Source organism: Aequorivita flava (assembly GCF_038742595.1).
Lineage (GTDB): Bacteria > Bacteroidota > Bacteroidia > Flavobacteriales > Flavobacteriaceae > Aequorivita > Aequorivita marisscotiae.
Window position 1 is genome coordinate 115344 of record NZ_JBANCF010000001.1, and the last position, 57671, is coordinate 173014.

The following is a 57671-nucleotide window of genomic DNA, read 5'->3' on the forward strand; positions in this document are numbered from 1 at the left end:
GTGGATTAACGATTTTTGATTGTTGATTGGGGATTAACGATTGGAGATTAATGATTTTTGATTGAGGATTAACGATTGTTGATTTTTGATTGATGAATTATGTGGCTGGGTAAATTTCTGTTTGCGAAGTAAATCAGAAATTTGTATCGAAGCCGAATTGAATTTCAATAAAAAATAATAATAAAGAATAAATACTAAATAATGAGTTGGACAGAATGGTTTGTGTTTTTTATAATAGTTCAGGTAATCCATTTTGCTGGAACGTGGAAGTTGTACCAAATAGCAGATAGAAAAGCTTGGGAAGCCGGAGTACCCGTGTACAATGCTGTGGTTTTAATGAAAATCATTAACCGTCCGTGGTGGTGGACAATTTTACTTTTTGTTCCCATTGTAAATTTAATAATGTTCCCAGTGGTTTGGGTAGAAACCTTGCGCAGTTTTGGCCGTAATTCTACTACCGATACTATTTTAGGACTTGTAACTTTTGGATTGTATATCTACTACATCAACTACACTCAAAAAGTAACACACATTAGCGATAGAAGTTTAAAACCCCGAACGTCAACAGGAGAGTGGGTAAGTTCTATTTTGTTTGCGGTAGTTGCCGCAACCATTGTGCATACCTATGTAATGCAGCCATTTACCATTCCTACCTCTTCCTTGGAGAAAACACTGTTGGTTGGCGACTTTCTCTTCGTAAGTAAGTTTCATTACGGTGCGCGTACGCCCATGACGCCAATTGCATTCCCGATGGTTCACGATACCATTCCTGTAATACATACAAAATCGTATTTATCGGAGCCCCAAATTCCCTATTTTAGGCTGCCCGGGTTTCAGGATATAAAGCGGAATGATATTGTAGTTTTTAACTGGCCTGTAGATACGGTGAATGCCTTTCAGCAGTATGGCGACGGAAAATATTATTACAAGCCTATTGATAAAAAATCGAATTACGTAAAGCGATGCGTAGGGCTTCCCGGCGATTCTTTGGAAGTACGTGATGGCTATGTTTTTATTAACGGAAAGCAAAACGAGTTGCCAGATAGGGCGAAGCTACAGTTTAGTTATGACGTGCAAGTGAACAGTCAGCTAAATCCTGAAATGTTATACAACCGTTACGATATTACCGATAGGTACGGCTTCGGAAATAATACCTACCGCTTTGGTGGGATTTCGGATGAATCGTTAAAGATGTTGAAGAACAATCCGAATGTGGTTAATGTGTCCCGTTTCCGCGGTGAAAAAGATGAATGGGATCAAGGTATTTTCCCAAATAACCCTAACTATCCGTGGAACAACGACTTTTTTGGTCCGTTGTATATTCCGAAGAAAGGCGCTACTGTGGCCATTACTCCGGAAACACTGCCGTTATACAGACGGGTAATTGAAGTTTATGAAGGAAGTGAATTGGGAATAAACAATAAAATTACGCAAAATGGAAACCAAGTTTTGCTAAACGGAAACCCACTTACAAATTACACTTTTAAAATGAATTACTACTGGATGATGGGCGACAACCGAAACAACAGTGAAGATGCCCGTACGTGGGGCTTTGTACCGTTTAATCACGTGGTGGGCAAGCCTGTTTTTGTATGGATGAGCTGGGATGGCGTAAACAAGAAAGTACGTTGGGAGCGGCTTTTTACCACTGTTGGCGGTAGTGGGAAACCAGTTTCGTATTTAATGTATTTTGTAATAGCGGTAATTGGTTGGTTTGCTTTTGACTTTTATAGAAAAAGAAAAAAGGGAGCTAAGAAATAAAATGTAATAAGCCGCGAATTCACGAATATTCTAATAAATAATTCGTGAATTCGAGGTTTAAAACTACTCGGGAATCAATCTAAAAATCCCCTGCCCTTCAACGGCAATATAGATTAATCCATCAGGCCCCACTTTTACATTTCTGACGCGTCCGATATCCTGTGCGATTTTTTCACGATTTGTTACTTTTTCGCCGTCTAAAGTAAGTAATTCAACATAAGCGAATTTTAAGGAGCCTACTAATAACTTCCCTTCCCACGCGGGGTATTTACTGCCTGTAACAAAATCCATTCCGCAGGGAGCAATGGAGGGTACCCAATAATAAATAGGGGGTTCAATGCCGGGTCTGGTTTTTTCGTCGGTAATTTTAGTGCCACTGTAATTAACGCCGTAAGTAACTTCCATCCAGCCGTAATTTGCGCCTTTTTTTACAATATTAATTTCGTCGCCGCCTTTTGGTCCGTGTTCGTGCATCCAGATTTTGCCAGTTTCGGGATGTTTTGCCATTCCCTGCGGATTGCGGTTTCCGTAGGTAAAGATTGCTTTTTTTGCATTCGGCTCGTTGTAAAATGGATTGTCCTCTGGAATACTCCCATCATCATTTAATCTGTATATTTTTCCGCCATCGCGTGTTATGTCTTGCGGGTTTACTTCCCGTTCCCCGCGTTCGCCAATGGAGAAATAGACAAAACCATCATTGTCAAACTCAATGCGCGAGCCAAAGTGTTGCCCCGCCGTTGTATTGGGTTCGGCTTTATAGAGGGTTTCAATATTTACAAGGGAATTATTTTCCAATTTGCAGCGTATTAAAGCTGTGTGACCGCCTTTTCTGGGCCCTGCCACAGAGGCGTATGTAATATAAATCCAACCATTTTCGCTGTAATTTGGATGCAATTCTATATCGAGCAATCCACCTTGTCCGCTATTATAAACCTCTGGCACATTAGCTATTTCTGTTTTTGAATTGTTTTTAAAATGAATTAGCCTTCCGTCCTTTTCGGTAATTAACATACTACCATCCGGCAACCACGTCATTCCCCAAGGGTTATTGAGGTTTTTTACCACTTCTTCAATTTTATACGATTGTGGTTCAGTAATTAAAGCCACATCGTTTTTCTTTTTTGGTTGGCCGCAAGAGGTTAAAAATGCAAGCACCGCGATATACAAAAGGTTGAATTTCATAATTGATATTTTTTAAAAGAGTACTGAAAATATAGTGAAAATTTAATTGTCCGCTGTAATTATTTCAAAATCAAAAAGAAGGATTATCTGTTTGCTAAAGCTGGATAGAGAAATTATTTTCAGGTTTCAAAAATTATCGTAACTTTTTAATCTCCTCACTCAATGCTTTTTGAAGTATTTAAAGCACTTACAATCAATAACTTAACGCAAAAACAATTAATGTATTAATTATTTTGCATACCTATATCAATCTGTTTTTGAGTGTTATAGGTGAAATAATAAGTGTTTTATTGAAGAAGCAGTTACAAAATTTACAACTAAACCAATACGCAATACTATGGAACCACTTAAAAAACTTGTAGTTTACGGCAATAGGGAAACCGACGAAGAGGGAGCAATTGTTTATAATCTACAGACCACAAATAGGGATGCCTCCAACCAACATGAAGTACATTTAGAAGCAAACGATAAACTGTTGCAATTGGTTTTGGCAGATGGCACGTCTTGGATGTGCGATGCATCAACTATGCACGAAGTTTTTCCGGAGCTCGATCCTGCCTTAAAACCTCCCGGAAGCCGCGATGCCCAACCCGAAATTTTTGTGCTCCCGGATTCGGTGGAAACTCCAGCGACCGAACGTGGAATTATTGGTAAGATTGCTTTAAAGCTGTTAAAGGTATTTGCGAAAAAAACCATAGGAAAAGGAGTGGTGGAGCTCGCGAAAAAACTGGAAGATAAGCATTTGCAAAATGAAGTAAACAGCGATATTCTTCCTGCCAAATTTTTAAGTACAGGCGCCGCACTATTTACGGTGAATCGAGATTTTAAATTTGGCACTTTTGATGGAAAACCTTCCAACAGGCCCTTTTTTCTCTTTATTCACGGAACAAATTCAGACACTTTTGGAGCGTTTCAGGACTTAAAGGGGGCGCCGGTTTGGGACACCTTGCATGAACAGTACGGGAAAAACGTTTTGGCATTTCAACATAGAACGTTAACTGAGAGCCCTTTATTAAACGCTGTAAAATTAGCCAAAATGCTGCCTGATAATTCGGTGGTACATATGCTTACCCATTCTAGGGGTGGAATTGTTGGCGATATTTTGAATAAATACAGCAATAATAACGATGCCGCTGCTATCGGGTTTAACAATACCCATATTTCACTTTTGGAGCAAGAGGATGATAGGGAAGAAGACATTAAAAATATTGAAGCGCTCAATCGGATTTTTAAGGATAAAAAAATTACCGTCGCCAAGTTTATCAGGGTTGGCTGTCCGGCTGCGGGTACAAAACTCGCTTCAAAGAGATTGGACCATATTTTAAATGTTTTTTTCAATTTAATAAACATTGTTGGCGGGGCATTTGGTGATGTTTTAAAAGAACTGCTCTCTGCCGCCGTGGAAAGCAAGGACGATGTAAACGTACTACCGGGATTGGAAGCCCAAAGGCCCGAATCGCCTTTTATTAAAATATTAAACGATCCTTCGCCCGAAAATGCAATTAACGGGGAACCACTAGCAATTATTTCGGGAAATGGGAGGGTGAGTTTTTCGGGGCAGGGACTTTTTGTAATCCTTGGAAAGTTGTTTTACTGGCAACGAAATGATTTGGTAGTGAATACAGATTCTATGTATTTGGGAGCCAAACGGAAAGATAATATTCAGTATTTCTTTGATCAAGGTGCCGATGTAAACCACGTAAAATATTTTGAAAACAAGAAAACCCGCGAAGCGATAAACTTGGTTTTAAAGACTGCGGAAGGACAGCTAATACCCGGTTTTAAATGTATTCCACAAAACCAAATCCCCGGCAGCGATAGAGCGCTAATAGAATCTGGAGAGTTATATCCGTCGCCAACGCCCCCTTCGGGTACAAAACCTATTGTAGTAATGCTTCCCGGTATTATGGGCTCCAACCTTACCCAAAAAGATAAGGAAATTTGGCTTCATTACGGGCGAATTCTCAGCGGTGGATTGTTAAACCTTGGATATTCCAATGTAAATAAAATTGTTGCAGATTCAGTTGTAAAAACTTCATATTACAAGTTGTACAAATGGCTATCCGGCAAATACGATGTAGTGGTGTATCCGTTTGATTGGAGAAAACCGTTACCGGAGTGTGCGAGCGAATTCAATACAAATATTAAGGGGTTGATGAAAATTGGGCAACCCATTAAAATCATCGGGCATTCTATGGGCGGGGTTTTGGTACGCGACTTTATAATTAATCACGACGATACCTGGCAGGAATTAAAAGCAACCAAAGGCTTTAGAATGCTTTATCTGGGTTCGCCACTCGGGGGTTCGTTTAGAATTCCATCGGTGATTTTTGGGGAGGACCCCATTATTAAGAAGTTGAGCAAGTTAGATTTATTTCATTCAAAAAAGAGGTTGCTGAAAATGTTTTCGAAATTCCCCGGAATTTTAGCCTTATTACCCTTAACTACCGACCCCAAAAACGATTTCGCAAAAATGGAAACTTGGGAAAATATGCGAACGTATTTCGGTAAAAGCAATTGGCCTTTACCGCTTAAATCGGATTTGGAATATTTCAAAAAATACCGTGATAACATCTTAAGTAAACGCGATGCCATAGATTATTCGAGTATGGTATATATTGCTGGAAAGGATAAAATGACTCCCTGTGGGTATTATTTAGATAAACTACCGCCAAAAAAGCAATTGTATTTTCTGTTTACCAGTGAGGGAGATCAAAGCGTAACCTGGGCATCGGGGATTCCTAAGCAGCTTATCGAGGCAAATGCCGTTTATTATTCGCGTGTAACCCACGGGGCATTGGCGAATGAACCAGATTTGTTTAACGCCATAGAGGAAATACTGAGTACGGGGCAAACAAATTTAATACAGAATACCAAGCCCTTGTTACGGGGAGAAGAAAAAATATTTAGAGCCGAACCGGATATAGATTTTGATCTTTCGGAAGCCGGATTGGAAAAAACCATTTTGGGTCTCGCAGACGAATCGGAAGCTGTAGGAAGCCAAATTCCCGTTACCGTTACGGTTAGCAATGGCGATTTGCGCTATGCTTCATATCCGGTAATTGCCGGCCATTTCTTAAACGATGGTGTGCTTTATGCTGAAAGGTCTATAGATCATTATTTACAGGGAAATTTAACATCCAAACACAGATTGGGGCTTTATCCCGGAGAAATTGGCACCAATGCAATTTTCGGAAAAACGAAAAACAGCGATTTTGAAGGCGCAATAATAGTGGGGCTTGGAGAGCCAGACCAGCTTACTTCCTTTCAACTTTCAAAATCTATAGAGCAAGGTGTTCTCAATTATTTATTGAGTCTGCGTGGTAGTATAATTCCCAAAAGGGGAATAGGAATTTCGTCCTTAATAATTGCTACAGGTTATGGCGGCCTCTCGGTTGAAGGGTCACTTAAAGCCATTATAGACGGGGTAAACCGTGCCAATGAAAAGATTAAATTACTGGGCGATGATGGCTATAGAACCGTTCAATATATTGAAATAGTAGAACTATATGCGAGTAAAGCGCTTAATTGTATGTATGTGCTAAACAAAATAGCACATAAAGAAAATACCACATATAATATTATACTCGGTAGCAAACGCATTAAAAATTTATTGGGCATAAAGAAGAGAACGCCACTGGATACGGCAGAAGATTGGTGGAACCGAATTACCGTTAAGCACAAAAAAGCGAACGAGCAAACCGGAGAACCTGCCAGTATGATTTTTGGTTCATCTACGGGCGATTCGCGCGAGGAGGAGAACGAACTTTACAGCAGTACCCCGTTAATAGATTTGTTTATTCAAGAAGTGTCCAGCAGTAATCAATGGTCGCCTTGCACGGCAAAAACACTCTTTGAATTATTGATTCCGAATAATTTAAAAGAAAAGCTTAAACGAAAAGGCAATATTTCCTGGATACTCGATACCGAAACGGCATCCTACCCTTGGGAATTGCTTCAAGATAATACTACCAATGCCAAGCCACTTTGCATAAATGCCGGAATGATACGGCAACTGTCTACCAAAGATTACAGGATTAATATTAAACGCGTTGCCGAGAAGGGGGCATTAATAATTGCCGATCCTATTTTAAACGGGTTTATCTCGCAATTGCCCGGGGCAAAAGAAGAGGGAATGGTGGTAAAGGATACTTTGGAAAATGTAGGGTATCCTACTACTCAGCTTATCGGTACAAATGCCGAAAGTATTGTTAAGAATTTTTTCTGTAATGATTATACAATTATACATTTAGCGGGACACGGTGTTTTTAATCCAAAATCTCCAAAAAAATCAGGGATGGTTATAGGAAAGGATATATTTTTAACTGTATTCGAAATCCAGCAAATGCCCGTTGTACCCGAGCTGGTTTTTGTAAACTGTTGCCATTTAGGTTATACCAATGCCGAAGAGGAGCGTTTTTATCAAGACAGGTATAAGTTGGCGGCCAATATAGGTACGCAACTTATTAGCATAGGGGTAAAGGCTGTAATTGCTGCAGGTTGGGCGGTAAATGATGCAGCCGCATTAGATTTTGCACAAACATTTTACAGCAGTATGTTTGCCGGCGATAATTTTGGCGATGCCGTAAAGAATGCCCGAAATTACATCTATGAAAAACATCCGGGCAACAATACTTGGGGGGCATACCAATGTTACGGAGATCCATTTTTTAAATTAAAAGGTATATCCGGAAGTAAAGGTTCGTGGTCGCCAAGCTATATTGTACCGCAGGAGGCCGAGATAGATTTAGATAATTTGCTCAATCAATTACAGATGGCAACGAGTGCTGGCAAAAATCATTTAGCCGATCTAAATACCATAATGACGGCTGTAAATAGGGACGTTACGCGAACACCGCAAATAGTTGAAAGAGTAGCCAAAATATATCAGGAATTGGCAATGTATGTGGAAGCCACTGGAAATTTCGAGGAACTTCTTAAAATGGAGCAGGCAGATTTCTCTTTTTCTTGTATGGAAAAATACTGTAATACGCGGTCTAAACTGTATATCCGCAATATTTTTGAAAACGAAAATGCTTCCAAAGATGCTATAATGGAGGCTTACGAGAATACGGAAGGCGTAATTAACGACCTTACCGTGTTGTTAATTGCAGGCGAAACCGCCGAACGCCACAATCTTTTAGGTAGCGCCTATAAGCGTTTGGCCATGTTAGCCCCCGACTTAAAAAAGCGCGTTAGTGCCTATAAAGCGGCATATTCACATTACGAAAGGGCGTATAACCATAAGTTTAATTCGAATAAAATTTACTCTTTGGTCAATGCGATTGAACTGGCCTGTTTATTGGTTTTTAATGAAGCTGTAAGTGACGGTGGGGAGTTTACGGTAGCGAAGAAAAAATACAAATTGAGAACCTTTTCCGAAGCAAAAGAACAGCTTAGCGAATTGGAGAAAAAGTTAGTGGAAAAATCGAATGACGACGATTTGGACTATTGGGATTTAATAGCTTCCCTAAACATAGATCTATGTTTGCTCTTTTTAATTAAAGATGAGGAAATAGAACCAAAATGGACAAAGGTTATTCAGAATTTTAATACAATATGGCGAAAGGCGGGGAGCGATGCCAAAAAAGTAACCGAGCTGGAACATCTCAGCTTTTTAACCCATGCCCTAAACGTTGCCACCGGAACAAAAGGTGAAGGTTTTAAACCGAATAAAGATTTGGAAATGCATATAAACGAGTTGAGAACGGCCTTGAGCGGAATACGAAAAAAGATGAAAGCAAAGGAAACAGCCAATACTAAATCGAACGCGAATGCTAAAAAAAGGGCGAAATCTAAACCAAAGCCTAAACCGAATAGCTCCAAGAATAAAAAGTAAGTAGTTTTATGTACTAATTTAAATTTTGAAACTGGTTAAAAAGTATCGCGCAAGTTTGTAATAAAGCCTACTTTTTAGCCAGCTTTCGTATTTATAATATTTCCTATTGGTATAATCGTACCACAAATATTACCTTTATCAAAATTTCTGTTTATGAAAGAAAAATTTAAGGCGATTGTAAATGAAAACTTTGAGTTTTCGCTGCATTCGAAAGATTTGGAAGCATTGGATGTTATTTCGGACAATAAAATTTCCAACATTATCTACAAAAACAAGTCGGTTGCGGTGGAAATGATCGCGGCAGATTTTCATAAAAAAACATATACTTTATCAATAAACGGCAGTCGTTTTCAAGTTAAAATTGAAAATGAACTGGACGCTTTAATTACTAAAATGGGGCTTTCGTTGGGCAATGCTTCGGTAGAAGATGAAATACACGCGCCTATGCCGGGCATTATTTTGGAGGTAAATGTAGCTGAAGGCGATAAAGTTGAAAAAGGCGATTTCCTCTGTGTTTTGGAGGCGATGAAAATGGAAAACACCCTCACTGCACCGCGGGATGGCGTTATAAAATCTGTAAATATTTCCAAAGGCGAAACGGTAGATAAAGGGAAATTGCTAATTGAATTAGAAAACAATGATTAAAAAAATATTGATTGCCAACCGTGGCGAAATAGCGTTGCGCATAATGAAAACCGCCCAGAATATGGGTATTAAAACCGTGGCTGTATTTTCGGAGGCCGATAGAAATGCGCCCCACGTAAAATTTGCCGACGAAGCCGTTTGCATTGGGCCGCCGCCTTCAAACGAATCGTATCTTTTGGGCGATAAAATTATAGAAGTTGCCAAGGAATTAAAGGTTGATGCCATTCATCCGGGTTACGGGTTTTTGAGTGAAAATGCCGAATTTGGCGAAAGCGTTGAAAAAAGTGGGATGATTTTTATCGGCCCTAAATCGCACGCCATTCGCGTTATGGGCAGTAAGCTCGCTGCAAAAGATGCAGTAAAGGAATACAATATACCAATGGTTCCCGGCACCGATGAAGCCATAACAGATGTTGCTGCAGCGAAGGAAATAGCAAAGGAAATTGGATTTCCAATTCTTATAAAAGCCTCTGCCGGCGGTGGGGGAAAAGGTATGCGCATTGTTGAAAACGCCAAGGAATTTGAAGACCAAATGAAACGCGCCATTAGCGAAGCCGAAAATGCCTTTGGCGACGGTTCGGTTTTTATTGAAAAATTTGTCACTTCGCCCCGCCATATTGAAATCCAGGTTTTAGCAGATAATTTTGGGAATACGGTACATCTTTTTGAGCGCGAGTGCAGCATTCAGCGGCGCCACCAAAAAGTGGTGGAAGAAGCGCCATCATCAGTGTTAACTCCAGAATTGCGTAAAGAAATGGGCGAGGCAGCGGTAAAGGTTGCCAAGGCCTGCGATTATGTGGGCGCGGGAACGGTAGAGTTTCTTTTGGATGAGCAGCACAATTTCTATTTCCTCGAAATGAATACGCGGCTGCAAGTAGAGCATCCCGTTACCGAACTTATTACGGAACTCGATTTGGTGGAGCAACAAATAAGGATTGCCAATAACGAAAAACTTGCCTTTGCGCAGGACGATCTAAAAATCACGGGCCACGCTTTTGAACTGCGGGTATATGCCGAAGACCCGTTAAACAATTTTATGCCAAGTGTGGGCAAACTGGAAGTGTATCGCCCACCGAGCGGAAAGAATATTCGCGTGGACGATGGGTTTACCGAAGGAATGCAAGTACCCATCCAATACGACCCTATGCTCTCAAAACTTATAACCTACGGTAAAACGCGAAACGAAGCCATGCAAACTATGTTAAAAGCTATTGCAGATTACAACGTTGAAGGGGTTAGTACCACGCTGCCCTTCGGAAAATTTGTTTTTGAGCACGAGGCTTTCCGAAGCGGAAATTTCGACACCAATTTTGTAAAGAAATACTATTCCGAAGAAAAGCTTCAAGCCATCAATGAAGAGGAAGCTAGAGTAGCTGCACTTTTCGCATTAAAACACTATTTAAAAGATACAGAGAAACTCAGATTGCCAAAATAAATCCTTTGCGCACTCCGCGCCTCCACGGTGCATTTTTTACCGCAAAGCGGCAGAGGACTCAGAGAAAAAATATTAAAAGAATGACCGACAACAATAAAAAACTGCAAGAAATACTTTCCGAAGCCAAAATGGGCGGCGGCGAAAAACGCATTGCAAAACAACACGAAAAGAAAAAACTCACCGCTCGCGAGCGCGTGGAATATCTTTTAGACGAAGGCTCTTTTGAAGAGATGGGCATACTTGTAACCCACAGAACCACCGACTTTGATATGCAAAAAGAAGTGTATTACGGCGATGGGGTGGTTACTGGTTACGGCACCATTAACGGGCGTTTGGTGTATGTTTTTGCACAGGATTTTACGGTTTTTGGGGGCGCACTTTCAGAAACACATGCCGAGAAGATTTGTAAAATTATGGATCACGCGGTAAGCGTTGGCGCGCCGGTAATTGGTTTAAACGATTCGGGTGGGGCTCGCATTCAGGAAGGCGTACGATCTTTGGGCGGCTATGCCGATATTTTTTATAGAAATGTACAAGCTTCGGGTGTGGTGCCGCAGATTTCGGCAATAATGGGACCCTGTGCTGGTGGGGCCGTGTATTCGCCGGCGATGACCGATTTCACTTTAATGGTGCAGGACAGCAGTTATATGTTTGTTACGGGGCCGAACGTTGTAAAAACGGTAACCAATGAAAATGTTACTTCCGAAGAATTGGGCGGGGCACGAACCCATGCTACCAAAAGCGGAGTGACGCATTTTACCGCGGCAAACGATATTGTGTGTTTGGAACAGATTAAAACCTTGCTCAGCTACCTTCCACAGAACAACAAAACCATTACTGATAAACTTCCTTTTGAAGTTGGTGACGAATTTCGGGATGAACTGGAAACTATTGTCCCGGATTCCGCAAACAAACCTTACGATATGCACGACGTAATTAAGGGGATAATTGATGCGGATTCCTTTTTTGAAGTACACAAGGACTACGCCGATAATATAATTATTGGATTTGCGCGGCTTGGCGGCAGAAGCATAGGTATAGTTGCAAACCAACCGATGAGTTTGGCGGGAGTATTGGATGTGGATAGTTCAAAAAAAGGAGCTCGTTTTACGCGTTTCTGCGATTGTTTTAATATTCCACTGTTGGTTTTGGTAGATGTGCCGGGCTTTCTTCCGGGCACCGATCAGGAATGGAACGGTATTATTTTGAATGGTGCCAAATTATTGTATGCTTTAAGTGAAGCGACTGTTCCGAGAGTTACCGTTATTACCCGCAAAGCCTACGGGGGAGCCTATGATGTAATGAACAGCAAGCACATTGGCGCAGATATGAATTACGCTTGGCCCACTGCCGAGATTGCGGTAATGGGGGCAAAGGGAGCCAGTGAGATTATCTTTAGAAAGGAAATCGCCGCTGCTTCAAATCCGGAGCTGAAACTCTCCGAAAAGGAAGCTGAATACGCTGAGAAATTTGCCAATCCGTTTAAGGCCGCACAACGCGGATTTATAGATGAGGTAATCCAACCGCGGGAAACCCGCAGAAAGCTGTTAAAGGCTTTTGCCATGTTGGAGACCAAGGATGTGCCGAAGCCGAACCGCAAGCACGGGAATATTCCGTTGTAGTTTGAGCAAAATATGCAACTTAATTGAAGACAATAAATGCCGTCGGGATGGGCGTTCCATTTTGCGGTATAACAAACACATATAGAAATGAAAATTATCTCCTGGAACATAAACGGTATTAGAGCCATAACCAAAAAGGATTTTTTTGAAGATTTTGCAAAATTGGATCCCGATGTACTGTGCTTACAGGAAACGAAGGCACAGGATAGCGAGGTTGCGAAGGCTTTATCTAAAATTGCCGGCTATAATCAATATTACAATTCTGCTGAAAGAAAGGGGTATTCTGGAGTGGCGGTTTTGAGTAAAGAAGAGCCTATTGCCGTAACCTATGATATGGGTGTGGCGGAACACGACAATGAAGGCCGGGTAATTTGTTTGGAATTTGCCGATTTCTTTTTGGTGAATGTATATGTGCCCAATTCCGGACAGAAACTGGAACGTTTGGATTACAGGCAAGGTTGGGACACGGATTTTAAAAAGTATCTTAAAAATCTTGAGGAAACAAAAGCTGTAATTCTATGTGGCGATTTAAACGTAGCGCATCGCCCTATTGATCTGAAAAACGACAAATCTAATTACAACAAAACCGCTGGCTATACCCAAATTGAAATTGATGGGATGGACAATTTGCTGGATGCTGGTTTTGTGGATACCTATAGGCATTTTAACCCCGATACAGTTGCCTACACCTATTGGAGCTATAGATTTAAAGCAAGGGAACGCAATACAGGGTGGCGTCTGGATTATTTTTTGGTAAGCGATCAATTGTTGGCTAAGGTTGAAGATATAGCCATATTGGCAAACTATTATGGCTCGGACCATTGCCCAATACAGCTTAAAATAAAGTAATTGTCAATTTTTAAAATCATTTATGTTCTCTTTAATGGCTTTAATTGTGGCGTTATAGCCCATTTCAAAAATAACATCGGTATTATTCAATCCAAACACGCCAAATTCGCCTAGATTTTTTGGAGCAATCACCAAGTCGCACATTTCAAACTTTGCAACCGAGTCGGCTTCTGCTCTAATTTTAAGCGCTCTATCGGCAACGGAATACGAGTATTTTAAATCTTTTATACTTACCTTTTTTATAGAGTTTATATACACGCCTATGATTTTATCGCAGTTTTTTTGAAGAGGTTCTACGGGAAAGTTGTTTAATATTCCCCCGTCTATGTAGTGTGATCCGTTTATTTCGGTAGGCGTAAAAACGCCGGGAAAGGAAGCTGAAGCTATAACCGGTTTTATAAGTTGGCCTTTGCTAAAAATCTTCAACTTTCCGGTTATTATGTTTGTGGCAGTAATAAACAATGGTTTTTTCAAGGCATCAAAATTATCTGCTGGAAGGAGTACTTTTAAATCGTCATAAAATTTTTCGGTATCTAAAAAGCCCGGTTTATTAAAGGCGAATCGTTTAGCGTGAAAAATAGAGGTGCTTTTAAAAAAACGCAATATTTCTGCCCAGGGAATACCGGCGGCATAGAGGGCGCCAACAATAGCACCAACGCTTGTTCCCGAAATATGGGTAGGCGAAATACCTACTTCTTTAAAGGCTTTTAATGCGCCTATATGTGCGGCACCCCGTGCGCCACCCCCGGAAAGAACCAATCCCAAATTCGTCATTGTATCAATTTAGCTAACAAATTTCTGAAAATTATTGTAAATATGTGGAATCAGGAAAATAATCGCGGCAAGAATTTATAGATACTTTTTAGAATGTAAACTATTAAACTCCAATAGATTGCTTTTTTACGAAACAAATGATTTTAATATTGAATGGTATTTCAGAAAACTGGAGCGACAGGAGAGACGGGCAGCCAAGGAAAAGTGATTAAAATTTGGTATTTTCGTCTTGAAAAAACAGTTTAAAAAATTGATTCATGCTCACGGATTTAAAAGAAAATTTCACCCATATATTTGAGGATGCCTTAATTGCCGAAATAAACCAAGTTGGCACTTTAAAGGAAGCAAAGGAAGGTGAAAAACTTATTGAAATTGGCGAATACGTTCGCTCTATGCCCTTATTGATTTCCGGAGCGATAAAAATATTAAGGGAAGATGAGGATGGCGATGAACTCTTGCTTTATTTTTTGGAGCGTGGCGATACCTGCGCTATGACCTTGACCTGCTGTTTAGGGCAGACCAAAAGCGAAATTCGCGCTATTGCAGAACTCGATACAACGCTGGTTATGATCCCTATACAAAAAATGGAAGAGTGGACGGGAAAGTATAAAAGTTGGCGCAATTTCGTTTTTCAGAGTTACCATGAGCGCTTAACGGAAATGCTGGAAACCATTGACAGTATTGCGTTTTACAATATGGATGAGCGTTTGGTGAAATATCTACAGAACAAAAAAAAGGTAACCAATGATTCGGTGATTAATTCTACCCATCAAGAAATTGCCTATGAGCTGCACACTTCGCGGGTAGTGGTATCGCGTCTGTTGAAAAAACTGGAGACGATGGGCAAGATTGAACTAAACCGGAACAGTATTAAAATAGTTTCACTGTAACAGTCGGGGCGATATTTTTTTAAGTTGAATAGGCTGCGATGTGTAACTTTTGTTACTGCACAATAGGTTGATACCATCTATTTTTGAAGTGTTGACACAACTAAATTAATTATATGAAATTTTTGGCTATACTTTTTTTAATTACGCTTTTTACGGCCTGTAATACCAATACGCGCAATGAATATTTGGCCATTGCTGAAAATGCGGGGGATGATACTACAGTGGGGTTTCAAGAACATCCCGGAAAAAAACTGATGGAGAACAATTGCTATGTTTGCCACAATCCCAAAACGGCCGAAGATGCTATGATTGCCCCGCCAATGATAGCGGTAAAGTTGCATTATATTTCTGAGGATATTTCAAAAGAAGAATTTATAGAAGCGATGGTTGCATGGGCTAAAAATCCTTCGGAGGAAACATCAAAAATGCCTGGGGCGATTAAGAAATTTGGATTGATGCCCTATCAATTCTACCCTGAAAATACCATTCGCCAGATTGCCGATTATATGTTCGATAGTGAAATTGAAGAACCAGAATGGTTTCGGGGGCATTATAAAAAAATGCACGGCGACCGTCCGCAAATGAAAGGCAAAATGGGGCGTGGAATGGGGAAAGGAAAGCACAGTGGTAAGGGCCAAAACAATACCGAACCTACTTTACAGGAACGCGGGATGCAGATGGCGCAGACCACCAAGGCCGCATTGGGAAAAAACCTGATGGGGCAGATTCAAAAAAATGGCGTGATTGCCGCCCTGGATTTTTGTAATATACAGGCCCTGCCAATAACCGACAGTATGGCTACGGTACACAAAGCGCATATTAAACGCGTTACCGACAAAACGCGAAATGCGCTAAATGCGGCGAACGCTTCCGAATTGAAATATATAGAAAACTTTAAAAAGCAAGTGGCGGCCGGTGAAGAAGTGAATCCTATACTGGTGGAAAAAAACATGGAAACTGAATTTTATTATCCTATTGTTACCAACAGTATGTGTTTAAAATGTCATGGCACCCCCGGAAAGGAATTGGAATCGCTCACCTTAGCAAAAATTCAGGAGCTGTACCCGAAGGATAAAGCTACTGGTTATGGCGAAAATGAAGTGCGTGGTATTTGGAGTATTCGATTTAAAAAATAACACATGAACTTCTACGAAACTTTTTGGAACCACAAATACCTCAGTGGGGAGACGGGTTGGGATATTGGCTACGTTTCCACCCCTATTAAGGAATACATTGATCAATTAGAAGATAAAAGTTTGAAGATATTAATTCCCGGCGGCGGTAATTCGTATGAAGCGGAATATCTTTTTAACAACGGGTTTACCAATGTTTTTGTGGTAGATATTTCGTCTATTCCGTTACGGAATCTGGCCAAACGGCTACCATCATTTCCAAAGGAAAATTTATTGCACGCAGACTTTTTCGACTTGGAAGACAGCTTTGACCTTATTTTGGAACAGACGTTCTTTTGTGCTTTGCAGCCTGTGCTGCGGGAGGATTACGTAACTAAAATGCATCAGCTTCTAAAGCCGGAAGGGAAATTAGTCGGACTTCTTTTTAATATTCCTTTGAATAATGACAAGCCTCCGTTTGGCGGGAATAAAGCTGAATATAAAAATCTTTTTTCCGAAAGATTCAAGATACAAATAATGGAAACAGCTTATAATTCCGTTATGCCCCGTGCGGGGAATGAACTATTTATAAATTTTAAAAAAAGGGGAGAACAAATAGAATAATTAATACAAAAGCTGGATTGTATTAGCGGGACAAATTCCTAAAAGTGGTTATATTCGGTAATAATTTAAAAATGCATCCTTGAGAATTCCAATTGCAGATATAGTATTTGTTTTGCTACAATTTGTTTTGTTTGTGGCATTTGTGTTTGATGTTGGGTCAATGCGCATTTACTTTCCAGAATGGTTGTTTTGGATTGGGGTGCTACTGCTAATTTTAGGGGCGTTAACTACGCTAATTGCCGTTTTACAACTCAATGTGCATCTATCGCCTTTTCCGAGTCCGCTACCCGGATCAAAACTGATAGTTACGGGAGTTTATAAATTTATCAGGCACCCGATATATACAGGAATTATGATAGCTTTTTTTGGGTTTGCCATTATTGCCGACTCGGGATATAAATTATTGATAACATTACTGCTAATAGTTTTATTTTACTTTAAATCCAAATACGAAGAGAGGCGTTTAGCAGCTATATTTCCAGGTTATTTGGAATATAAAAGGAAATCGGGACGGTTTTTCCCCGGGTTGTAAGCCATCGTTTTTTATGGTGAAAACATAGGTTGTTAGTTATATTTAGCTAGGCTCACGAAGCTGCACAAGAAAGTAAGTAAGTATATTTCCGCCGAAGGGCGTATAAAGTTCTGAAGCTAATTTCAGAATCACTAATCATTATTCCCATCGAGGCGTGGGCCATAGCAAAGATCGCCGGCATCGCCCAGGCCGGGAACAATATAGCCACGTTCGTTTAATTGGTTGTCCACCGCTGCAATCCACAGTTCGGTATCTGAAGGGAAAACAGTATCGGCCAAAAAGATTCCCGCTTTGGCGCCGATAATGGATATTAAATGAATTTTCTTTGGAATACCGTGCGTTTTTAGGGCGCGCAATACATTTTCAAACGTACGTCCGGTTGCCAGCATGGGATCTGCAAGGATTAGTGTTTTTCCTTCAATAGACGGGGAGGCGAGATACTCTACCTGTACTTCAAAATCGTCTGCTCCATTTGGGTGATGCCTATAGGCAGAGATAAAAGCATTTTCAACCCCATCAAACACATTGAGGATACCTTGGTGCAATGGCAATCCTGCGCGTAATACGGAACAGAGCACTATATCGGCATTTGGTACAGATACTTCCTTAGAGCCAAGGGGAGTTTTTACGGTGGTTGTTTGGTAGGGCAAGCTCTTGCTCATTTCGTAAGCCAGCAGTTCGCCCACGCGTTCTACATTTTTTCTAAAACGCAGGTAATCTTTTTGGATGGTAACATCGCGCATCTCGCGGATGTATTGATTGAGGAGGGAATTCTGTTTGCTGAAATCGTGAACTATCATGAGCGTAGGGTGTTTATGCGAATTTAAGGATTTATTCGGAATTTTAAAATAGTGGTTTTTAAGCTTGTCGGTTCTATTTAATATATAAAATTGACAACTATCATAAACCGATTGAAATAGATTTCATATTTTTGGAACTAGTGAAAACTATAATCGCCATATCGCTTTCTTTCCTCGTTTTATTTCAAAGCGTGGGGATTGGCGTAAACGATATTTTACTATTGGGGCATTTTATGGAACATGCCGAATATCACTCCGAAAATTACGGCGATGATTTTCTCACTTTCTTTGAAAAGCATTACGGGTCGTTAAAATCTGAGCACGAAAAAAATCACAAAGAGGAAAAGCAGGAACATGAGGAGTTGCCTTTTCAACATGCATCCTGCCATCACTTAAGTACCGATGTAGTGGTTTTTCCTTATGAAATTTCAATTTTAAGAGGAGAGATTCCCTTAAACCACAGCCACACTTTTTACTATTTAAACCTATATTCTTCCTTGGAGAGAGTTTCTATTTTCCAACCTCCAAAATCTGCATAACTAAATAGACCGTTTTTGGAAATACTATTTCCAAAATTTATTGCGGTCGGGTTAATTCTATCCCATGATTTGGGATGGCTTTAATGAATTCCATTGTTTCATTTTTTACAGGTTTCGCTGTTAAAATTCAAAGATCAATTTAGTTATGCTTTCTAAAATTATTCAATTCAGTATAAACAACAAGCTCATTATTGGGCTGTTTACCCTTTTGTTGATAGGCTTTGGCGTGTTTTCGCTAACGCAGTTATCCATTGGAGCCGTACCCGATGTTACCAACAATCAGGTGCAGGTAATTACCACTTCCCGCAATCTTTCTACCCAAGATATGGAGCAGTTTATAACCTATCCCGTGGAGTTGGAAATGGCCAATTTGCCGGGGGTGGTTGAAATTCGTTCTGTTTCCAAATTTGGACTTTCGGTGGTTACCATAGTCTTTGAGGAAGAAATGGGCACCTATTTACCGCGGCAGCTTATTGCCGAAAAGATTAAATCGGCCGCCGAAAATATTCCCGAAGGCTTCGGTTCGCCGCAAATGGGTCCCATTACTACGGGCTTGGGCGAAATTTACCAATATATACTCGATGTAAAACCGGAGTTTAAGGACAATTATTCAATCACCGAGCTGCGAACCATTCAGGATTGGATAATTAAAAGGCAACTCTCGGGAATTCCGGGGGTGGTGGAGGTCAATACTTGGGGCGGCCATCTAAAACAGTACGAGGTAGCCATAAATACCCAAAAGCTGGCGGCCATGAATATTACGGCTTCTGAAATATTTACCGCTTTGGAAAAAAACAACAGCGTGTCTGGCGGGGGTTATATTGAAAAGGAGAACCAAGCCTATTTTATTCGGGGTGAAGGTTTAATTAACACTTTGGCGGATATTGAAAATATAGTGGTAAAGAGTGAAAACGGTTTCCCTATTTATGTGAAGGATATCGCGAAAGTACAATTTGGCAGTGCGCCGCGGTTTGGAGCAATTACAGGAAATGGGGAAGGCGAAAAGATTCTCGGGCAGGTTATGATGCTCAAGGATGGCAACTCAAACGAAGTAATTAAAGCGGTACAAGAGCGGGTTGCCGAAATTGCGGAAACGCTGCCAGAAGGGATTTATATAAATCCGTTTTTAGACCGGAGTGTGCTAATTGAAAAAACCACTTTTACCATTGCCGAAAACCTGATTCTCGGGGTGCTTATCGTAATTTTTGTGGTGGTGCTATTATTGGGGAATTTTCGTTCGGGCTTGGTAGTGGCTTCGGTAATACCGTTGTCGTTACTCTTTACGCTTTCTATGATGTACCTTTTTGGGGTAGATGCCAATTTGATGAGCATGGGCGCAATAGACTTCGGAATTATCATAGACGGCGCCGTGATTATCGTTGAATTTGTAGCTTTTAAAATCAGTTCCAATTCGTTAAAGTTAAACGCGCTGCCAGCTGCTGAAAGGCAAGGGGCAAAAGATGAGCTCACTGTAAAGAGTTCTTCAAAAATGATGAATTCCGCCATCTTTGGGCAGTTGATTATTTTAATTGTATTTATCCCCATTCTTTCGCTCAGCGGGGTAGAAGGAAAAATGTTTATCCCTATGGCGCAGACCTTTAGCTTCGCATTAATAGGAGCTATGTTGCTTTGCTTTACCTATGTACCGGTAGCTGCCGCCGTGTTTTTACGCCCTGTTTCAGCTTCAAAAAATAATATTTCCGTTCGTTTGATGGGGGCTTTAAGCCGATTTTACGAGCCAATTATTCGCTGGGCTTTGGGCGCACGAAAATTGGTCTTGGTTGCAGCGGGGCTTATACTAGCTGCCACCGTTTACCTTTTTACAACTATGGGCGGGGAGTTTATCCCTACGCTGGATGAGGGCGATTTTGTAATCCAACCCGTTCTAAAAACGGGGACGTCCCTCAGTAATACGATTGCCATTACAACGCAAATTGAAAATATATTACTTGATAATTTTCCCGAGGTAGATCAGGTGGTTAGCCGGATTGGCGCCGCCGAAGTACCTACGGATCCTATGTCTATGGAAGAAAGCGATGTTATAATTACTTTAAAACCCAAAAAGGATTGGGTTACTGCCAAGAGTAAAAATGAATTGGCAGAAAAGTTTAAGGAAGCCTTGGCGATAATTCCCGGGATGGAAGTAGAATTTACCCAACCAATTGAGATGCGCTTTAATGAGCTAATTACGGGAGTTCGCGCCGATATAGCCATTAAAATATTTGGGGAGGATTTAGATGTTTTGAGCAGCAAGGGCAACGAAATAAAGAATCTCGTTGAGAATGTGGCGGGGGTAGATGATATTATAGTTGAAAAAGTGGCGGGCTTGCCAGAGATGAACGTGAATTTTAAGCGAGCCAAAATTGCGCGCTACGGATTAAATATCAAGGATTTAAATGAAATGATAGCCATGGGATTTGCAGGAAAATCTGTGGGCAGCATTTTTGAGGGGGAAAAGCGTTTTGATTTGGTAGTGCGATTGGACGAAAACCACCGTCGCGATCTTTCAAATTTGCAAAATATGTATGTTGATACCCCTTCCGGGGAAAAAGTACCTCTGCGCGAACTTGCGGACATACAGTATGCTAAAGGGGCAGCACAGATTTCACGCGACGACACCAAACGCAGGATTGTAGTAGGAATAAACGTGCGAAGCCGCGATTTACAGAGTGTGGTGGATGAGGTACAAAAGTTAATAGACGATAATATAAAACTGCCTGTGGGCTACACCATTGATTACGGCGGGCAATTTGAAAACCTACAAAGTGCTAAAGAGCGACTTTTGGTGGCGGTTCCCGTGGCCCTACTATTAATTTTTGTACTGCTTTATTTCGCCTTTAAATCTGTAAAGGAAGCATTGATGATATACTCTGCTATTCCGCTAGCGGCGGTGGGAGGTGTTTTGCTGTTATGGCTGCGCGACATGCCATTTAGTATTTCGGCGGGAGTTGGGTTTATAGCGCTCTTTGGAATTGCCGTCCTCAACGGAATAGTATTGATAGAACACTTTAAAGAACTTAAAAAGGAAGGTATGAACAACACAACGGAACGTATTGTACAAGGTACCAAAGACCGGTTGCGTGCGGTTTTGCTCACTGCATCGGCTGCGGCACTCGGGTTTTTACCTATGGCAATTTCAACCAATGCCGGGGCCGAAATACAAAGGCCGTTAGCTACTGTGGTTATCGGGGGTTTAATAACGGCTACTGTTTTAACATTAATTGTTTTACCGGTGCTGTATTCAATTTTTGATTCGGATAAAACTACAAAACCCAAAAGATTGAAGAAGAAAGCCCTACCTATAACGGCAGTTATTTTGCTGCTTGGTTTTTCGGGAATTTCGCAGGAGTCTCCTAAATCCTTGACAGATTTACAACAAATGGCATTGACGAATAACGCCGGGTTAAAAGCGGCTTCCCTAAAAGTAGAAGAGGCCGATGCCCTAATAGGCAGTGCTTTTAACTTCGAAAAAACTACCGTATTTTATGAATTTAACGAAAATGATTTGGGGCCCAATAATGAGCCGCTGGAAGTTTTTGGAGTGGAGCAAAGCTTTCTGTTTCCCACGGTTTATTTTGCCGAACGGAATGTAAATAAACAGCAGTATAAAATGCAGACGAGTACGTTGGAACTTCAAAAACGCAAAACAGAAGGATTGGTTGCGGCTGCGTATTATCAGTATCAATTTGAAAAATACAAGGAAGGGGTTTACAAAAGTTTAGACAGCTTATATGTAAATTTTGCCCATGCCGCCCAGCGTCGTTTTGAACTTGGGGAGACCAATTATTTGGAGAAAATTACTGCCCGTGCCAAGCAGAAACAGTTGCAAACCGATTATCAGAAGAGTAGGGAAGGCGTGCAGATTGCACTGGAGCGTCTAAAAATGTTGGTACAGACAACAGACAGTTTGCAGATTGCCGATGTGGGATTAGAAAAAGTACAGCTTTTGCTACCTACTTTAGAGGCACATCCCGCCTTAGCGTATTATCGGGATAGGAACGAATTTTTTGAAGCCAAGGAAAAACTCGAAAAGCAGCACTTACTGCCGGATATAAGTTTTTCCTATTCGTTGGGAAGCAATTCGGGCTTGAGCCAAAATTTATACGCCTATCAAGTTGGGCTTAAGATTCCGTTGTTGTTTAGCGGAAATGCTTCCAAGATAAAGGCGTCCAAAATTGCAGCGGAATTCAGTAAACAAGAGGCGAAGGATTATGAAATTCACTTAAAATCGAAAAGGGTGCAATTGCTAAAAACGGTGACAAAATACAGAGAGGTGCTTCAATATTACGAAGGCGAGGGAAAATCGCTTTCGGAGGAAATATTAAAAACCGCAGACATCGGTTTTAAAAACGGCGAAATAGATTTCTTTCAATATATCCAAAGTCTTGAAAACGCTTACGAAATTGAATTGCAACATTTAGAAAATCTAAACAACTACAACCAGGCGGTTATCGCTTTCAATTATTTAACACTTTAAAAAAAATGTTATGAATTATATAAAATCACTTTTGTTGCTTTCCATTTTCGTTTTGGCAGGTTGCAACAATTCAGAAACTGAAAGTTCGTCATTAGCCGCTTCAGAGGAAAAGGATGACCTTATTCACCTTTCAAAAGCACAGTTTAAAAACGCCAATATGGAGATTGGGCAGCTTACCGAAAAACCTTTTGCCACAACAATACAAAGCAGCGGGATGATTGACGTACCGCCACAGAGTAGGGCGGTGGTGAGTGCTTTTGCGGGCGGATATATTAAAAACGCTCCTTTGTTGGTTGGCAGTAAGGTTGCCAAAGGACAGCGGTTGGTAACCATTGAAAATCCGGAGTTTATTACAATGCAGCAAAACTATATGGAAACCGTGGCCCAGCTTTCGTATTTAAATTCGGAATACGAACGGCAAAAAATTATGTTGGCCGAAAAAATTACGTCGCAGAAAAGTTTTTTAAGGGCCGAAAGTGACTATAAAACGGCTTTGGCACGAAGCAATAGCCTAGAAAAGAATTTACAAATGCTGAATATTAATCCCGCGGCCGTGGCGGCTGGGACTATTGTTTCGCAAACGCATATTTACAGTCCGATTGAAGGGAGCGTAACCCAAGTTTTTGTGAATACGGGAACCTATGTTTCGCCCGCCGATAAGATTATGGAAATTATAAACACGGACCATATTCACTTAGAATTAAAGGTTTTTGAAAAGGATCTGCTGCAATTAAAAGAGGAGCAGGAAATTCAATTTACGGTGCCCGAGGCCTCGGACGATACGTTTAGTGGGGTGGTGCATTTAATAGGAACTTCAATAGATGCGAACAGCCGTACGTCGTTGGTTCACGGCCATATAGCCGAAGAGGACGAAAGCAATTTTACCGCTGGAATGTTTGTGGACGCACATATTGTTACAGGAGTTGAAAAACGAATGGCCCTGCCAGAAAATGCTGTGGTTGCAATGGATGGGAAGAACTACCTATTACTGATAGAAAATGAAACCGAAGCCGAATTTGAAATCCATCCCCTTGCGGTAAAAACGGGACCTACCTACAACGGATTTACAGCCATTGAAACTATAGATAAGCTGAATGCCAATAGCAAATTTATAACCAAGGGAGCCTTTGTACTATTACAAGAAGAAGGCGGCGGTGGGCATAGTCATTAGTAGTTTTGAGGGTTTTGAGCAACAGGGATAACTGAGAATTTATAAAATGCATTTTATAATCCGACAATAAATTAACCTCAAATACTATATTTACAAGACGAAAATATAGTTTATGAAGCATTTTGACGTAGCTGTTATTGGCAGTGGACCTTCGGGAGCTACAACCGCATTTTATCTGGCAGAGGCGGGGATTTCGACTGTAATCATTGAAAAGGCCACTTTACCACGTTATAAAACCTGTGGGGGCGGACTTGTATTTCGCGGCCGCAATAGCCTGCCTTTTGATATTAGTGAGGTGGTAGAAAAGGAATTCCATAGGGTAGATATATTTTTAGGGGAAAAACTTCACTTTAAAACCTATAGGGAGGAGCCCTCAATTACTATGGTAATGCGCGACACTTTCGATAAACTGGTAACCGACAAGGCACAAGCCGCGGGCGCCACATTATTGGAAAACCACAAATTGCAGTCCCTTACTTTTGAAAACGACCAAATAACCCTGATAACATCGCAGGGTATATTAACCGCAAACTTTGTAATTGCAGCTGACGGCGCGTTGAGCCCCACGGCAAAATTAGCAGGATGGACAGAAGATACGCGGAAATTAATTCCCGCGCTAGAATATGAAGTAGAAGTAAGCGATGCAGATTTTGAGCGGCTCTCGAAGGAAGTGCGTTTTGATATTGACGCCATTCCTTACGGCTATGCTTGGAATTTTCCTAAAAAGAAGCATTTATCTATAGGCGTTGCTTCGGCCCGAAGGACTAAGATAAATTTAAAAAAATACTACCAGGCTTATTTAGAAACCTTGGGGATTACAGAAATTATAAGTGAATCGCAACACGGATTTCAAATTCCTGTAATGCCGCGTACCGATGGATTTGTTAGAAACAACGTTTTTTTAATCGGTGATGCTGCAGGATTTGCAGACCCCATTACCGCTGAGGGAATTTCGAATGCTATTTACAGCGGCAAGTTGGCGGCTGAAGCCATTATAGAAACAGATATGCATTTGCAAGAAGCGGGGGCTTTATACACAGCGAAACTGGAGGCTGGGTTATTGCCCGAGATACAGACGGGGGTATGGCTTTCCAAATGGTTTTACGAACAGAAGACGGTTAGAAATCTATTAGCCAGAAAGTATGGACAGCGAATTGTTGAGGAAATGCTGAATGTTTTTCACGGAAAGCGAAGCTATCCTAAAAATGTGAAACAAAAGCTGAAAGCAAAGATTAAGGAGCTGGTTTTTTAGTGGATACGGAGAACTGAATAAAACGCAATGCAATCGCGCACCAGTGAAGTTATAACAAAAGAATAAATGAGTATATTTTCGTATCATCTTGTTGAATTACCGCGGGTAGTAGCGATTAGAGGCATGTTTTTGAAGCCAATAGCGAAGAACACCAAGGGCTTAATTCACGCGGAGTATATGATGGCTATGACATTGGGGTCGCCAATTTTATCACCTTCCCGAATTTTAATTAAACAAATTGCCGTTTTCGCACAATGGGAAAGTGAAACAGCTCTGGACGAATTTTTGAGAGGGGATAAATTTGGTAGAAGGCTTGCAAAAGGCTGGCAGGTGCGTTTAGAATTTTTAAGACAATGGGGTAAGTATGACGCTTTTAAAATACCGGAACAAACAGCGAAAGTGGAAGACACATCTCCCGTAGTTGCTGTAACTATTGCAAGAATGAAACCCTTAGAAGTACCGAGATTTATACAATGGGGAAGGCCCGTAGAAAAATTAGTGCGCGACCATCCGGGCACTACACTTTCGTTGGCTTCGTATAGTTTTCCGCATACGGTTTCAACTTTTTCAATTTGGAAAACGGAGAAGGAAATGACCGATATGGTGCATGGGCATAGTGCCATACGTAAACCGAAGCGCCATGCCGATGCAATGAAGGAGAGAGCGCGCAAAAACTTTCATTTTGAGTTTACAACCCTAAGATTTAAACCCATTGCGGAATTTGGCACATGGCGGGGTCAGCAAAATATTGTTCCAAAGCTTTAATCCAATTTGTATTAAATGGGAAGTCCACATAAAAAACAAAAGCTTCAAGATTGGCTTACCCAGCAATGGGTTATTCTTTTTGGTAGAAAAATAGACAAAACAGAGGAAGATTGGTTATTGGGACCGTTTGGAGGCACCCAGGGTATTGGTTTAAAATTTATAAACCAATTAGCGGAAAAGGAGCAGCTTATAATTGACACATCCCAAAAAGATAAAGGTTTAATTGAGTCTATTGAGCATTTGAACTTACCTGCAAGTCAATTAAAGTTATTGTCTAAAAATGTAATTGATTTTTACGAAAACACATCAAATTACGAATTCGATTTAAAAGTTAAATGGAATCCACTTTTTAAAAATTTTGGACGGTTGTTAAGGCTGCTATTTAGCAACAGAATAGAGCAATTGAATGTTCCGATTGAAAACATACCAAATTCACGAGGGCTCACCAGTGAAATAATACAATTACGGGATGCGCAAACCAAGAAGTTAAAACGCACCCTTTGGTTAAGAACCTTTAAAGCTACTGGCAAAATAGTGTATTCCGGGGTTTATGAAACCTGTACGCTTCCGTCCGGGAAAAGTTGTATCAAGGCAATTTTCCCTTTGCCAAATGGTAATGCCACGGTTATTTTAGCGCCTATGGTAGGTAAGAAGGGGGAACTGATTTTAAGTTCGGCCGGGAAGCAGTTTGGGGATAGTGGCTTTTACTTTTTGCTGAACGATAGTAACGGGAAGCTATGGGCTAAGTATATAAAATCATTTAAAGACAGATTGGTTGCTAAAACCGAGGATGGACAGATTCTGGTTGAACAAACCTTGACTTTATGGGGACTGAAGGTTTTAATATTTGAATACAATATTAGAAAGCGAAGGGATTTGGATGATTTTTCTCAATAATGAATAGAGGCATGGAACGCGAGGGAATCGCGCATTGGCATTTGGATACAATCGCGCATTGGCCGGAATGAAATTAAAAATAAATAAAACAACGAACTAAAATTAAAAAATGATGAACAATATGAAATTAGGTGCATTTTCGGTAAGCCTTAGTGTAAAGAACATTCAAGCTTCAAAAGAATTTTACGAAACATTGGGTTTTAAAGTGTTTGCGGGCGATATGGAGAAAAACTATCTTATAATGAAGAATGAAGACTCCTTGATTGGCTTGTTCCAGGGGATGTTTGAGGGTAATATACTTACCTTTAATCCGGGCTGGGATTCTGATGCGAAGAAGGTTGAAAAGTTTGATGATGTTCGGGAAATACAAAAAACATTAGAAGATAGCGATGTACAATTAATTAGGCGAGCAGACGAAACCACTACAGGTCCTGCCAGTATTACCTTATTGGATCCAGATGGGAATGTTATCCTGATAGACCAACACGTTTAGAAAAACGAGGAAGCCGTACTAAAGTATTTACGATTGCGATTGCTCAATAGAAAAAGTGAGTGATGCAATCGCGCCCTAGCGATCTGAAAAATATAGAATATAATGAGGAGGTTATATGCCTTTAATTAGGGTTTAATACGCTATAAACACGCTATAGATACGCTATAAATACACTTTAAGTACGGTATATATATGCTATATATTTTTTTTTGGGTGGATTATTATGTATATTAGCTACTTAAAATCAATGAGTTGTGGCTAAACAGACAGGAGTTATAAAATTAAAGGGAACAATCGGGGACATTAATTTTTACAATAGAGAAGGCGAAAACCTGGCCAGAAAGGCCGGGGGTGGGTTTAATGGGGAACACATTAAAACCAAGGAAAGCATGGCGCGGGTGCGTGAAAATGCAGGGGAGTTTGGACATTGTAGTGCTGTAAAAAAGCAATTTAAAAGAAGTTTGAATCCGTTTTTATGCGTTCGGAAGGATGGAGAACTTCACGGGCGGATGGTGCAATTGTTTACCAAGTTAAAGGATCTGGATTCTGTGAACAGCCGAGGAGATAGGAGGGTAAAGCGTGGATTGGAGACTGCTAAGGGCCAGCAGTTACTTAGGGATTTTGCTTTCACCCCTTCGTGTAGTATTGCGGAAGTATTGGCTTGTTCGTTTAACTATGAATTTGAATCCCGAACCCTAAGGGTAACGAATTTTGATATAAAAAATGTTGCTTTTCCCGCGGGGGCTACCCATATGGCACTTACATTGGGGCTTTTACATTTCGATTTTGACACTCTCGCCTATGGATTGAAGTGCAGTACGCCACTTTATATGGATAAGGACCACAGTGCTACTCAGTTTGATTTGAGTACCGAATTACCTGATGTTGCTGGTACAGCGATTGCTGTTTTGGGACTGAAATTCTATCAGAAAGTGGAAAATACGTATTATTTATTTAAGAGTGCGAATGCTGTGGGAATGGATGTATTGCGGATTGGGGGATGATTTTTTTTAGTTGGAGGGAAAGAGATTGTGGACCTAGATCCTCGACTGCGCTCGGGGCTTGCAGGTTACGGAATACGCTAAGGACAGGCGCCAGCGCCAGGGAAGCATCGCCTGGGATTAGGCCTCTCTAAACCATACATTACCGCATATTAACCCCGGCATACTCTAAATATTACTACACCTTTTAAAGAATGCCCTAGCTGGTTGAAATTAGGTTTTATTTAGGTTTTTAGCTATTAATCTACAATTAGTTCCTGTATGGCTTCTCCCTGTTCACTTCGCACATGGACGAAGTAGGTACCGCTGCTTAGGTCTGCAATATTTAAATTGGTGGTCTTTGTTGTTTTTAACAATTGGCCATTCGTATTAAAAATGCGGATGTCATGAAGGGTATTGGTGGGCGCCAATTGTACAATACAGTGTGTGCTGGCGGGGTTAGGGTATATGGCATATTGGAATGGGATTTTAGATGGGGTGTGCAGTAACCCACTTATATCGAATACTCTAACTTGGCCCGACTTGTAGCCATTGCCATTGCTATAGGTTGATCCAATGGCGAGCGTAGTACCTTCCCTATTTATGGATAGACCAAGGCCGGAATGGTCATCGCTGGCTTCACCTTCAATATCCTCACCTATTTGTTCCCAAGTATCATTGTTGTTTGCATATAATTTTACGTGCCCTGCATACTGGCCATTATTATTATTAAACGGTGCTCCGACTGCCAAGATGCTGCCATCGCCGCTAAGGCCTAATGCAAAACCCGCGCGGTCGCCGGGGGCATCCCCAAAAATATCCTGACCGATTTGAGTCCAAGTGCCTGAACTGTTCCTATAAATTTTTACCTGGCCTGAGGCCGTTCCATTGCCATCGTTGGCTTGGGCCCCAATGGCAATTATATTGCCATCGCTACTGAGTTTGATGGCATAGCCAAAATCGTCGTTGCTTGCATCACCTACAATTTTTTGTCCTATTTGCGTCCAAGAGCCACCGATATTCTGAAAAACCCGTACCTCGCCATTGCCATCGGTATTGGCAGTGTTGCCCGTACTTCCAACGGCAACGATGTTGCCCGTTGCATTTAGGACTACCGTGCGCCCGCAACTATCCCTGGAATTTTGGCCATCGATATCCTCCCCAATTTGTGTCCATATTCCCGCATTGTTTCCAAACACCCGTACATGCCCCGAGTGAGGGCCGTTGCCTCCATTTAACCAAGCCCCAATGGCTACTATGCTACCATCGGCACTTAAGCTAATTGACATACCCGATTGATCCCCTGGGCTTTCCCCATCAATATCCTGACCTATCTGGACCCAAGTGTTATTATTGTTTTGATAGACCCTTACATGACCCGAGTCATTACCATTCCCATCGTTCCATCTGGCGCCAATGGCTACGATGCTTCCATCTCCATTTACGCTGACTGACATGCCAGATGCATCGCCCGCATGCTGTCCATAAATGTCCTGACCTATTTGATCCCAACTCCCGCCGGTGTTGTGAAATATCCTTACCTGACCTGAATCTGTACCGTTGCCATCGTTGTATATTGCGCTCACGGCCATGATAGATCCGTTATCGCTGAGGCTTATGGATACACCAAACTCATCTTCGGCGGCTTCTCCATAAAGAGCCTCCCCAAGCTGTATTTGGGAATAGGAGGTAATTGAAAGGCAGCATATAAGGATGCAAATACTTTTTATCATTTATTTTATAGTGTTGGTTGCTTATTTTTTTGTTCTTTGCTCTTTGCTCTTGGCTCTTCGCTAACTTCCGGATTGCAATTTACTATAGTAGGGGATTATTTACTGAATTTCATTACTTTTTTTGGAATTTTATTTATGTGGTACAATTGTTCACTACCGATGCGCTTGTATAGGAAGTATAATTTTTTGTTGCCGTACTTTAAATTTTAATATCTTTACTTTTCTCCCCTTTTAATTTGTTCCAGTTGCGGAATTCCGTAAAGATTTGATATTCAATCGTATTAAATTAAAGCCATAAACTTAAAGACAATATGTAGTTTGACTAAATAATCGCACAGTATAACGATTATGTTATAATTAGCGGTGACGCAATTAAATTAATCACTATATTTGCATCATAGTAATTATGTATATTCTAAAATGTTAAGTAAAAAAACTGTATTAAAGTCAATAATAAAGCCCGGCGGTATTGCTTCGGGCTATTCTTTTAGGGGGAAAGTAAATGGTTCTCCTAAGGGTAACTTGCGGGTTGTGCAGTTAAAAGACATGGAAAATGAATATACTTCCATTGGTAAGGATTGCACTCTTATAGATGCAGATGAAGTTAAGGATAAATATTACTTGGAAAAAGGAGATATTCTTTTTATTTCAAAAGGGGCGAACAATTTTGCAACCGTTTTTGAACTTGACAACAAATTTCCATCCGTCGCGAGTTCGGTGTTTTATGTAATAAAGGTAGATACTTTAATAGCAGAGCCACATTATATAGCTTGGTATATAAACAAAACCAAAGTTCAGCAATATTTTCAGGCCCACGCTTCAGGCACCTATTCCCTAAGTATAAATAAAGAGGTGGTAGAGGATATTCCCATTCAATTGCCGTCATTGCAAATTCAGGAAAAGGTTGCCAAAGTCGCAAAGCTTGCCCAAAAAGAACAATATATTTACAAGTCGCTTAAAGAAAAAAGAAATCAACTATTAGAAGCACAGCTTTTAAAATCAATAAATTAAAATATATAATAATGCAAGAAAAACCCAGTCAAGATCAGATAAATAAGATGCTTTGGAATGCGTGTGATACCTTCCGAGGTGCCTTTGATTCATCGGAATACAAAAACTATATCTTGGTTTTTATGTTCGTTAAATACTTGAGCGATGTATGGAAGGACCATTACAACGAATACAAAAAACAGTACGGAGATGATGAAGAATTAATAAAGCGCAAACTAAACCGCGAGCGTTTTGTGCTGCCTGAGAACTGTACCTATGATTATATATACGACCATAGAAATGACTCTGATATTGGTGAAAAAATAGATAAGATACTCTCCAAGATTGAGGAAAAGAACATTGAAAAATTGGACGGCGTTTTTAGAAACATCAGTTTCAATTCTGAGAAACTGGGGCAGACCAAAGACCGAAACCGCAGGTTGCTTAACCTCATTAACGATTTTGCAAAGCCAGAGCTCGATTTTCGTCCTTCCTTATGGGATGGCAAGCAGGATGTTTTGGGAGAGGCGTATATGTATCTCTTGGAGAAATTTGCTTCGGGAGCCGGAAAGAAAGGCGGGGAGTTTTTTACACCAAAAGAGGTGTCGCAACTATTGGCCAAGCTGGTAGCCCCAAAAGCGGGAGATCGAATCTTCGACCCAACTGCAGGTTCCGCGTCGCTTTTAGTGCAAGTAGCAGAGGAAGTAAAAGATAAAGACGGCAACCCATCGAGAGACTTTGCCATTTACGGCCAAGAGAGTAACGGCGACACTTGGGCGTTGAGCAAGATGAACTGTTTTATCCACGGGATGGATGCTGCGCGGATAGAGTGGTGCGATACTTTGAACAATCCGCAATTATTGGAAGGCAATGGGTTGATGAAGTTTGATGTGGTGGTGGCAAATCCGCCATTTTCACTTGACAAATGGGGTCATGAAAAAGCAGAGGCCGATAGACACCGTAGGTATTTGCGGGGAATTCCACCAAAATCCAAGGGAGATTACGCTTTTATACTGCATATGATAGAGACCACCTTGCCAAACGGTCGGGTAGGAGTGATTGTGCCGCACGGAGTTTTATTTAGAGGCGGCAGCGAAGGAAAAATTCGGGAGGCACTTATCGAGGAGAATTTATTGGAAGCTGTGGTAGGATTGCCTCCAAACCTTTTCTTTGGAACGGGGATTCCTGCAGCTATTCTTATTTTCAACAAGGCCAAAACGAATAGCGATACTTTGTTTATCGATGCCAGTAAGGAGTTTGATGATGGCAAAAAGCAGAACCGATTGCGGAAAAAGGATATTAAGAAAATAGTGGATGCGTACCAAGGTTTTGCTGAAATTCCAAAGTACAGTCATGTGGCGCCATTGGAAGAGATAAAGGAGAATGATTTTAACCTCAACATTCCGCGATATGTTGATACGTTTGAAGAGGAGGAGCCTGTGGATATGGAAGCAACAAAACAGGAAATTGCGCAGTTGGAAAAGGAGTTGGTAGAAGTGAAGGCTGAGATGGAAGGGTATTTAAAGGAATTGGGTTTATAATTGAGAATCATTGTTGTGCGGTAATAGAAACAAGACCGTCCCGATATTTCGGGACTACAAGAATCAAGCCCGCCCGCCGTGGTGGGAGTCAAGACTTGCCAGAAAAGGCAGGTAGGCAAGCAGGCTAAGAATGTGAAGTATTGGAAATGTAGTTTTTAGAGTTTTGGGAGCAATTGAGCAACACGGATTTCAATTCTCTCGAATTCGAGGGAATTAAAAATGAAGCATTGATATGAAAGAATCTGAAATTATCTTTTACACGACACCCAATGGCGAAGTGAAGTTGGATATTCGCTTTGAGGATGAAACATTTTGGCTCTCCCAAAAGAAGATGGCCGAATTATTTGGGGTTGAGGTTCACACGATCAATTATCATTTAAAGGAAATTTTTAAATCGGGAGAACTGGATGAGATGGCAACTATTCGAAAAATTCGAACAGTTCAAACAGAAGGCTCTCGGCAGGTTCAGCGAGAAATTGAGTTTTACAATCTCGATGCCATCATCTCCGTAGGCTATCGCGTAAACAGTTTTAATGCCACTCAGTTTAGAATTTGGGCAACTAAAACTTTAAAAGAATTCATCATCAAAGGTTTTGTTTTGGATGATGACAGGTTAAAGCAAGCTAAAAATTTCGGCCGGGATTATTTTGATGAATTATTGGAGCGCATTCGTTCCATAAGAGCTTCGGAGCGGAGGTTTTATCAAAAGATTACCGATATATATGCCGAAGCCAGTATTGATTATGATCCGAGCGCACCAATTACCCGTTCCTTTTTCAAAACCGTCCAGAACAAACTGCATTGGGCTATTACTGGTAGAACGGCAGCGGAAATCATAAAACTTCGAGCCGATGCCAAAAAGGAGAATATGGGATTGACTACTTGGAAAAATGCACCTGCCGGAAAAATATTAAAATCGGACGTGGGCACCGCCAAAAATTATTTGGAGGAAGATGAAATAAAGGCTTTGGAGCGCATTGTTACCATGTATTTGGATTTTGCTGAACTGCAAGCGGAACGTCAAAATCCAATGAAAATGAAGGACTGGATTGGTAAGCTGGATGGTTTCTTACAATTTAACGATTATGAAGTCCTGCAAGATTCCGGGAAAATAACGGCAGTAGTAGCCAAGAAGTTAGCTGAAGAAGAATACGAAAAATTTGTGCCGATTCAGGATAAAAACTTTGTATCGGATTTTGATAGGATAGTAAAAAGGTTAAAAAAGAAATGAGTTCAGAAGAAGTATTTAAATTCGAAATAGATGAACCAAGCGAGAAATTTCGCAGGCATCTGGATATTGATTTTAATGATCGGATTATCCTGTCTGCACCTTTTGGTGCTGGGAAAACCTATTTTTTAAATGAGTTTTTTAAAAATCAGGAGGAATATGAAGCTATCCATCTTTATCCTGTTAACTATTCAGTAGCTTCCAATGAGGATATTTTTGAATTAATAAAATTCGATCTTCTATATGAGCTTTTAGGTAAAAATGTAGATTTCGAAAAAGAGAATTTTAGTAAACTAGATTATTTGCCTTTCTTTTTTCAAGAAAATGGAAAAAAAGTACTCGATGCTTTTACCCCGCTCATTGCGAGCATTCCATTGATTGGAAAGTCACTGTTTGGTGTTGCCGAAAATTTGAAGAAACTTCTAAAACAATTTGAAGATGAATTTAAAGGAATACAAATAGATGATAAAGCTTCAGTTTTAGAATATTTGGAAGCATTTACTCAAAAACCTGGCTCTACAAAGGAAGAAGATTTTTATACTCAGTTAATTTGTCAATTGGTCAATCAATTAAAAGATAACGACCAAAAGAAAAAAACAGTCCTTGTTATTGATGATTTAGATCGTATAGATCCGGAACATATATTTAGGATTTTGAACGTATTGGCTGCACAAATCGATAAAAACGGTAATGATAATAAATTTGACTTTGATAAGATTGTCCTTGTTTTTGACCAACAAAATGTACGAAACATTTTTGGGAATAGATATGGGACGAATGTGGATTATACAGGATATATAGACAAATTTTATTCTTATAAAATATTCGAATTTTCAAATGCTATTGGCCTTAAAAAAGAAATTCGCCGGCTTCTTAATACCATCCAAATAAACGGAGGAAGTATAGCGCTCTCTATAGATAAGGGTTTGCTTGATGACGCAACTTTCCTATTTGAGAAGTTGATTGAGGCGAATACCGTAACACCGCGCAGATTATTAAAGATACTAAACTCCCCTTTTTCAATCAGTTCTAAACCCATAAAATTTAAGGGCTCCACAAAATCTTTTAGTGAAAGACAATTTTCTATTTTATTGATCACAAAACTATTGTTACACGTTTTTGAGGAATGGGAAGATTTGTTAAAAGCTGTAGAAAAAATAATGCATAAAATGGGAAGTATGGATTCTAATCAGAGAGAAATAATTCCCATTATTGAACACTGTTTAGCCGTTTTAGATATCAATGGACACGATTTTAAAGTTGATCAGAATTTGGGGTATTCCCCTTCCGTTGATTCCCCCATAGAAATCCAATATAGACTGCATCATTTCCCCATGGAGCGGTCCTATGGTGTTTCGATAATTCCAAATTCAGTTGAAAAACTTAGGGGTACGGATCTTTTCAAAATACTATATGACACCTTATCAAAAATTGAAAAGGACCATTTAATTCAATAAATCAAAATATGAGTGCAATATCAGCTACTATTTCTTTAAGTTCAATTGGAGAAAAATCCTTTACGATAAAAGAAGGCTATAAAAAAACAAAATTGGGTTGGATACCAGAGGATTGGGAAACGCCAAGAATCGATGAGGTGTTTGATTTTTTAAGTTCCAATTCACTTTCAAGAAATCAATTGAATTATGAAGAGGAAGAAGGGATTTATAATATTCACTATGGGGATATTCATGCGACTTATAAACGCCCGATTTTAGATTTCGAAAATGAGAGCCGAGTTCCGAAAATAAATAAGGAAATAGCTATATCACAAACTTCAGACTTTTTAAAAGATGGTGATTTGGTTGTTGCTGATGCTTCCGAAGATTATGAGGGTGTGGGAGAGGCCATTGAACTTAAAAATGTCAATGAAAGAAAAGTGATAAGCGGCTTACATACTTTTGCTTTTAGGGATAAAACCAACAAAACGGCGGAAGGTTTTAGAGTCTATATTTTTAGAAACCCTCTAGTAAAAAAAGCCTTAAAAACAATTGCAACTGGAAGCAAAGTATATGGAATCTCAAAAGGGAATCTCCAAAAATTTAAAATAGTATTACCTACACTCCCAGAGCAACAAAAAATCGCCACCATCCTCTCCACGTGGGATAGCGTCATTGCGAAACAAGAACAGCTTATCATCGCGAAACAGGAGTTTAAAAAGGGGTTGATGCAATTGTTGTTGACAGGGAAGAAACGGTTTGAGGGGTTTGAGGGGGAGTGGGAAGAGGTTAAATTGAGCTCGGTTAGTACTTTTACTAATGGTAAGGCACACGAGCAGGATATTTCATTAGATGGGGAATTTGTGGTAGTAAACTCAAAGTTTATTTCAACTGATGGAAAGGTAAGAAAGAATACAAATACTCAAGCTTCACCATTGAAAAAAGATGATATTGTTATGGTAATGAGTGATGTGCCAAACGGAAAAGCCTTAGCAAAATGCTATATAATTGAAGAAAATGAAAGATATTCTCTAAATCAAAGGATTTGCTCTCTTAAGGCAAAGAAAATGGATGTTATATTCCTTTGGAATCAATTGAATAGAAACAAATACTACTTAAAGTTTAACGATGGAATTAGTCAAACAAATCTTAAGAAAAAGGAAGTTCTTAACTGCCCGATTCTAAGACCTGAAATAAAAGAACAACAAAAAATAGCTTCCGTTTTAAGTGCTGCGGATAAAGAAATAGGATTATTACAAAGTGAACTTGCAACCCTTCGGGGGCAGAAGCGGGGGTTGATGCAGCGGTTGTTGACTGGGGAGGTGAGGGTTGAAATATAAAGCAAGATGGAGAAAAAGTTTAAAATATTATCAATAGACGGTGGAGGGATAAGGGGTGTGTATCCGGCTAGGTTTTTAACAGAGCTTGAAGATGATTTAGGAGGGAATTTAGCCAATAACTTTGACTTAATATGTGGTACATCAACAGGAGGGATTTTGGCTTTAGCCCTAGGTTTGAAAATACCGGCTAGAGAAATTGAGAAGCTGTACATTGAAAATCGAAAAGATATTTTCTTAAAACCTTACTATTTAAGATTACGGATGGGTATTAGGAGAGCGAAGTACAATAACAGTAAGCTAGAGAAATTAATTGAATCGAAGTTTAAAGAAGCTAACAATGGAGTTTCTCCAAAAATTGCCGATTTAAAAACTAGAGTTTGTGTAACAGGTTATAACCTCATTAATGCCAAGCCTAATGTTTTTAAAACACCACACAAGGAAGAATACCACATAGATAAGCATCTTCCTGCATATCAGGTGGCTATGGCAACATCAGCTGCGCCAACTTTTTTTAACCCCTATTCTAATTATTATAAAAAAAATGGGAGTAATGAAGAACGGGAATTTTTAATGAGAGTAGATGGAGGCGTTTTTGCAAACAATCCATCTTTTATAGGTCTAACGGAAGCTCATTGCGCTTTGGGAATAAAATATGAGGATATAGAATTGTATTCAATAGGTACCGGAAAAACCACTTTTAATGAAACAAAATCAAAAATTTTATTTGGAAACCTTAATAAACCATTTGGGAAATTTTACTGGATGTCTAAAATCAGAATTTTAGATTTGATTATGCAGGCACAATCTCAACACGTTGATGATTTATGCAGTATATATGCGGGAGGAACAGGTAGCATAAAAAAACAAGTATTTGTTTACCATAGAATTCAGGAAGAGTTTCAGAGCTCTTTTAGAATATCTATGGATTCTATAGACAAAATAAAGCTAGAGAAACTAATGAGTATGGCAAGTACAAAATATCAGAAATGTGGCCAATCTATTTTGTCAAGTATTAAAAGTAGTTCTAGATGGAATAATTATCCAACAACTAACTAAACCTAAATATTAACTTAAAAAATCCAACGAAATGGCAAATTGCAATAAATTATTTCTAGATTTTAATGACGAGTTAAAAATAACATCTTCAAAAATTGAGAAGATGAAAAAAGCTAGAGAAAATATAAAAAATAAGATTATAGACCATTTTAAACAAAAGGCCAAGTACGACTTTATTGGAACCTATATGCAAGGCTCTTATAGAACTAAAACTGTAATTCGAACCAAGGATGACGTATGTGATTTGGACCTAGGGATTTACTTTAAAAAAATAGATACAGAAGTAAGTACGGCTGCGGTGTTGGATCAAGTTTATAAAGCAGTTGAAGATGTTACTTCTATTCAACCATCCAAAAAAAGCAAATGTGTCCGGGTATATTATAAAGGAGACTTCCATATTGATTTACCTGTTTATCATTTTAATAAAGAAGAACATGATCATCCTCAATTAGCCAATCGATATAATGGCTGGGAAGAAAGTGACCCAAAAGATTTTACTAAATGGTTTAACAAGCATGAAAACTTAAAGCAATTAAAACGGATAACTAGGTATCTGAAAGCATGGTCGAATAATACAGAAGGAAAATATCCTTCAGGTTTGGCTTTTACTATCTGGACTTGTAATAAGTTAACTACTAATGAACGTGATGATATTGCGTTATATGAACTACTAAAGGAAATTAAAAGCAGTATTGAAAGTAGCTGGTATGTTGAAATGCCTGTTGTGCCATACGATGATGTTTGCAGTAAACTCACAGATCAACAGAAAGATAATTTTTTGGACGCAATTTCAGATTTTATTGAAGATGCTGATAGGGCTCTAAAGTCTAAAAATCAGTTAGAAGCAAGTGAGATATGGCAAAAATATTTTGGAGACAGATTCCCTGATGGTGCTGACGAAGATATAGATGCTAAAGAAGTAGCATTGAATAGAATTGCCGCAAATATAATGAGTTCAACTGCTTATACTCAAAAAGATGGGTCGATAACTGAAAATGTTGATGGAGTAAAAAACAAACCTCATAGAAATTTCGGTGGCTAAAAATTATTTTAATAGAAGAAGAGTAGGATCAAAGGAGAGGAAAGGACTTATTTCAAGAGGAATTCTTATTCGGGAAAAAAAGTTTTTAGAATCAGAATATAGTTTCTTGGATTGCAAGATAGTTTGGAATAAGCTTATAGTAAGAGGGAGCTTTAAGCCAACAGCTTATTCTGTCACATATTATTATAGGATAGAATACGACGGTATTTATTCTCCATCCGTATTTGTAGAAGAACCTATCATAGAACGCAATGAAGATATTCATATGTATCCACAAGACAATAGTTTGTGTTTATATTTCCCAAAGGATATGAAGTGGGATGTAAAAAATCATAACCTTTTTGATACCATAGTTCCTTGGACTAATGAATGGTTTGTGTTTTATGAAAAGTATTTAATTTCTGGTAAATGGGAGCATCCGTTTGTACAGCATCTAAGAGTTAAAGAAAAATAATGAATAATTTAAAATATACCGAATCTCAAGATTCCCAAACCCCTGCCCCGAATCTGCTTCAGAAGTTAGGCTGGGACTATATAACTCCTGAAAAAGTGGTATGATAAAAAAAGGGAACTATATTATCTATGTTGATGAATCTGGTGACCACGGCACACAAAATATTGATGCGGGCTACCCCATTTTTGTTTTATCCTTTTGTTGCTTTAAGATTGATGAATATATCCACAATAGCGTGTCAAAAATTCAGGATTTTAAATTCAAATATTATAATCACGACCAAGTAATCCTCCACGAACACCATATACGGAAACAAAAAGGAGATTTCAGTTTTTTAAGAACCGATCAAGCATTAAGAGAAAACTTCCTTAATGATTTAAATGATCTTATAGTCAATATCAATTTTGAAATTTATGCCATTGTTATTGACAAACAAAAGCTGACTGAAAAATATTTATCTCCCAATAATCCCTATAACCTAGGGATGCAGTTTGGACTGGAAATAATTTATAAACAATTGGTTTTTAATAATGACGCTGGTGACAATATATGTTTTGTTTTTGAAAAAAGAGGCAAAAAAGAAGATGATGCCCTAGAGTTGGAATTTCGAAGGATTTGTGGCGGAGGGCAGCGAGTGGGCTGGAAAAACTTTAATTTCGACAAAATAAATTTTGAACCCATTTTTGCCGATAAAAGATCAAATTCAACTGGTTTACAGCTGGCTGATTTGACTGCTAGACCGATAGGGTTACAATATTTGCGACCTAATCAAAATAACAGAGCGTACGATATATTAAAATCAAAAATAAAAAGAATAAAGGTATTCCCATAAAAACAAAAAACCTAAGCATATAACTTAGGTTTCTTGTCGACCGGGAAAAGCCCAATCCTTTTTACTATGACAAATTTAGTATTAATCAACAGTAAAAACAATGTTTTTAACAATAAAATAGAAATTCCCAAAAGGGAAAAATAATATAGAATAAATGGCCGTATCAAACTACACCGAATCCCAAGACTCACAAACCCCCGCCCTGAATCTGCTTCAGAAATTAGGCTGGAACTATATAACTCCTGAAAAAGCGGTACAGGAGCGAGATGGTTTATTTACAAGTGTTTTGCTGGAGGATATTTTGACCGAACAGCTTAGCAAGATAAACAGTTTTGAGTATAAGGGGGAGGATTATAAATTTTCTACAGGCAGCATCCAAGCGGCCATCAATGCGTTAAAGTCGGTGCCAGACGAAGGGCTGAGCCGAACCAATGAAAAGATTTACGACCTGCTGACCTTGGGTAAAAGTTTTACCGAGACCATACAGGGAGATAGCAAAGGGTTTACTTTAAGATATATTGATTGGGAACATATAGAAAACAACAGTTTTCATGTCACGGAAGAGTTTGAGGTGGAGGGTATCAATGGGAAACGCCGTCCAGATTTGGTGTTGTTTGTTAATGGGATTCCGTTTGTTGTGATAGAGAACAAACGCAGGGACAAAAACGAATCCATTGACGAGGCTATTTCGCAAATGGTTCGTAACCAACGTAAGGAAGGAGGTATTCCACGCTTGTTTTACTTTTCGCAACTATTGCTGGCAGTACACCCAAACGAAGTAAAATATGCCACCACAGGAACCCCAGCTAAGTTTTGGAGCGTGTGGAAAGAGGATAATGAAAAGCAAGTGCAAAAGCTTCTTAAAACAGCATTAGAACACCTTCCTGCCGAAGACAGATTACCCACCCAACAAGATAAAAGTTTGGTTTCGCTTTGCAGCCCTAAAAGAGTGATGGAACTCGCCTATAAATACATAGTGTTTGATGGCCCCATAAAAAAAATAGGCAGGTACCAACAATATTTTGCGGTGCAGGACACTATGGAGCGGGTAAAACAAAAGGATAGTAGCGACAACCGAAAAGGCGGAGTAATCTGGCATACCACAGGTAGCGGCAAGTCCCTAACTATGGTGATGCTCTCAAAAGCCTTAGCACTGGATCCTGAAATACCTAATGCTCGTGTAGTTATAGTTACGGACAGGATAAGCCTAGACAAACAGATATACAAAACCTTTCAAAATTGCGGTAAAAAAGTACAGAAAGCACAAAGTGGTAACCACTTGACCGAACTTTTGAAAGACAAAGGCAATGAGATTATCACAACTATAATAGATAAATTTCAGGTGGCTTCTAACAGAATAAAAATAAAAGACTCCCAAAACATCTTTGTGCTGGTGGACGAAAGTCACCGTAGCAATTACGGCACAGCCCACGCCAGTATGAAAAAGATTTTGCCCAACGCCTCCTATATTGGGTTTACGGGTACGCCATTGATGAAAACCGAGAAAAGCACTGCGCGTAAGTTTGGTGGCTTTATCCATAAATACACCATAGACCAAGCCGTAAAGGACGGCGCGGTTTTACCATTGTTATATGAAGGCCGTTCCGCCAAATTGAAAATAAATAAAGAACAAATAGACAAAGGTTTTGAGCGTTTGGCAAAACCCTTGAGCGAAGAGGCGCAAAAAGATTTAAAAAGGAAGTTCTCCTCCATCTCAAAAATCTATGAATCAGACAGCGTAGTAGAGGAAATAGCTTACGATATATCAAAACATTACACAGCAAACTGGCAGGGCACAATGGCAAAAGCACAGTTGGCAGTGCCAAAGATTGATGTGGCCATTAAATACCAAAAGTATTTTGAAACCCAGACAGATCCCGCATTAAAAATAAACACCCGTGTGGTTTTTACTCCTCCGGATAGCCGCAAGGACAATGAAGATGTATGGCAGATATCAAGTTCAGATTCCCGAAATTATTGGGAGGGACTGATGAAACAGTTCCGCGATCAAGACACCTATGAAAATTATGTGGTGGATAAGTTTACCGATCCCGAAGACACCGAAGTGGAAATGATTATTGTGGTAAGCAAACTATTAACTGGTTTTGACGCTCCGGTTAACACCTTGCTCTATTTGGCAAAGCCTTTGAAAGGCCATAACCTTTTACAAGCTATAGCGAGGGTAAACCGTTTGTTTAAAGGAAAGGAATACGGTTATATTATTGACTATGTTGGCGTATTAGGAAAACTGGACGAGGCCTTGACAGAATACAGCGCCTTAGAAGATTTTGAGGAAGACGATTTGCTGAATGCGGTGGCAGATATGAGTGAAGAGGTGCGGAAAGTACCCATCTACCATGCTGAGGTCTGGGATATTTTTAAGGGCGTAAAAAACAAAGAGGATATAGAGGCGCTGGAACGTTGTATTGCACAAAAGGATGTGCGCGATGATTTTTACGAAAGGCTATCACAATTTGCAAGAACACTGCAAGTGGCTATGGCATCAGATGTGTTTTATGAGGAATTCACAACCCCACAAATAGCATTTTACAAGAGTGAGCTTAAAAAACTGCAAAGCCTTCGGGTTTCTGTCCAATTGCGCTATGCAGAGAAAATTTCTTATAAAGAATATGAGCCAAGGGTAAAAAAATTGTTAGATACTTATGTCAATGCCTATGAAATCATGGAGATAACCAAAGATGTCAATATTTTCGATAAGAATATGGTTGAGGAGGCCTTGGAAACCTATGGCAAAACCCCAGCCTCCAAAGCCGATTTCATAGCCCACCGCATGAAAAAAGTGATTACGGAAAACATGGAAAAGGATGAGGCGTACTATAAAAAATTTTCAGACCTTATTGAGCAGACCATAAACAATTTCCATGAAGGCCGATTAAATGAAAAGGAGTACTTGGAAAGTATAAATAAAATACGCAACGATTTTGATAAAGGCCATCAAGAAGGCATTCCGGCTTTGGTAAAAGACCGCCCTGAGGCAAGGGCAATTTTCGGGGCTATTGCACAAGTAATAAATGAAAGACACGGCAAAGAGGTTACACAAGGCATTCAAGAGAAGCTGGCAATTGCGGGCATCGACATCACGATGATTATTGAAAAACTTACCATTAGGGATTGGAAAAGAAATTTGGACATCCAGAACAAAATGGAAAATGCGATAGAAGATTATTTAATGGAGCATCGTAAAGACTTAGGGGTTTCCATAAATTTTGAGGAAATAGATAGCATCCTTGCCAAATGTTTAAAAGTTGCCAAAAACAATTATTGATGGACAGTGTACAATACGGTTCCAAGACAATAACATTTAAAATAACCAGAACTGCTCGGAAAACTTTGGCCATTGAAGTGCATCCCGATAGTAGCGTGCAGTTGATAGCCCCACAGGATTCTCCTTTAGAAGAACTAAAGGCTAGGGTGGTGCATCGTGGTAAATGGATTGTTAAGCAGCAAGGGTATTTTGAGACTTTCCTTCCCGCTACTCCAATAAGGGAGTATGTGTCTGGTGAAACCCATTATTATCTCGGCAGACGGTATATGCTAAAGGTTAAACAAGCAGATGAAAATAGCGTAAAACTAAAAGCAGGGGAGATAGTGGTAACACTAAAACCTAACGATGGAGAAAATGGGAAACAAGAAAAAGTAAAGCGTTTATTGGCAGCGTGGTATTATACCCACGCAAAGCGAAAGTTTGAAAATGTGATGGAATTGGCACTAGAAAAATTTAAAGTAGAAAAGCTAAAAAAACAGTCTTTTGAAATAAAAAGAATGAAACTTAGATGGGGCAGTTGCGCACCAGAAGGTAAAATTATTTTGAATCCCGAGTTAATAAAAGCAAACTCAAAATGTATTGAATACGTAATAATCCATGAACTATGTCATTTGATTATACCGTCACATAACAAAAAATTTTATAAGCTCTTAAATGAAAAAATGCCGGATTGGGAAAAATGGAAGGATAAACTTGAGAAGTTAATGGCGTAAATATTACTGAGAAGTTTCTTAAAATAGAGTGCGAAGACTTTGAAAAGATTTACTTTTTATCTATTAATTTCTCCAACTTCTCAATCATTTCCTTTTGTTGTTCTAACATGCGCTCGTAAAGCTCAACCATTTTGTCCAGTGGATTAAACGTACAGTGAAAATTTGCTTGTGAATCTTCTTTAAAAGTATTGGCCACAGCACTGTCATGAAATGTGCTCGAAATAATATTCACCGCCTGCTCCTCATCAAAATTTTGAAAGGCCTCCACGGGTATGTGCAGCACTTGGGAGATTTGCTCGAGTAGGGGAGTGTCCACTTCCTCTTTTTGTTCCAAGAGAGATATTTTCTTTTGGTTCCATTCCTCACCCAGCTCATAGGCCAGCGCCTCCTGCTTGATGCCAAGCATCTCGCGAAAGCGTTTTATGTTGCGGCCTTGGTGTATTTTTTGTTCCATTTCTGTTGTGTGTTGTCGGTTGTCGGTTGTCTGTTGTCTGTTGTCTGTTGTCGGTTGTCTGTTGTCTGTTGTCTGTTGTCTGTTGTCTGTTGTCTGTTGTGTGTTGTGGGTTGTCGGTTGTGGGTTGTCGGTTGTCGGTTGTCTGTTGTCTGTTGTCTGTTGTCTGTTGTCTGTTGTCTGTTGTCTGTTGTCTGTTGTGGGTTGTCTGTTGTCTGTTGTCTGTTGTCTGTTGTGCGAACTGACAGGTATCAAATTTAATATTTATTTTGATAAATTGGTGTGTAGTGCCTTCTAAAATATCCCTTTTAGTTGGATAAATTATCTGGTTTGATTGTTGGAAAACCAAATTTTAATTGGCGACCGATTCAATTTTAATAAACGAAGCGCAATTAAAATTTGGATCGAGGTCAGTATGATATCAGCGCTTAAACTCCACATCATTTGTTGATTGAGCTTCTTACTTCTAAAATACCCTTTTTCAAACTTGAATATGCCCATACTATAAAGGAATTTTGTTATTGTAAGCCTTAAAAAGTATGTTATGGAAACAATCAATAAGCTATCATTTGAATCATTGCCAGAAGAAATTGGTTTAAAACTACAGCAGTTAATTAAGGAACTTCCTATAGAGAACATTTTCTTTTATCCCGCCACTGCCACAGCGCCACCCACCTTATAATTACTGCAATTGATGGTGTGAATATGGATGTTATTGAAAGCAGAAAATGGCTGCGTTTGGCCTTAAAGGATCGGCAGGTACTGCTTCACGTACTAGGTTCCCGCCAAATGCGGTTTGCCTATAAAAATGGTAATCCATTTATTCCTAGTTATTGCACCAAGAGTGGGTTGCTCGCGCCAACGGGGGGGAAATGTTGTGTTTTGCTCTATTTGTAGCTATAGATTTATTTTCCGATTTAGTCAAATCCATTTTTAGTATTTCTAAAAGCTTCAATATTAGTAACTATATCATCCTTTATAAACTCCCAATATTTACCTAACAGACAAATGGGATCAAAATCATCATCTGCCTGTGAAAAATCTATGAAATTTTGGAGTATTAGTGTTGCATCGTGAGTATATGGATGCCGCTGCTTGTGTAATGCTAGCATTTGTTCAATTGTGTAGTTGTCAAACAGCGCATGCAAATCCCAAAAATCCTTTTTTCTTCCTCCACGCTGGACCACATCTATTTTCATTGCAATGATTTCCGGTACTGACGCCAGACGAATTGTATCGATTAATAACAAGGGTTCTATAAAAGTATCAGTATGGTAAACATCAAGCTTTACAGCATTATTCTCAGTTTTACCTATAAAATAAGATTTACCGATTGCAGGAGCTATATCTAAGTGGTCAACATATGGAAAATGCGCTTGTAGATATGCTGTTATCCCTTCAAAATCTATTGTGCCATAGGGAACATCACTAAAAAGATCAATATCTACAGACTCCCGATGGCCTATTTGAAGACTAAGGGAAGTACCACCAACAAGTCTGAAGCTATTGAACTCTTTGGCAGTCATTAACTGTAATAAGCAATTGCGAAGTAAATTGCTTACTGTGTTGTAGTGTAGCATCTTCCAAAGTTTAGTTGGCGGAAAGTGTATAAGGTTTTCTGCTTATTGAATTCAATACATCATCTACTTTCTGTTTACCATAAAAGCGAATAATCTCACTTTTCTCAGTTTTATTACCACGTTCAAATATTCTTTTAATAACTGCTTTATATTGTTTTTTCCAATCAATATGCTTTATATCAGTATCCCAAAAAAGTGAATTGCGCAGTAAAGCAAGATTAGGGGTTTCAGTTTGTTGTTTTTCTTTTTCTATATGGATGTCGTAATAAGTCTGTAAGATTGCCAAGATACCTTCTTCCAATCCCATTTTTTCCTCAATTTTAAGCGCCAAAGCTGTGTTTAGGTTTCTCTTGCCTTTAGTAATGGCATTCAAGGTTTGTGGATGCTCATCTATACTCATAGCAAAGGGGCGTTGTTTTAGGGAACGTTTTTTTAATTCACGTTCCAAAACAATCCCTGGGTGTATGCCTTTGTATTTTAGTAGCGTATCCACACTACAAATATAAACAAATTTGTTTACACTTTATATGCAATGTTCCTAACACGCAAAGTTTATAGCCTAAGTTCTAGTGTTAGGGTTGAGGTTTTCGGTTGTCGGTTGTCGGTTGTCGGTTGTCGGTTTTCGGTTGTCGGTTTTCGGTTGTGGGTTTTCGGTTGTGGGTTGTCTGTTGTCTGTTGTCGGTTGTCGGTTGTCGGTTTTCGGTTGTGGGTTTTCGGTTGTGGGTTTTCGGTTTTCGGTTGTGGGTTGTCTGTTGTCTGTTGTCTGTTGTCTGTTGTGGGTTGTGGGTTGTCTGTTGTCTGTTGTCTGTTGTGGGTTTTCGGTTGTCTGTTGTGCGAACTGACAGGTATCAAATTTAATATTTATTTTGATAAATTGGTGTGTAGTGCCTTCTAAAATATCCCTTTTAGTTGGACAAATTATCTGGTTTGATTATTGGAAAACCAAATTTTAATTGGTGACCGATTCAATTTTAATAAGTGAAGCGCAATTAAAATTAGGATTGAGGTCAGCATGACATCAGCGTTTAAACTCCACATCCCTTGTTGATTGAGCTTCGTACTTCTAAAATACCCTTTTTCAAACTTGAATATGCCCATACTATAAAAGAGCTTTGTTATTGTAAGCCTTAAAAAATATGTTATGGAAACAATCAATAACTTATCATTTGAATCATTGCCAGAAGCAATTGGTTTAAAACTACAGCAGTTAATAAAGGAACTTCCTATAGAGAACATTTTCTTTTATCCCGCCACTGCCACAACGCCACCCCACCTTATAATTACTGCAATTGATGGTGTGAATATGGATGTTATTGAAAGCAGAAAATGGCTGCGTTTGGCCTTAAAGGATCGGCAGGTACTGCTTCATGTACTAGGTTCCCGCCAAATGCGGTTTGCCTATAAAAATGGCAATCCATTTATTCCTAGTTATTGCACCAAGAGTGGGTTGCTTTATCAAAACCCAGACTTTACAACACAACTGCCAACAACTTGGAAAAGCTTTAAAAGGCGCTTTAAAAAATATGACCATGAATACTTTCATCAGCATGATATACTGATGACGTTAGCGAATAAGTTTTATGACCTTGAGGCCCGAACAAGTGTATTTTTAACCTACATTTCCATTTTTGAGCATCACCTTACCTATTTGGAAAACTTATACATAGGGCACCGTTTCTTTAATACGCCAACCCAAAGAATAAAATATCTAGTCCAATACCTACCGTCTATTGAAGCACTGTTTGTTAAGCAAAATGGAGAAACCTTTTATCTTATTGCCCAACTGGAAAAAGCCAAAGAAGCGGCTAAGGAAGCAGATGAAATTTATATTAACTGGGAACTCTATACAGCAATCAACGAGGTGGAAGGACAATTGTACGCGATGGTCTCTGATCGTTTTGGGGAGCTAAAAAAGCGTATAAAAGCCAATAAATCAACAGATGAAACCGGAGATACAACACCCATAATAAATACTGTTGACCAACAGTTACTTCAGGTTATTTCCCAAATAAACAAAATAAAACAGACGGAAGAAATTTTCTGCTTCCACAAAACCCAAACAGCATCAAAAACCTATTATTATCTGCTTTTAATAGGGAAGGGGCTTGGTACGGAAATCTTAAATAGTATGCAACAAGCTGTAATGGCTATGTTTAATGATGCCTATAATGTAATCCTTATAGGGCATAGCCGAATATGGATTCAAGAACGCAACTTTATTCATCAAGACTTTTTTAAAAATATAATGATACCTGAAAACCGGGTTTATACATACCAAGAACAAAACTTTACTATGCATTGGGAACATCCGTATAAAGCCAATTACGGCGATCTGGATTATATGTATAAAGCCACAAATGGCATGATTTGTAATTATTTTGTATTAAGGGAAGGGGCAGAAAAGGAGAATGGAGAAGGTGTATATGAATTATTTTCAAATGCTATTCTCAGATTTTTTAGAACCTATGTGTTTGCAAAACTATCCTACCAACCGCATTATCTATCTGCTTACAATTTGTGGATGTTATGCCTATATGCACAACCCAAGCTTGGGAAAATAACCTATTTATTTGAAAAGCTGAGTGGGGGTGCTTTTTTTAAGGAGGTGGATTACAACAGCAGATTCCATCACGGATTAAACAGAGTGACTGAAGAAAAGGGAGTACTTATGGATGAGATATTGAAAGCCTTGGGGGAGGAATTGGAGGTGGTTTTGGAGGGTTAGAATTTTTGAAATTTAGGGTGGGGTTCTGGCCACGAATGCTTTTTTTGCCACGCATGCTTTTTTTTGCCACGAATTCACGAATTTTTTTTTTAATTGAATGGAATAGATCGGGGTTCTTTTGCCACTAATGCACGAATTTTATTTAAACTGAATGGATTGGAGCGGGGGTTTATTGCCACGAATGCGCACTAATGTTCTTATTGCCACGAATGCACGAATTATATTGGAATCTGATCGGATTGGAGCGGAGTTTTATTGTCACGAATGCGCACTAATGCTTTTTTATTGCCTCGAATGCACAAATTTTGAATTAAGCTGAATGGATTGGAGCGGGGGTTTATTGCCACGAATGCACGAATCTTATTTAAACTGAATGGATTGGAGCGGAGGTTTATTGCCACGAATTCTCGAATTGTTTTTAAAGGTTTGTTGGGGTGGGATTGGGTTTAGTATGGGTTTTAACTATATAATTATTATATTTTTAGTCTTTTTTAATAATTCATATTAGGAATGAATACTTTTTGCACTATGAAATGGTTTGTGATTTGCTTTTTATTGATGGTTCCGTTGATTGTTAATGGGCAAACGTATATTCGAGAGGGGAAGGGAGATTATAATACCGTAATCGCTACTTGGGATGGCAAGTATTTAAGACAGGGGAAAGGGAATTACAGTACCGTATTATACACCCTTACCGATAAATATATACGGCAAGGGAAAGGCGATTACAATACGGTGTTGGCTACTTGGGATGGCAAGTATTTAAGACAGGGGAAAGGCGATTACAATACGGTGCTATACACCTGGGACGGAAAATATATACGGCAGGGGAAAGGCGATTACAATACGGTGCTTTACACCTTTGACGGCAAATACGTACGACAAGGCAAAGGGGATTACAACACGGTTTTATATACCATTTCTGGGGAAATGCCTATTGAGATTTTACTATTTTCTTTATTGTAAAGTCGGTTTTTAAAAGGGCATAATCTTTTAAATCAGCTTTTACTTTTCTCAGCATTATCCCTTATTGCTTATAATTTTATAGTGAATTGGTTTAAAGGTTCCTCCATTACTATCTTCAGCAGAACAAGCGGTGAGACCCACTATTAGGTCCATTTGCGCTTCAAATAACACATAATCATTTGGCTGGCTCATAGGAGGTAGTACCGAGAGCTTGCCCTTACTGTTAAATTGTACATTCATAAAAATATTAAAGGCCGTGGGGATGTCGTCTGGCAAAATATTGTAGGCCGCCAGATTTGTATATAGATTTTCAAAGCAACTGGGGTGATATTCGTGGTTGTTATACATAATCTGAAAGGTTTCTGGGCTACAGGGCGCCAACAGAAAATCGTTACGACCGTTGGTGTCTTCCAATAGTTTTATCATTTTACGACTTCGGTTGCTCCACAAATAGTTGCCTTTGCTTATAAGAATGGATTCTTCAAAATCTAAAGTTTTCCCCGATGAAATCTTTTCGCGGATATCGTGCTGGTTAAAAAGCACCATATCGCTAACCTGCATTCCCTGCGGATCGATTACCTGTAATTGTTCGCCTTTTTTTAGGGTAAAGGCAACTCCCGTTTGCGGCGCTATTTGCTGAATCATATTCGCTTTAGTTTTCAATTTTATTTTTGTGATTATTCTTATAAATCTTTCTATTGTAATAACCCATCACCAAATTTATAATAACAATAATTAGCGTACTGGCGGCCAGTTCAATATACATTCCCATTCCTGCCAAACACCCTAGGGCGGCACTGCACCAAATAGCAGCGGCGGTGGCAAGTCCGGAGATTTCCTTTTTTCGCTTAACGATAACTCCGGCGCCCAAAAATCCAACACCCACAACTATCTGCCCTGTTATTCGGCTTAAATCTACGTATTCAACATGAATATATTGAAATGATATTCCCATAAAAATGGCAGCACCAACTGCCACCAAGGCGTTGGTTTTAAGTCCTGCATTTTTATCTTTCATCTGTCTCTCAATGCCCACGCAAACGCCGGATATCATTGCAATAACAGCATTTAGAATAAATTCGATTGTAGTTACTGGTTCCATTTATATAAGGGGAATATTATTTATGGTGAAATGGGCATTTCCACTTTTCCTCTACTTTACGTCCGCTGTACTGTCGCGCTTCACTTTCTTTTCCAAAATCCTGTAATACGGGGTTTATACTGCCCTGCAGTTGGGCATCGCGTTCCCGAATTTTATCCCGCACTTTGGTATATACCCCCATTTCGCGCAATTTTTCGAATTGGTGATGCAAATTAAATACAAGCGTTGGGTAGGGGGCTCTACGAGCTTTTCGGCTTGCTTTTGGGTGTAGCCCCACAACATAAAACGCTTTCCCCGCAATACTAAAACTAAAGTTGGGATCTTCGGGATCTTTGCTTACGGTGGCATCCCACGCCACGGTATCTCGGTCGTGAAGAAACTGTAATTGACGCCATAACAGGTTTTCAAATTCAATTTCGCTTATGGGTTCATCTTCCGGAAATACAGCGATAAACGATTCAAAATCTTTGCTTTTAAAATCGTAAGCCGAAATATAATTTGCTAAATCGGTTATCAAGGTGCGGGCGGTAGTTTTACTTCCCAATTGATCATAAACCTTTAGTTGGAATTTTTCCATAGAAAACACCGTATTCGCCATAATACACGGGTGGTTATCTGCAATGATAAAGTCTTTAAAGTCGCGCGTAATTATATCGGTGGTGGGAGAATGTACTGATGGTTCCATAGCTTTTTTTTTGAAAAATATTAAATATGTTTTGTGCAGGCTATGTATTTAATATTTTCTTAGTAGCTATTTAGTGCCTTTTTAACAAGATTAAGCTGGCGGAGTGCAATAGTGTTAATCTTCCGACTTATAGCGCAACATAATTACCAACATAGATAGGTTTAGTAAAAATGAAATTCCGTTAGTAAGGATAATGGGATAATCTGTTTTAATAATTCCATATACCACCCATAGGCCAATGCCGCCCAAGAGCAATACAAACATAAAGGGGGAAATATCCATCACCTTTTTGGTTTTCCACGACTTTATTAGCTGTGGCAATACGGCTACGGTAGTTAGTATTCCTGCAATAAAGCCTATTATTTGGTCTTCCATATTTATACGGCTACATCGGTTAAGAGCCACGATTTTAGATTGTTGTTGATGTTTTTACTGTGCAAGACGGTAATATCGCCTGTGGTTTCAAATACTACCGCCTCAATTTCTGAATAGTCGCTAACATTTGCTTTCCGCAATTGGGCACGTAAATCGCCTTCGGTTACTCGGGCTTTTTTTAAGTTGTTATACAGAATAATATCTTTCTCCATTAGCAATAAAGGGGTATTGTCTATAGCTTTTCTAAAGGGTTTATAGCGCCTAAAGAAAGCTGCGGTAAGCTGAAAAAAATAAATGGCGAGCAGGCCGAGTGCTCCTTCTGCCAAGGAAACGGTACTGGACAATACGGTGGTTGCAATGAGCGAACCCACGGCAACGGTCATTGCGAAGTCGAAACTAGACATTTTAGAGAAACTGCGCTTTCCGAAGATGCGGGTAAAAAGTATTACCAATAGGTATATTCCCAGGCAGCTTAGCACAATTGTATAGGCGCCGGAAAGTGAGATATTTAATAGGTTGTCCATCGTAACATAATTTTGTGAAATTTAACTGCCCCGGAATCCAGGATTGGCTATTTGTTTTGAATTATTAAAAGCACTGATGAATTAAGGGCACGTTTTACTTTAATTAAATTATTGATCTAAAAATAAAAATCGTTGTGCATACAGAAAACTGCTTTATCAATGTTTTAACGCTTTTATAATAAATGCGGTAGGGGTATAGATTTTGAGATTATACTTTTGACCGAATTGAAAGATACGTGAATGCAAAACCCTAACGATGAATGGGACATTTTGAAATTCAGGGCATGGATACGGAATATTTAGGAAATACAGATGCCATTTCAGAAGAAGTGATCTATGATGGACAGGAGGGTACAGTTTATTACAAAGGCACCGGTCTTATTCTGAAGTATCTTAATGGGGAGGAAGAACCTGTTATTATTTTAGGACAGGATCGGATAAAAATTGCCAATGAGGAATACTAAAGGATTTAAAGTGCAATGGGGAAGCCGATGCAATCGCTTTCTATTTCTTGGGATGAGCATATATATTTGTGGAATATTTTTAAAGGAAACTAAGATATAGTTCTTATATTTATAATAGTATATGCTTGAACCAATATAAAATGTTCTATCCCAACCTAAGTAAAGCTATGAAGTTCATAAGAATAATACTTCTATTTTTCGTAGCGCAGTTTATAGTAATATCGTGTTCCGAGGACAATTTACCAATAGATCCAATTCCGCAAGAACAAGAACAAGCACAATATTTTAAATACACTATTGGCGAAGGACCCTTTGTTTATTTTGAAGACCTGATTTTTAAGGAACTGGTATTAAACAATTTTGAGATCAACACCAATAAGGACAATGAAATCAGTTTTCAGGAAGCCAATGCATTTAAGGGTACAATAGATGTATCGTTTAAGGGTATTCAAAGCTTGACCGGTATTGAAAAATTTGTGGATATAGTAGGATTGAATTGCGCTAATAACAAGTTAAGCACGCTGGATGTAAGCGGTAATCTCAATTTAGAATTTCTCAGCTGCGGAAATAATCCACTTACCAAAATTGATCTTAGCTATAATGTAAAGTTGAAGAATCTCGACATAAGAACAACCCAGCTTACGCACTTAGACCTTAGCGATAACACAAATCTTGTGAGCATTAGGGCTATGTGCAATTACAGCTTAAAGACGGTTGATGTTGCCAATAACAATAACGATAAAATCCTGATATTCTTTTTTGGGCTTCAGAATAGCGCTTTGGAGTGTGTTCAGGTAGATAATGTGGCATATTCAAATACCGCGACCAATTGGAGGATTCCGGAAACGGCAATCTATTCGTTGAGTTGTTTTGATAGCGTACTTTAAAAATGATCCCAACATCAGCTGGAGCTTTTCGCTCATGTCCTTTTGAGCAACAGATTTACCCATTTATAGCACTTTCGGTTTTAGCCCTCCCAAACTTTTATATTTATACAGACTGCACCCTTAACTTTCCCTAAGTAGCTACTTGGGGCGTCGAGTGATAATGATTCACTGTAATTTTGTAAAATTACGTATCTTAAGCCTTCATTTAAAAAAATATGCAATTATGAAGAAACTAGCGATTTTACTCGTATTTATGATAAGTATTTCGGCTTTAGCACAGGACAAAATTCTGCCCAAGGACATTCAAATTAAAACAGCAGTTCTCGCTGCGCCTGAAATGTACCGCGATGCCGCGACCGTGCTCGGCTATAACGATGAGGGTAAACTCATCACCCTAAGAGAAGGAACCAATGGGATGGTTTGTCTGGCAGACGACCCCAAAAAAGAAGGCATAAGTGTAGCCTGTTATGGCGCCGAACTGGAACCCTTTATGGCGCGTGGTAGAGCTTTGATTGCCGAAGGTAAATCTAACGAGCAAAAGCAAGAAATTAGAAAGAAGGAAATTAAGGAAGGGACGTTGAAAATGCCAGCGGAGCCTTCTATGGTGTATGTTTTGGCGGGGGAAGAAAAGGATTTAAACACCGAAACCGGCGAGCTTTTAAAAAGTAGAATCCGTTACGTACTCTACAAACCTTTTATGACTGGGGAAAGCACGGGCCTACCTACAAAACCTCAAGCTCCCGGGATGCCGTGGTTGATGGATGCGGGGACGCACCGTTCGCATATTATGATTACGCCGGCGAATTAGTGGTTGGTTGTCTGTTGTGGGTTATCTGTTGTCTGTTGGCGGTTGTGGGTTGGCTGTTGTTCTGGGTTGTTGGGTTTTGTACATCTCAAATCTCACATCTCACATCTCACTTCGTATTTCAAAAATTTCCAGTTATGTAATCTTTGTTACAGAACTTTCCGTTTTGGCAGCTTACATTTGTTGTAGATTGTTCAAGAATATTAAATAATCTAAAAATATAGAAATCATGAGTTATTACATCAGTACCACATTAACAAATACTACTTTTCAAGAGGCCATTGAAAAAACTACGGCTGCTTTAAAAGATGAAGGTTTCGGGGTGTTGACCGAAATAGATATAAAAGCCACTTTAAAGAAGAAGTTGGATGCAGATTTTTACAATTATACTATTTTGGGCGCCTGCAATCCGCAAATGGCGCACCAAGCCCTTCAGGCCGAAAATAAAATAGGCACTATGCTGCCTTGTAACGTAATTGTACAGGAGCGCGAAGCTGGAGTTATTGAAATTTCGGCAGTAGATCCCGCGGCTTCAATGATGGCGGTAGAAAATAATTCTTTGGCCGATATTGCTAAAGATGTTCGGGAAAAATTGACCAAGGTCATTAAAAGTATCTAGAAACCTTAGCGTTTCAGCCTAAATCTACCATTATGGAAACTGTAAAATATTCAAAAACCTACCGAGTTATACATTGGGCTATTGCAATTACATTCCTGCTGTTGTTGATCACTATTTTTTTGAGATTGACTTGGATGAATAAATACAATATGGCAGAAATCATTCAAACGTACCTTAGCGGTACTGATCAAACATTATCACAGGAGCAGCTTATCGATCTGGCAAAGCAAATAAGAAAGCCAATGTGGAACTGGCATATTTATTTGGGTTATGTATTAACGGGTTTATTTAGTTTGCGTTTTATACTGCCGTTTTTTGGAACGATGAAGCTTCAAAATCCGCTAGCTAAAAACCTATCAATAAAACAAAAATTCCAGAAATGGGCGTACATCGTTTTTTACGTATGTGTGGTAATATCTTTGGTTACAGGGCTTGTAATTGAATTAGGACCCAAAGATTTAAAAAAGCCAATGGAAGAAATTCACGTGCTGGGCATTTATTATCTAGTGGCATTTATTGCCATACATATTGGCGGACTGCTAATTGCTGAATTCACAAATGATAAGGGAATAATCTCAAGAATTGTTCGTGGTTCCAATGATTGATTAGAATGAAAACATAAAATTGTATTGAAGATATTAGCGAAAGCTACAAAAGTGTTTAGGAGCGTTTCTTGGTTGGTTCGTTCCTAAAGAGTGCAGATTATTTGGTTAGTGAAAAGCACCTTGAAAGAGGTGCTTTTTCTTTGGTAACATTAGTTACTGACCGTTGTTAAATTCTGAACTATGTTTGCATCAAATTAATTTAAAAAATGAAGATCAACAAGTTTTTTCTATTTCTCGGTTTCTTGCCCGCACTGGTTTTTGCTCAGGAAACAATCCCAATTTCCAAAGCTGAGGTTTTGGAAAAGGTTAGTACACAAAACAATCAGCTAAAAATAGGGGAGCAACAGGTGCTTGCGGCTAAAGGAGATTATAACCAAACCAATGCGGTTTTTCTTCCAAATATTACTGCTTCGCATACCGGAATGGCTACAACTAATCCGTTGATGGCTTTTGGTTTTAAATTGAATCAGGAAATTGTGGAGCAAGCAGATTTTAATCCAAATACACTGAACGATCCCTCCCAGATAAATATGTTCGCTACCAAGATTGAAGTTCAGCAACCCCTTGTAAACGTTGATGGTATTTTTCAAAGAAAAGCTGCAAAGGCGAAGTGGAATGCCACCCAAATGCAATTGGCGCGGACGGGCGATTACCTTTCCCTAGAAACCGAAAAGGCTTATATGCAATTGCAATTAGCCTATAAAAGTGTTGAAGTTTTAGAAAAAGCATTTAGTGCGGCCAACGAAAACCTCCGATTGGCAAACAACAGTTTTAAGCAGGGCTATCTGCAACAAAGCGATGTGTTGGCGGTACAGGTACGGGTTACCGAAGTGGAAAATCAACTGCAATACGCAAAAAGCAATGTTAAAAATGCTTCGGAATATTTGGCTGTGTTGATGAACGAAGCGGTTTCGGGAGTATTTAAACCAACGGATTCGCTAAGGGTTGCTACGGAATTGAGTTCCGCTGAAACCTTTTCCAATTCCCGAGCAGACATACAGGCAATGGAGTTTGCTGCCGAAGCCTACAAACAAAATTACAAAGCCGATAAAATGACGTTCCTGCCAAGGCTGAATGCTTTTGGAAGCTATGAACTGTACGACGATGAAATATTTCAGGCAGGTGCCAATGGCTATTTATTTGGCGCCGCGTTGACGTGGAATCTTTTTGAGGGCTCAAAACGCTTCGGAAAAACCCAAAAGAGCAAGGCCGAATTCAACAAGGCAAACCTTGAATTGGAACAGTACAAAGCGGAAAGTCAGTTAGAAGTAAACAAGGCAAAACGAATGTACCAGGATGCAAAAAACAATTTGACATTAACTGAATTGGCACTTGAGCAATCAAAAGAGGCTTTGCGCATTCGCACCAACAGATTTAAGGAAGGCCTTGAAAGAACAACCGATTTATTAAGCGCGGAAACACAGTATTCACAGAAACAATTGGAATATTACAGCACCGTTTTTCAACATAATTATGCTTTGGCGTATTTGCGATTTTTAACGGAGGAATGAAAATGAAATCGAAATCGAAATCGAAATCGAAAACGAAAATGAAATCGAAAATGAAATCGAAATCGAAATCGAAATCGAAATC

51 protein-coding genes are annotated in these 57671 nt (G+C 39.4%); 38 read left to right on the forward strand and 13 right to left on the reverse strand.

The genetic code is table 11. The features are described from left to right. The first annotated feature begins 201 nt into the window (after positions 1-201). Positions 202-1761 carry a signal peptidase I gene (lepB, locus tag VZD24_RS00565; RefSeq protein WP_342686647.1) on the forward strand — a complete coding sequence of 520 codons (1560 nt, stop codon included), beginning with the start codon at positions 202-204 and terminating at the stop codon, positions 1759-1761. A 63-nt stretch (positions 1762-1824) separates the two neighbouring features. On the opposite strand, the gene VZD24_RS00570 is transcribed toward lepB, so the two are convergent. Further along, positions 1825-2943, reverse strand: a complete 1119-nt coding sequence (locus tag VZD24_RS00570) for a PQQ-dependent sugar dehydrogenase (RefSeq protein ID WP_342686646.1) — start codon at positions 2941-2943, stop codon at positions 1825-1827. Between the two features lie 337 nt (positions 2944-3280). Here VZD24_RS00570 and VZD24_RS00575 point away from each other — a divergent pair, with 337 nt between their 5' ends. From VZD24_RS00575 to VZD24_RS00595, 5 genes are all read left to right on the forward strand, one after another. Next, positions 3281-8782, forward strand: a complete 5502-nt coding sequence (locus tag VZD24_RS00575) for a CHAT domain-containing protein (RefSeq protein ID WP_342686645.1) — start codon at positions 3281-3283, stop codon at positions 8780-8782. Positions 8783-8935: 153 nt separating this feature from the next. Then, positions 8936-9427, forward strand: a complete 492-nt coding sequence (locus VZD24_RS00580; RefSeq protein WP_279447471.1) for an acyl-CoA carboxylase biotin carboxyl carrier protein subunit — start codon at positions 8936-8938, stop codon at positions 9425-9427. Continuing rightward, positions 9423-10862 carry an acetyl-CoA carboxylase biotin carboxylase subunit gene (accC, locus tag VZD24_RS00585; protein ID WP_342686713.1) on the forward strand — a complete coding sequence of 480 codons (1440 nt, stop codon included), beginning with the start codon at positions 9423-9425 and terminating at the stop codon, positions 10860-10862. Before VZD24_RS00580 ends, accC begins: the two co-directional genes overlap by 5 nt. Positions 10863-10942: 80 nt before the next feature. Then, positions 10943-12484 carry an acyl-CoA carboxylase subunit beta gene (locus VZD24_RS00590; RefSeq protein ID WP_342686644.1) on the forward strand — a complete coding sequence of 514 codons (1542 nt, stop codon included), beginning with the start codon at positions 10943-10945 and terminating at the stop codon, positions 12482-12484. 87 nt (positions 12485-12571) lie between these two features. Next, positions 12572-13333, forward strand: a complete 762-nt coding sequence (locus tag VZD24_RS00595) for an exodeoxyribonuclease III (RefSeq protein WP_342686643.1) — start codon at positions 12572-12574, stop codon at positions 13331-13333. A 3-nt stretch (positions 13334-13336) separates the two neighbouring features. Here VZD24_RS00595 and VZD24_RS00600 read toward each other — a convergent pair whose 3' ends face one another. Further along, positions 13337-14107, reverse strand: a complete 771-nt coding sequence (locus VZD24_RS00600) for a patatin-like phospholipase family protein (RefSeq protein WP_342686642.1) — start codon at positions 14105-14107, stop codon at positions 13337-13339. 257 nt (positions 14108-14364) lie between these two features. Here VZD24_RS00600 and VZD24_RS00605 point away from each other — a divergent pair, with 257 nt between their 5' ends. The 4 genes from VZD24_RS00605 (at position 14365) to VZD24_RS00620 (ending at position 17265) form a co-directional block, all read left to right on the forward strand. Then, positions 14365-14997, forward strand: a complete 633-nt coding sequence (locus VZD24_RS00605) for a Crp/Fnr family transcriptional regulator (RefSeq protein WP_342686641.1) — start codon at positions 14365-14367, stop codon at positions 14995-14997. A 113-nt stretch (positions 14998-15110) separates the two neighbouring features. Beyond that, on the forward strand, positions 15111-16133 hold the full coding sequence (locus VZD24_RS00610) for a c-type heme family protein (protein WP_342686640.1): 1023 nt from the start codon (positions 15111-15113) through the stop codon (positions 16131-16133). 3 nt (positions 16134-16136) lie between these two features. After that, a complete protein-coding gene (locus VZD24_RS00615; RefSeq protein ID WP_342686639.1) occupies positions 16137-16733 on the forward strand; it encodes a methyltransferase domain-containing protein in 597 nt (198 codons plus the stop codon). A gap of 79 nt (positions 16734-16812) precedes the next feature. Beyond that, positions 16813-17265: a methyltransferase family protein gene (locus VZD24_RS00620; protein ID WP_279447484.1), complete on the forward strand. Its 453-nt coding sequence runs from the start codon at positions 16813-16815 to the stop codon at positions 17263-17265. Between the two features lie 131 nt (positions 17266-17396). Here VZD24_RS00620 and upp read toward each other — a convergent pair whose 3' ends face one another. Continuing rightward, positions 17397-18065 (reverse strand): uracil phosphoribosyltransferase, encoded by a 669-nt coding sequence (gene upp, locus VZD24_RS00625; RefSeq protein ID WP_279447485.1) that lies wholly within the window; start codon positions 18063-18065, stop codon positions 17397-17399. A 140-nt stretch (positions 18066-18205) separates the two neighbouring features. On the opposite strand from upp, the gene VZD24_RS00630 reads away from it, so the two are divergent. The 8 genes from VZD24_RS00630 (at position 18206) to VZD24_RS00665 (ending at position 28663) form a co-directional block, all read left to right on the forward strand. Further along, positions 18206-18604 (forward strand): hypothetical protein, encoded by a 399-nt coding sequence (locus VZD24_RS00630; RefSeq protein ID WP_342686638.1) that lies wholly within the window; start codon positions 18206-18208, stop codon positions 18602-18604. A 145-nt stretch (positions 18605-18749) separates the two neighbouring features. Beyond that, the gene (locus VZD24_RS00635; RefSeq protein WP_342686637.1) at positions 18750-23081 is read left to right on the forward strand and encodes a CusA/CzcA family heavy metal efflux RND transporter; all 4332 of its coding nucleotides are present in this window, start codon (positions 18750-18752) and stop codon (positions 23079-23081) included. 10 nt (positions 23082-23091) lie between these two features. Then, positions 23092-24252 carry an efflux RND transporter periplasmic adaptor subunit gene (locus tag VZD24_RS00640; protein ID WP_342686636.1) on the forward strand — a complete coding sequence of 387 codons (1161 nt, stop codon included), beginning with the start codon at positions 23092-23094 and terminating at the stop codon, positions 24250-24252. A 112-nt stretch (positions 24253-24364) separates the two neighbouring features. Beyond that, positions 24365-25504 carry a geranylgeranyl reductase family protein gene (locus VZD24_RS00645; RefSeq protein WP_342686635.1) on the forward strand — a complete coding sequence of 380 codons (1140 nt, stop codon included), beginning with the start codon at positions 24365-24367 and terminating at the stop codon, positions 25502-25504. A 66-nt stretch (positions 25505-25570) separates the two neighbouring features. Beyond that, complete coding sequence (locus VZD24_RS00650) at positions 25571-26269, forward strand: hypothetical protein (protein ID WP_342686634.1); 699 nt, start codon at positions 25571-25573, stop codon at positions 26267-26269. Between the two features lie 15 nt (positions 26270-26284). Next, positions 26285-27166 carry a hypothetical protein gene (locus VZD24_RS00655; protein ID WP_342686633.1) on the forward strand — a complete coding sequence of 294 codons (882 nt, stop codon included), beginning with the start codon at positions 26285-26287 and terminating at the stop codon, positions 27164-27166. Between the two features lie 121 nt (positions 27167-27287). Next, positions 27288-27659 carry a VOC family protein gene (locus tag VZD24_RS00660; protein ID WP_342686712.1) on the forward strand — a complete coding sequence of 124 codons (372 nt, stop codon included), beginning with the start codon at positions 27288-27290 and terminating at the stop codon, positions 27657-27659. 254 nt (positions 27660-27913) lie between these two features. Next, positions 27914-28663: a hypothetical protein gene (locus tag VZD24_RS00665; RefSeq protein WP_279447492.1), complete on the forward strand. Its 750-nt coding sequence runs from the start codon at positions 27914-27916 to the stop codon at positions 28661-28663. Positions 28664-28899: 236 nt separating this feature from the next. Here the strand turns inward: VZD24_RS00665 and VZD24_RS00670 are convergent, their stop codons facing one another. Continuing rightward, complete coding sequence (locus VZD24_RS00670; protein WP_342686632.1) at positions 28900-30372, reverse strand: T9SS type A sorting domain-containing protein; 1473 nt, start codon at positions 30370-30372, stop codon at positions 28900-28902. A 420-nt stretch (positions 30373-30792) separates the two neighbouring features. Between VZD24_RS00670 and VZD24_RS00675 the strand changes: the two genes are divergently transcribed. The 11 genes from VZD24_RS00675 (at position 30793) to VZD24_RS00725 (ending at position 44290) form a co-directional block, all read left to right on the forward strand. Beyond that, positions 30793-31383 carry a restriction endonuclease subunit S gene (locus VZD24_RS00675; RefSeq protein WP_342686631.1) on the forward strand — a complete coding sequence of 197 codons (591 nt, stop codon included), beginning with the start codon at positions 30793-30795 and terminating at the stop codon, positions 31381-31383. A gap of 11 nt (positions 31384-31394) precedes the next feature. Next, the gene (locus VZD24_RS00680) at positions 31395-32903 is read left to right on the forward strand and encodes a type I restriction-modification system subunit M (RefSeq protein WP_342686630.1); all 1509 of its coding nucleotides are present in this window, start codon (positions 31395-31397) and stop codon (positions 32901-32903) included. A 232-nt stretch (positions 32904-33135) separates the two neighbouring features. After that, a complete protein-coding gene (locus tag VZD24_RS00685) occupies positions 33136-34134 on the forward strand; it encodes a virulence RhuM family protein (RefSeq protein WP_073219302.1) in 999 nt (332 codons plus the stop codon). After that, complete coding sequence (locus VZD24_RS00690; RefSeq protein WP_342686629.1) at positions 34131-35588, forward strand: P-loop NTPase fold protein; 1458 nt, start codon at positions 34131-34133, stop codon at positions 35586-35588. The genes VZD24_RS00685 and VZD24_RS00690 overlap by 4 nt, the downstream gene beginning before the upstream one ends. Positions 35589-35596: 8 nt before the next feature. After that, positions 35597-36907 carry a restriction endonuclease subunit S gene (locus tag VZD24_RS00695; RefSeq protein WP_342686628.1) on the forward strand — a complete coding sequence of 437 codons (1311 nt, stop codon included), beginning with the start codon at positions 35597-35599 and terminating at the stop codon, positions 36905-36907. Positions 36908-36913: 6 nt separating this feature from the next. Then, entirely contained in the window at positions 36914-37963 is a 1050-nt protein-coding gene (locus VZD24_RS00700; protein ID WP_342686627.1) for a CBASS cGAMP-activated phospholipase, read from the forward strand. Positions 37964-37994: 31 nt separating this feature from the next. Continuing rightward, a complete protein-coding gene (locus VZD24_RS00705) occupies positions 37995-39005 on the forward strand; it encodes a CBASS cGAMP synthase (RefSeq protein WP_342686626.1) in 1011 nt (336 codons plus the stop codon). After that, entirely contained in the window at positions 38998-39459 is a 462-nt protein-coding gene (locus VZD24_RS00710) for a type II CBASS E2 protein (RefSeq protein ID WP_342686625.1), read from the forward strand. The genes VZD24_RS00705 and VZD24_RS00710 overlap by 8 nt, the downstream gene beginning before the upstream one ends. A gap of 100 nt (positions 39460-39559) precedes the next feature. Beyond that, complete coding sequence (locus VZD24_RS00715) at positions 39560-40291, forward strand: DUF3800 domain-containing protein (protein WP_342686624.1); 732 nt, start codon at positions 39560-39562, stop codon at positions 40289-40291. A gap of 154 nt (positions 40292-40445) precedes the next feature. Further along, the gene (locus tag VZD24_RS00720) at positions 40446-43577 is read left to right on the forward strand and encodes a type I restriction endonuclease subunit R (RefSeq protein WP_342686623.1); all 3132 of its coding nucleotides are present in this window, start codon (positions 40446-40448) and stop codon (positions 43575-43577) included. Then, positions 43577-44290, forward strand: a complete 714-nt coding sequence (locus tag VZD24_RS00725; protein ID WP_342686622.1) for a M48 family metallopeptidase — start codon at positions 43577-43579, stop codon at positions 44288-44290. Before VZD24_RS00720 ends, VZD24_RS00725 begins: the two co-directional genes overlap by 1 nt. A 49-nt stretch (positions 44291-44339) precedes the next feature. Here VZD24_RS00725 and VZD24_RS00730 read toward each other — a convergent pair whose 3' ends face one another. Further along, entirely contained in the window at positions 44340-44744 is a 405-nt protein-coding gene (locus VZD24_RS00730; RefSeq protein ID WP_342686711.1) for a helix-turn-helix transcriptional regulator, read from the reverse strand. 541 nt (positions 44745-45285) lie between these two features. On the opposite strand from VZD24_RS00730, the gene VZD24_RS00735 reads away from it, so the two are divergent. Beyond that, positions 45286-45423: a hypothetical protein gene (locus tag VZD24_RS00735; RefSeq protein WP_342686621.1), complete on the forward strand. Its 138-nt coding sequence runs from the start codon at positions 45286-45288 to the stop codon at positions 45421-45423. Positions 45424-45658: 235 nt separating this feature from the next. Here the strand turns inward: VZD24_RS00735 and VZD24_RS00740 are convergent, their stop codons facing one another. Genes VZD24_RS00740 through VZD24_RS00750 form a run of 3 tightly spaced genes read right to left on the reverse strand, consistent with a single transcriptional unit; the run spans position 45659 to position 47173 of the window. Then, positions 45659-46321, reverse strand: a complete 663-nt coding sequence (locus VZD24_RS00740) for a nucleotidyl transferase AbiEii/AbiGii toxin family protein (protein WP_342686620.1) — start codon at positions 46319-46321, stop codon at positions 45659-45661. A 10-nt stretch (positions 46322-46331) separates the two neighbouring features. Continuing rightward, positions 46332-46814 (reverse strand): helix-turn-helix transcriptional regulator, encoded by a 483-nt coding sequence (locus VZD24_RS00745; protein WP_342686619.1) that lies wholly within the window; start codon positions 46812-46814, stop codon positions 46332-46334. Positions 46815-46873: 59 nt separating this feature from the next. Continuing rightward, positions 46874-47173, reverse strand: coding sequence for a hypothetical protein (locus VZD24_RS00750; protein WP_342686618.1), 300 nt, complete (start codon positions 47171-47173; stop codon positions 46874-46876). Between the two features lie 289 nt (positions 47174-47462). Here VZD24_RS00750 and VZD24_RS00755 point away from each other — a divergent pair, with 289 nt between their 5' ends. Next, positions 47463-49046, forward strand: a complete 1584-nt coding sequence (locus VZD24_RS00755; RefSeq protein WP_342686617.1) for a hypothetical protein — start codon at positions 47463-47465, stop codon at positions 49044-49046. Positions 49047-49556: 510 nt separating this feature from the next. After that, the gene (locus VZD24_RS00760; RefSeq protein ID WP_279447517.1) at positions 49557-50012 is read left to right on the forward strand and encodes a 6-fold beta flower protein; all 456 of its coding nucleotides are present in this window, start codon (positions 49557-49559) and stop codon (positions 50010-50012) included. Between the two features lie 54 nt (positions 50013-50066). Here the strand turns inward: VZD24_RS00760 and VZD24_RS00765 are convergent, their stop codons facing one another. The 5 genes from VZD24_RS00765 to VZD24_RS00785 form a co-directional block, all read right to left on the reverse strand. After that, complete coding sequence (locus tag VZD24_RS00765) at positions 50067-50657, reverse strand: DUF1989 domain-containing protein (protein WP_342686616.1); 591 nt, start codon at positions 50655-50657, stop codon at positions 50067-50069. A 7-nt stretch (positions 50658-50664) separates the two neighbouring features. After that, a complete protein-coding gene (locus VZD24_RS00770) occupies positions 50665-51114 on the reverse strand; it encodes an MgtC/SapB family protein (protein WP_279447519.1) in 450 nt (149 codons plus the stop codon). A gap of 16 nt (positions 51115-51130) precedes the next feature. Next, complete coding sequence (gntA, locus tag VZD24_RS00775) at positions 51131-51799, reverse strand: guanitoxin biosynthesis heme-dependent pre-guanitoxin N-hydroxylase GntA (protein ID WP_342686614.1); 669 nt, start codon at positions 51797-51799, stop codon at positions 51131-51133. Between the two features lie 114 nt (positions 51800-51913). Beyond that, the gene (locus VZD24_RS00780) at positions 51914-52174 is read right to left on the reverse strand and encodes a lipid-A-disaccharide synthase N-terminal domain-containing protein (protein ID WP_279447521.1); all 261 of its coding nucleotides are present in this window, start codon (positions 52172-52174) and stop codon (positions 51914-51916) included. A 2-nt stretch (positions 52175-52176) separates the two neighbouring features. Then, positions 52177-52698 carry a DUF421 domain-containing protein gene (locus VZD24_RS00785; protein ID WP_342686613.1) on the reverse strand — a complete coding sequence of 174 codons (522 nt, stop codon included), beginning with the start codon at positions 52696-52698 and terminating at the stop codon, positions 52177-52179. 260 nt (positions 52699-52958) lie between these two features. Here VZD24_RS00785 and VZD24_RS00790 point away from each other — a divergent pair, with 260 nt between their 5' ends. The 6 genes from VZD24_RS00790 to VZD24_RS00815 all read left to right on the forward strand — a co-directional run bounded on the left by VZD24_RS00790 (position 52959) and on the right by VZD24_RS00815 (position 57589). Further along, entirely contained in the window at positions 52959-53162 is a 204-nt protein-coding gene (locus tag VZD24_RS00790; protein ID WP_342686612.1) for a hypothetical protein, read from the forward strand. Between the two features lie 167 nt (positions 53163-53329). Further along, a complete protein-coding gene (locus VZD24_RS00795; RefSeq protein ID WP_342686611.1) occupies positions 53330-54049 on the forward strand; it encodes a leucine-rich repeat domain-containing protein in 720 nt (239 codons plus the stop codon). A gap of 223 nt (positions 54050-54272) precedes the next feature. Beyond that, positions 54273-54857 (forward strand): hypothetical protein, encoded by a 585-nt coding sequence (locus VZD24_RS00800; RefSeq protein ID WP_342686610.1) that lies wholly within the window; start codon positions 54273-54275, stop codon positions 54855-54857. 226 nt (positions 54858-55083) lie between these two features. Next, entirely contained in the window at positions 55084-55473 is a 390-nt protein-coding gene (locus VZD24_RS00805) for a DUF302 domain-containing protein (protein ID WP_342686609.1), read from the forward strand. Positions 55474-55505: 32 nt separating this feature from the next. After that, a complete protein-coding gene (locus VZD24_RS00810; RefSeq protein WP_279447533.1) occupies positions 55506-56078 on the forward strand; it encodes a cytochrome b/b6 domain-containing protein in 573 nt (190 codons plus the stop codon). A gap of 206 nt (positions 56079-56284) precedes the next feature. After that, entirely contained in the window at positions 56285-57589 is a 1305-nt protein-coding gene (locus VZD24_RS00815) for a TolC family protein (protein ID WP_342686608.1), read from the forward strand. Positions 57590-57671 lie beyond the last annotated feature (82 nt).

Coding starts and splice junctions, on each gene's coding strand:
- lepB (WP_342686647.1), top strand. CDS start 202: ATGAGTTGGACAGAATGGTTTGTGTTTTTTATAATAGTTCAGGTAATC.
- VZD24_RS00570 (WP_342686646.1), bottom strand. CDS start 2,943: ATGAAATTCAACCTTTTGTATATCGCGGTGCTTGCATTTTTAACCTCT.
- VZD24_RS00575 (WP_342686645.1), top strand. CDS start 3,281: ATGGAACCACTTAAAAAACTTGTAGTTTACGGCAATAGGGAAACCGAC.
- VZD24_RS00580 (WP_279447471.1), top strand. CDS start 8,936: ATGAAAGAAAAATTTAAGGCGATTGTAAATGAAAACTTTGAGTTTTCG.
- VZD24_RS00590 (WP_342686644.1), top strand. CDS start 10,943: ATGACCGACAACAATAAAAAACTGCAAGAAATACTTTCCGAAGCCAAA.
- VZD24_RS00595 (WP_342686643.1), top strand. CDS start 12,572: ATGAAAATTATCTCCTGGAACATAAACGGTATTAGAGCCATAACCAAA.
- VZD24_RS00600 (WP_342686642.1), bottom strand. CDS start 14,107: ATGACGAATTTGGGATTGGTTCTTTCCGGGGGTGGCGCACGGGGTGCC.
- VZD24_RS00605 (WP_342686641.1), top strand. CDS start 14,365: ATGCTCACGGATTTAAAAGAAAATTTCACCCATATATTTGAGGATGCC.
- VZD24_RS00610 (WP_342686640.1), top strand. CDS start 15,111: ATGAAATTTTTGGCTATACTTTTTTTAATTACGCTTTTTACGGCCTGT.
- VZD24_RS00615 (WP_342686639.1), top strand. CDS start 16,137: ATGAACTTCTACGAAACTTTTTGGAACCACAAATACCTCAGTGGGGAG.
- upp (WP_279447485.1), bottom strand. CDS start 18,065: ATGATAGTTCACGATTTCAGCAAACAGAATTCCCTCCTCAATCAATAC.
- VZD24_RS00635 (WP_342686637.1), top strand. CDS start 18,750: ATGCTTTCTAAAATTATTCAATTCAGTATAAACAACAAGCTCATTATT.
- VZD24_RS00640 (WP_342686636.1), top strand. CDS start 23,092: ATGAATTATATAAAATCACTTTTGTTGCTTTCCATTTTCGTTTTGGCA.
- VZD24_RS00645 (WP_342686635.1), top strand. CDS start 24,365: ATGAAGCATTTTGACGTAGCTGTTATTGGCAGTGGACCTTCGGGAGCT.
- VZD24_RS00650 (WP_342686634.1), top strand. CDS start 25,571: ATGAGTATATTTTCGTATCATCTTGTTGAATTACCGCGGGTAGTAGCG.
- VZD24_RS00655 (WP_342686633.1), top strand. CDS start 26,285: ATGGGAAGTCCACATAAAAAACAAAAGCTTCAAGATTGGCTTACCCAG.
- VZD24_RS00660 (WP_342686712.1), top strand. CDS start 27,288: ATGAAATTAGGTGCATTTTCGGTAAGCCTTAGTGTAAAGAACATTCAA.
- VZD24_RS00670 (WP_342686632.1), bottom strand. CDS start 30,372: ATGATAAAAAGTATTTGCATCCTTATATGCTGCCTTTCAATTACCTCC.
- VZD24_RS00675 (WP_342686631.1), top strand. CDS start 30,793: ATGTTAAGTAAAAAAACTGTATTAAAGTCAATAATAAAGCCCGGCGGT.
- VZD24_RS00680 (WP_342686630.1), top strand. CDS start 31,395: ATGCAAGAAAAACCCAGTCAAGATCAGATAAATAAGATGCTTTGGAAT.
- VZD24_RS00685 (WP_073219302.1), top strand. CDS start 33,136: ATGAAAGAATCTGAAATTATCTTTTACACGACACCCAATGGCGAAGTG.
- VZD24_RS00690 (WP_342686629.1), top strand. CDS start 34,131: ATGAGTTCAGAAGAAGTATTTAAATTCGAAATAGATGAACCAAGCGAG.
- VZD24_RS00695 (WP_342686628.1), top strand. CDS start 35,597: ATGAGTGCAATATCAGCTACTATTTCTTTAAGTTCAATTGGAGAAAAA.
- VZD24_RS00700 (WP_342686627.1), top strand. CDS start 36,914: ATGGAGAAAAAGTTTAAAATATTATCAATAGACGGTGGAGGGATAAGG.
- VZD24_RS00705 (WP_342686626.1), top strand. CDS start 37,995: ATGGCAAATTGCAATAAATTATTTCTAGATTTTAATGACGAGTTAAAA.
- VZD24_RS00715 (WP_342686624.1), top strand. CDS start 39,560: ATGATAAAAAAAGGGAACTATATTATCTATGTTGATGAATCTGGTGAC.
- VZD24_RS00720 (WP_342686623.1), top strand. CDS start 40,446: ATGGCCGTATCAAACTACACCGAATCCCAAGACTCACAAACCCCCGCC.
- VZD24_RS00725 (WP_342686622.1), top strand. CDS start 43,577: ATGGACAGTGTACAATACGGTTCCAAGACAATAACATTTAAAATAACC.
- VZD24_RS00730 (WP_342686711.1), bottom strand. CDS start 44,744: ATGGAACAAAAAATACACCAAGGCCGCAACATAAAACGCTTTCGCGAG.
- VZD24_RS00735 (WP_342686621.1), top strand. CDS start 45,286: ATGGAAACAATCAATAAGCTATCATTTGAATCATTGCCAGAAGAAATT.
- VZD24_RS00740 (WP_342686620.1), bottom strand. CDS start 46,321: ATGCTACACTACAACACAGTAAGCAATTTACTTCGCAATTGCTTATTA.
- VZD24_RS00755 (WP_342686617.1), top strand. CDS start 47,463: ATGGAAACAATCAATAACTTATCATTTGAATCATTGCCAGAAGCAATT.
- VZD24_RS00760 (WP_279447517.1), top strand. CDS start 49,557: ATGAATACTTTTTGCACTATGAAATGGTTTGTGATTTGCTTTTTATTG.
- VZD24_RS00765 (WP_342686616.1), bottom strand. CDS start 50,657: ATGATTCAGCAAATAGCGCCGCAAACGGGAGTTGCCTTTACCCTAAAA.
- VZD24_RS00770 (WP_279447519.1), bottom strand. CDS start 51,114: ATGGAACCAGTAACTACAATCGAATTTATTCTAAATGCTGTTATTGCA.
- gntA (WP_342686614.1), bottom strand. CDS start 51,799: ATGGAACCATCAGTACATTCTCCCACCACCGATATAATTACGCGCGAC.
- VZD24_RS00780 (WP_279447521.1), bottom strand. CDS start 52,174: ATGGAAGACCAAATAATAGGCTTTATTGCAGGAATACTAACTACCGTA.
- VZD24_RS00785 (WP_342686613.1), bottom strand. CDS start 52,698: ATGGACAACCTATTAAATATCTCACTTTCCGGCGCCTATACAATTGTG.
- VZD24_RS00790 (WP_342686612.1), top strand. CDS start 52,959: ATGGGACATTTTGAAATTCAGGGCATGGATACGGAATATTTAGGAAAT.
- VZD24_RS00795 (WP_342686611.1), top strand. CDS start 53,330: ATGAAGTTCATAAGAATAATACTTCTATTTTTCGTAGCGCAGTTTATA.
- VZD24_RS00800 (WP_342686610.1), top strand. CDS start 54,273: ATGAAGAAACTAGCGATTTTACTCGTATTTATGATAAGTATTTCGGCT.
- VZD24_RS00805 (WP_342686609.1), top strand. CDS start 55,084: ATGAGTTATTACATCAGTACCACATTAACAAATACTACTTTTCAAGAG.
- VZD24_RS00810 (WP_279447533.1), top strand. CDS start 55,506: ATGGAAACTGTAAAATATTCAAAAACCTACCGAGTTATACATTGGGCT.
- VZD24_RS00815 (WP_342686608.1), top strand. CDS start 56,285: ATGAAGATCAACAAGTTTTTTCTATTTCTCGGTTTCTTGCCCGCACTG.